Origin of the sequence: Streptomyces sp. NPDC048565, from assembly GCF_040650935.1 — a bacterium.
GTDB lineage: Bacteria > Actinomycetota > Actinomycetes > Streptomycetales > Streptomycetaceae > Streptomyces.
This window is the reverse complement of the sequence record NZ_JBEZIH010000016.1, coordinates 115,044-172,714: the sequence shown is the minus strand read 5'-3', so window position 1 is coordinate 172,714 and position 57,671 is coordinate 115,044. Positions and strand designations below refer to the sequence as shown.

The 57,671-nt window shown below is 70.2% G+C and carries 44 protein-coding genes (2 of these 44 cut by a window edge); 20 read left to right on the top strand and 24 right to left on the bottom strand.

Going from position 1 to position 57,671, the window contains the following annotated elements:
* Together AB0C75_RS20615 and AB0C75_RS20610 are read left to right on the top strand one after the other, a co-directional pair.
* A protein-coding gene (locus AB0C75_RS20615; RefSeq protein ID WP_362892792.1) for a cytochrome P450 crosses the window boundary here: on the top strand, nt 1-1,000 show its 3' portion. Its footprint begins 371 nt before the window's first position; 1,000 of the gene's 1,371 nt are visible here — the last part of the coding sequence; its start codon lies beyond the left edge, outside the window; it ends in the stop codon at nt 998-1,000.
* The gene (locus AB0C75_RS20610; RefSeq protein ID WP_362892791.1) at nt 997-2,679 is read left to right on the top strand and encodes an MFS transporter; all 1,683 of its coding nucleotides are present in this window, start codon (nt 997-999) and stop codon (nt 2,677-2,679) included. Before AB0C75_RS20615 ends, AB0C75_RS20610 begins: the two co-directional genes overlap by 4 nt.
* A gap of 7 nt (nt 2,680-2,686) precedes the next feature.
* Here the strand turns inward: AB0C75_RS20610 and AB0C75_RS20605 are convergent, their stop codons facing one another.
* The 4 genes from AB0C75_RS20605 to AB0C75_RS20590 form a co-directional block, all read right to left on the bottom strand.
* Nucleotides 2,687-4,141 carry a class I adenylate-forming enzyme family protein gene (locus AB0C75_RS20605; RefSeq protein WP_362892789.1) on the bottom strand — a complete coding sequence of 485 codons (1,455 nt, stop codon included), beginning with the start codon at nt 4,139-4,141 and terminating at the stop codon, nt 2,687-2,689.
* Nucleotides 4,134-5,678 carry an NAD(P)-binding domain-containing protein gene (locus tag AB0C75_RS20600; RefSeq protein WP_362892787.1) on the bottom strand — a complete coding sequence of 515 codons (1,545 nt, stop codon included), beginning with the start codon at nt 5,676-5,678 and terminating at the stop codon, nt 4,134-4,136. Before AB0C75_RS20600 ends, AB0C75_RS20605 begins: the two co-directional genes overlap by 8 nt.
* Before the next feature lie 67 nt (nt 5,679-5,745).
* The gene (locus AB0C75_RS20595) at nt 5,746-6,135 is read right to left on the bottom strand and encodes a VOC family protein (protein ID WP_362892785.1); all 390 of its coding nucleotides are present in this window, start codon (nt 6,133-6,135) and stop codon (nt 5,746-5,748) included.
* A 55-nt stretch (nt 6,136-6,190) separates the two neighbouring features.
* Entirely contained in the window at nt 6,191-7,315 is a 1,125-nt protein-coding gene (locus AB0C75_RS20590; RefSeq protein WP_362892783.1) for an NAD(P)/FAD-dependent oxidoreductase, read from the bottom strand.
* Nucleotides 7,316-7,501: 186 nt separating this feature from the next.
* Between AB0C75_RS20590 and AB0C75_RS20585 the strand changes: the two genes are divergently transcribed.
* Nucleotides 7,502-9,727, top strand: coding sequence for a serine/threonine-protein kinase (locus tag AB0C75_RS20585; RefSeq protein ID WP_362892781.1), 2,226 nt, complete (start codon nt 7,502-7,504; stop codon nt 9,725-9,727).
* A 45-nt stretch (nt 9,728-9,772) separates the two neighbouring features.
* On the opposite strand, the gene AB0C75_RS20580 is transcribed toward AB0C75_RS20585, so the two are convergent.
* From AB0C75_RS20580 to AB0C75_RS20560, 5 genes are read right to left on the bottom strand one after another with little or no spacing between them, the layout of a single operon-like run.
* Nucleotides 9,773-10,213: a hypothetical protein gene (locus AB0C75_RS20580; RefSeq protein ID WP_362892779.1), complete on the bottom strand. Its 441-nt coding sequence runs from the start codon at nt 10,211-10,213 to the stop codon at nt 9,773-9,775.
* A gap of 18 nt (nt 10,214-10,231) precedes the next feature.
* Nucleotides 10,232-11,308 carry a hypothetical protein gene (locus tag AB0C75_RS20575; RefSeq protein WP_362892777.1) on the bottom strand — a complete coding sequence of 359 codons (1,077 nt, stop codon included), beginning with the start codon at nt 11,306-11,308 and terminating at the stop codon, nt 10,232-10,234.
* Nucleotides 11,305-13,317 (bottom strand): hypothetical protein, encoded by a 2,013-nt coding sequence (locus tag AB0C75_RS20570; RefSeq protein ID WP_362892775.1) that lies wholly within the window; start codon nt 13,315-13,317, stop codon nt 11,305-11,307. The genes AB0C75_RS20575 and AB0C75_RS20570 overlap by 4 nt, the downstream gene beginning before the upstream one ends.
* Nucleotides 13,314-14,069 (bottom strand): toll/interleukin-1 receptor domain-containing protein, encoded by a 756-nt coding sequence (locus AB0C75_RS20565; RefSeq protein WP_362892773.1) that lies wholly within the window; start codon nt 14,067-14,069, stop codon nt 13,314-13,316. Before AB0C75_RS20565 ends, AB0C75_RS20570 begins: the two co-directional genes overlap by 4 nt.
* Nucleotides 14,070-14,098: 29 nt before the next feature.
* Nucleotides 14,099-15,391: a helix-turn-helix domain-containing protein gene (locus tag AB0C75_RS20560; RefSeq protein WP_362892771.1), complete on the bottom strand. Its 1,293-nt coding sequence runs from the start codon at nt 15,389-15,391 to the stop codon at nt 14,099-14,101.
* A gap of 321 nt (nt 15,392-15,712) precedes the next feature.
* Between AB0C75_RS20560 and AB0C75_RS20555 the strand changes: the two genes are divergently transcribed.
* Nucleotides 15,713-18,634 (top strand): phosphatase PAP2 family protein, encoded by a 2,922-nt coding sequence (locus AB0C75_RS20555; protein WP_362892769.1) that lies wholly within the window; start codon nt 15,713-15,715, stop codon nt 18,632-18,634.
* A 32-nt stretch (nt 18,635-18,666) separates the two neighbouring features.
* On the opposite strand, the gene AB0C75_RS20550 is transcribed toward AB0C75_RS20555, so the two are convergent.
* The gene (locus tag AB0C75_RS20550) at nt 18,667-18,933 is read right to left on the bottom strand and encodes a hypothetical protein (protein WP_362892767.1); all 267 of its coding nucleotides are present in this window, start codon (nt 18,931-18,933) and stop codon (nt 18,667-18,669) included.
* 215 nt (nt 18,934-19,148) lie between these two features.
* Here AB0C75_RS20550 and AB0C75_RS20545 point away from each other — a divergent pair, with 215 nt between their 5' ends.
* Complete coding sequence (locus AB0C75_RS20545) at nt 19,149-21,110, top strand: acyl-CoA dehydrogenase family protein (RefSeq protein ID WP_362892765.1); 1,962 nt, start codon at nt 19,149-19,151, stop codon at nt 21,108-21,110.
* On the opposite strand, the gene AB0C75_RS20540 is transcribed toward AB0C75_RS20545, so the two are convergent.
* A complete protein-coding gene (locus AB0C75_RS20540; protein WP_362892763.1) occupies nt 21,010-22,329 on the bottom strand; it encodes an MFS transporter in 1,320 nt (439 codons plus the stop codon). The two genes, AB0C75_RS20545 and AB0C75_RS20540, sit on opposite strands and share 101 nt — an antisense overlap.
* Nucleotides 22,330-22,488: 159 nt before the next feature.
* Here AB0C75_RS20540 and AB0C75_RS20535 point away from each other — a divergent pair, with 159 nt between their 5' ends.
* Nucleotides 22,489-22,992: a MarR family transcriptional regulator gene (locus tag AB0C75_RS20535; protein ID WP_362892761.1), complete on the top strand. Its 504-nt coding sequence runs from the start codon at nt 22,489-22,491 to the stop codon at nt 22,990-22,992.
* A gap of 4 nt (nt 22,993-22,996) precedes the next feature.
* On the opposite strand, the gene AB0C75_RS20530 is transcribed toward AB0C75_RS20535, so the two are convergent.
* Nucleotides 22,997-23,632 (bottom strand): ScbR family autoregulator-binding transcription factor, encoded by a 636-nt coding sequence (locus tag AB0C75_RS20530; RefSeq protein WP_362892759.1) that lies wholly within the window; start codon nt 23,630-23,632, stop codon nt 22,997-22,999.
* Between the two features lie 565 nt (nt 23,633-24,197).
* Between AB0C75_RS20530 and AB0C75_RS20525 the strand changes: the two genes are divergently transcribed.
* Nucleotides 24,198-24,878: an HAD family phosphatase gene (locus AB0C75_RS20525; protein ID WP_362892757.1), complete on the top strand. Its 681-nt coding sequence runs from the start codon at nt 24,198-24,200 to the stop codon at nt 24,876-24,878.
* 43 nt (nt 24,879-24,921) lie between these two features.
* Here the strand turns inward: AB0C75_RS20525 and dhaL are convergent, their stop codons facing one another.
* The gene (gene dhaL / locus AB0C75_RS20520) at nt 24,922-25,593 is read right to left on the bottom strand and encodes a dihydroxyacetone kinase subunit DhaL (RefSeq protein ID WP_362892755.1); all 672 of its coding nucleotides are present in this window, start codon (nt 25,591-25,593) and stop codon (nt 24,922-24,924) included.
* Nucleotides 25,594-25,651: 58 nt separating this feature from the next.
* Nucleotides 25,652-26,650 carry a dihydroxyacetone kinase subunit DhaK gene (locus tag AB0C75_RS20515; RefSeq protein WP_362892753.1) on the bottom strand — a complete coding sequence of 333 codons (999 nt, stop codon included), beginning with the start codon at nt 26,648-26,650 and terminating at the stop codon, nt 25,652-25,654.
* 303 nt (nt 26,651-26,953) lie between these two features.
* Here AB0C75_RS20515 and AB0C75_RS20510 point away from each other — a divergent pair, with 303 nt between their 5' ends.
* Nucleotides 26,954-28,927 (top strand): family 20 glycosylhydrolase, encoded by a 1,974-nt coding sequence (locus AB0C75_RS20510; RefSeq protein ID WP_362892751.1) that lies wholly within the window; start codon nt 26,954-26,956, stop codon nt 28,925-28,927.
* Between the two features lie 26 nt (nt 28,928-28,953).
* Here AB0C75_RS20510 and AB0C75_RS20505 read toward each other — a convergent pair whose 3' ends face one another.
* Nucleotides 28,954-29,322 carry a VOC family protein gene (locus tag AB0C75_RS20505; RefSeq protein ID WP_362892749.1) on the bottom strand — a complete coding sequence of 123 codons (369 nt, stop codon included), beginning with the start codon at nt 29,320-29,322 and terminating at the stop codon, nt 28,954-28,956.
* 51 nt (nt 29,323-29,373) lie between these two features.
* Nucleotides 29,374-30,150 (bottom strand): oxidoreductase, encoded by a 777-nt coding sequence (locus AB0C75_RS20500; RefSeq protein ID WP_362892747.1) that lies wholly within the window; start codon nt 30,148-30,150, stop codon nt 29,374-29,376.
* A gap of 81 nt (nt 30,151-30,231) precedes the next feature.
* On the opposite strand from AB0C75_RS20500, the gene AB0C75_RS20495 reads away from it, so the two are divergent.
* Nucleotides 30,232-30,825 carry a helix-turn-helix domain-containing protein gene (locus AB0C75_RS20495; protein ID WP_362892746.1) on the top strand — a complete coding sequence of 198 codons (594 nt, stop codon included), beginning with the start codon at nt 30,232-30,234 and terminating at the stop codon, nt 30,823-30,825.
* Nucleotides 30,826-30,960: 135 nt separating this feature from the next.
* Here AB0C75_RS20495 and AB0C75_RS20490 read toward each other — a convergent pair whose 3' ends face one another.
* Nucleotides 30,961-35,196 (bottom strand): bifunctional nitrate reductase/sulfite reductase flavoprotein subunit alpha, encoded by a 4,236-nt coding sequence (locus AB0C75_RS20490; protein WP_362892744.1) that lies wholly within the window; start codon nt 35,194-35,196, stop codon nt 30,961-30,963.
* Nucleotides 35,197-35,659: 463 nt separating this feature from the next.
* Between AB0C75_RS20490 and AB0C75_RS20485 the strand changes: the two genes are divergently transcribed.
* The 6 genes from AB0C75_RS20485 to AB0C75_RS20460 are packed head-to-tail and all read left to right on the top strand — an operon-like array spanning nt 35,660 to nt 41,337.
* Entirely contained in the window at nt 35,660-36,406 is a 747-nt protein-coding gene (locus tag AB0C75_RS20485; RefSeq protein ID WP_362892742.1) for a DUF1684 domain-containing protein, read from the top strand.
* A gap of 39 nt (nt 36,407-36,445) precedes the next feature.
* A complete protein-coding gene (locus AB0C75_RS20480; RefSeq protein ID WP_362892740.1) occupies nt 36,446-37,963 on the top strand; it encodes an ABC transporter substrate-binding protein in 1,518 nt (505 codons plus the stop codon).
* Entirely contained in the window at nt 37,963-38,928 is a 966-nt protein-coding gene (locus AB0C75_RS20475) for an ABC transporter permease (protein ID WP_362892738.1), read from the top strand. The genes AB0C75_RS20480 and AB0C75_RS20475 overlap by 1 nt, the downstream gene beginning before the upstream one ends.
* On the top strand, nt 38,925-39,779 hold the full coding sequence (locus tag AB0C75_RS20470) for an ABC transporter permease (RefSeq protein ID WP_362892736.1): 855 nt from the start codon (nt 38,925-38,927) through the stop codon (nt 39,777-39,779). The genes AB0C75_RS20475 and AB0C75_RS20470 overlap by 4 nt, the downstream gene beginning before the upstream one ends.
* On the top strand, nt 39,776-40,576 hold the full coding sequence (locus tag AB0C75_RS20465) for an ABC transporter ATP-binding protein (protein ID WP_362892734.1): 801 nt from the start codon (nt 39,776-39,778) through the stop codon (nt 40,574-40,576). Before AB0C75_RS20470 ends, AB0C75_RS20465 begins: the two co-directional genes overlap by 4 nt.
* Complete coding sequence (locus tag AB0C75_RS20460; RefSeq protein WP_362892732.1) at nt 40,573-41,337, top strand: ABC transporter ATP-binding protein; 765 nt, start codon at nt 40,573-40,575, stop codon at nt 41,335-41,337. The genes AB0C75_RS20465 and AB0C75_RS20460 overlap by 4 nt, the downstream gene beginning before the upstream one ends.
* A gap of 94 nt (nt 41,338-41,431) precedes the next feature.
* Here the strand turns inward: AB0C75_RS20460 and AB0C75_RS20455 are convergent, their stop codons facing one another.
* From AB0C75_RS20455 to AB0C75_RS20430, 6 genes are read right to left on the bottom strand one after another with little or no spacing between them, the layout of a single operon-like run.
* The gene (locus AB0C75_RS20455) at nt 41,432-43,162 is read right to left on the bottom strand and encodes a CocE/NonD family hydrolase (protein WP_362892730.1); all 1,731 of its coding nucleotides are present in this window, start codon (nt 43,160-43,162) and stop codon (nt 41,432-41,434) included.
* A gap of 18 nt (nt 43,163-43,180) precedes the next feature.
* Nucleotides 43,181-44,122: an MBL fold metallo-hydrolase gene (locus AB0C75_RS20450; protein WP_362892728.1), complete on the bottom strand. Its 942-nt coding sequence runs from the start codon at nt 44,120-44,122 to the stop codon at nt 43,181-43,183.
* Between the two features lie 55 nt (nt 44,123-44,177).
* Nucleotides 44,178-45,101: an alpha/beta hydrolase gene (locus AB0C75_RS20445; protein WP_362892726.1), complete on the bottom strand. Its 924-nt coding sequence runs from the start codon at nt 45,099-45,101 to the stop codon at nt 44,178-44,180.
* 4 nt (nt 45,102-45,105) lie between these two features.
* Nucleotides 45,106-46,221 (bottom strand): FAD-dependent monooxygenase, encoded by a 1,116-nt coding sequence (locus tag AB0C75_RS20440; RefSeq protein ID WP_362892724.1) that lies wholly within the window; start codon nt 46,219-46,221, stop codon nt 45,106-45,108.
* Between the two features lie 11 nt (nt 46,222-46,232).
* Nucleotides 46,233-47,186 (bottom strand): phosphotriesterase, encoded by a 954-nt coding sequence (locus AB0C75_RS20435; protein ID WP_362892722.1) that lies wholly within the window; start codon nt 47,184-47,186, stop codon nt 46,233-46,235.
* Nucleotides 47,187-47,235: 49 nt separating this feature from the next.
* On the bottom strand, nt 47,236-48,189 hold the full coding sequence (locus AB0C75_RS20430) for a phosphotriesterase (RefSeq protein WP_362892720.1): 954 nt from the start codon (nt 48,187-48,189) through the stop codon (nt 47,236-47,238).
* Nucleotides 48,190-48,745: 556 nt separating this feature from the next.
* On the opposite strand from AB0C75_RS20430, the gene AB0C75_RS20425 reads away from it, so the two are divergent.
* Nucleotides 48,746-49,120, top strand: coding sequence for a hypothetical protein (locus AB0C75_RS20425; protein WP_362892718.1), 375 nt, complete (start codon nt 48,746-48,748; stop codon nt 49,118-49,120).
* A gap of 4 nt (nt 49,121-49,124) precedes the next feature.
* Here the strand turns inward: AB0C75_RS20425 and AB0C75_RS20420 are convergent, their stop codons facing one another.
* Entirely contained in the window at nt 49,125-49,736 is a 612-nt protein-coding gene (locus tag AB0C75_RS20420) for a TetR/AcrR family transcriptional regulator (RefSeq protein WP_362892716.1), read from the bottom strand.
* 142 nt (nt 49,737-49,878) lie between these two features.
* On the opposite strand from AB0C75_RS20420, the gene AB0C75_RS20415 reads away from it, so the two are divergent.
* The 4 genes from AB0C75_RS20415 to AB0C75_RS20400 all read left to right on the top strand — a co-directional run.
* Nucleotides 49,879-50,304, top strand: coding sequence for a hypothetical protein (locus AB0C75_RS20415; protein WP_362892714.1), 426 nt, complete (start codon nt 49,879-49,881; stop codon nt 50,302-50,304).
* 336 nt (nt 50,305-50,640) lie between these two features.
* Entirely contained in the window at nt 50,641-51,777 is a 1,137-nt protein-coding gene (locus AB0C75_RS20410; RefSeq protein ID WP_362892712.1) for an SDR family oxidoreductase, read from the top strand.
* On the top strand, nt 51,755-53,338 hold the full coding sequence (locus AB0C75_RS20405; RefSeq protein ID WP_362892710.1) for a PfaD family polyunsaturated fatty acid/polyketide biosynthesis protein: 1,584 nt from the start codon (nt 51,755-51,757) through the stop codon (nt 53,336-53,338). The genes AB0C75_RS20410 and AB0C75_RS20405 overlap by 23 nt, the downstream gene beginning before the upstream one ends.
* Before the next feature lie 43 nt (nt 53,339-53,381).
* Nucleotides 53,382-57,671, top strand: partial view of an SDR family NAD(P)-dependent oxidoreductase gene (locus AB0C75_RS20400; RefSeq protein WP_362892708.1) — the 5' portion only. It continues 1,695 nt past the right edge of the window; the window shows 4,290 of its 5,985 coding nt (coding positions 1-4,290); its start codon is at nt 53,382-53,384; the stop codon falls past the right edge of the window.

Below are 57,671 nucleotides of genomic sequence, written 5' to 3'. Positions count from 1 at the left end.
CACCCGGGTGAGTCTCGTACGGCTGCGGGACCTGGTGATGCCCGCGTGGGCCGCGTTCACCTACGAACTGGTCTTCCAGGAGCCGTGTCCCCCGCACGCCCGCGACCTGATCACCGCGCACGCCGGTGATGTGATCACCGCTCTGAAGTGCACCGGCCTGCGCCATCCGCGGCGCAGGGCCCGGCTGACCACGTATCTGCGCGGCCGTGTCGCGGCCGGCGACGTGGCGCACCCGCTGCCCGCCTCGCTGTCGCTGCCGGAGCAGGTGCACTACCTGCAGGGGACCTTCTTCAACACGGCGGTCGTCCAGCTGTCCGAGGCGACCGCGCACGTCCTGCTCGCTCTCGCCCGCCACCCCGATGTGCAGCACCGCCTGGTGGCCGATCCGGAGGACGACAGGTATCTCACGCAGGTGCTCGACGAGACGATGCGGCTGTACCCGCTGTTCGGCATCGCCCACCGCATCACCACGGGCGAGATTCCGCTCGACGACGCGACCGTGCTGCCGACCGGCTCCGTGGTGTGCTTCAACTACCCCGACTACCACGCCACCGGATACGAACGGCCCCACGAGTTCGACCCGGACCGCTGGACGGACGTGGCCGCCAGGGACGTCCACCACATCCCGTACGGCGTGGCGGCGAACCGGCCCTGCCCGGCCTGGCGGCTGTCGCCGCTCGTGCTGCGCGCCGCGGTCCGTGAGGTGCTGAACCGGTACCGGCTGGACTCGACGGCCTCGCACACCCGCTCCATCCCGCACCGCGCGCCCTGCCTGCTGATTCCACGCGGCCTGTCTCCCCGGCCCCGTCGCCTCCATGCGCTGCGGACGTTCATCAGGCTGCGGGACGGGGTGGAGGACGTCACCCGGGGCGTACGCCAGTTGGTGCTCGGCACGGTCATGGTGCTGCACGCCCGGCAACAGCGCCCCGCAGAACGCTACTTCGAGGATGTCCGGGCCGGGAGCTGCCCCGTTCCTCACCCGGAAAGAGGGAACGGATGACACTCCCGGAGCCCGGCCACGGGCCCCTGCTGTCCGTGGTCGCACCGGGCCCGCCGGTCGAACCGTCGGCATCGCTGATACCCAGGCCCCTGATGTTCTGGACCGGTGTCGCCCTCAACTGCGCCGGCGTCGGCCAGCACGTGTGGATGTTCATCGATTCCGCGTCCATGGGATTCCACATGGCGATGATGGGGATGTCGTGGGTGATGTGGGGCGCCATGGCGGCCATCGTCGTGGGCGTGGTGCTCTCCGGTTTCGCGGTCATGCCGCGACCAGGAGCAGGTCCTGCGGCCGCGCCTCCCCCTGCCCCCGCCCCCGCTCCGGCCCCCGCCCCCGCTCCGGCCCCCGCCCCCGCTCCGGCGAGGTCGACCCCGGCGAGCCGCCACCGCCGCCGTCTCATCGCCGTCCTGAGCTTCGCGCTGCTGGTGGACCAGATGAAACCTGCCACTCTGGCGTTCATCCAGCCCGGCATGCGTGCCGAGTTCCACCTCAGCGCCTCCGAGGTCGCCTGGCTGCCCACGGTGGCGCTGAGCGGCACGGTACTGGGATCCCTCGCGTGGGGCCGCGCCGCGGACCGTATCGGGCGCAGGGCCACGATCCTCATCGCGTCCCTGCTCTTCCTCGGTACGACGGTGTGCGGAGCCATGCCGACCTTCGGCGGCATCCTGGTCATGTGCGCGCTGATGGGGATGGCGGCCGGGGGCATGCTGCCGGTCGTCTACGCCCTGATGACCGAGAGCCTGCCGCCCGGCCGGCGCGCGGCCATCATGGTGCTCCAGGCCGGACTCACCACCACCGGCGGCTACATGGCGGCCGCCGGACTGGCCGCCGTACTCATCCCGCTGACCGGGTGGCGCGTTCTGTGGTTCGCCCAACTGCCGCTGGTCCTGCTCCTGATCGCGCTGAACCGCTGGATTCCGGAGTCGGCCGCCTTCACCGCCCGGCAGTCGCAGCCCGGGCGCACCCCGGCGTCCACCCTGTTCAGGCGTCCACAGACGTCCAAGACGCTGGTCGTCAGCGGCTACGCACTCGCGTGGGGCCTCGTCTACTGGGGTTTCATCACCTTCCTGCCCGGTCAGCTGGAGTCCTCGGGCCGGCACGGCATGTCGGCGGCCACGCTGCTGTTCATCTCCTCGCTGCTGTCCATCCCCACCTGTGTGGTGGCCGCCTGGCTCTACATGCGCTGGTCGGCGCGGGGCACCATGGTCGTCTACGCGTCCCTCACCGTCGCGGCACTGCTCGTGCTCGCCGTCGTAGGGATGGACGGCAACAGGTCCGTCCTTCTCACGGCCGTGATGCTGCTGTTCGCCGGAACCGCCGGTGTCATCGCCCTCATCGGCCCCTACACGGCCGAGATCTACCCCATGGCCATACGGGGAACCGCAGGCGGCTGGGCCGCGGCCGTCGGAAAGTCCGGCGGAGCCTTCGGGCCACCCCTCATCGCGCAGGTCCTCTCCGCTCCGGGAGGCATGCGCACCGCCGCGGTGTTCGTCGCGCTCCCCATGGGCCTGGCCGGGATCGCCGTCGCCGTCCGCGGGAGCAGCCGGCCGGACGCCGCCCAGGACGAGGGCGACATCCGGCTGAACGCCGAACTCGACGATCTGGTGCGCGGCGAAGCCGTACCGGCAGAGAGCCCCACGACCGACGCGCCTACGGGGGAAGGGCGACAGATGAGCTGACGAGACGTCAGGTGCCGGCTGCGAGGCGCCGTTTGTCGGGCTTGCCGGCCGGGGTGAGCGGCACCTCTCCGATGAGGGTGAGGCGGTTCGGGGCGCACGCCTCACCCAGGTCCGCGGTCACCAGTGCGCGCAGCTCACCCAGGTCCGGGACGTGGCCTGCCGCAGGTACGACGAAGGCGTGGACGGCCTCACCCGTACGGTCGTCGGGGACGGCGACGACGTACGCCTCGGCCACCGCCGGGTGACGGGCGAGCAGCCGCTCGACAGGCCCGGCGTAGTGCACCTGGGCGTTGATGATGACCACATCGCGGACGCGCCCGGTGAGCCACAGCCGGCCCGAGGCATCGAGCCGGCCGAGGTCGCGGGTGCGTACCCAGCCGTCGGTGAACACCTCGGCGGTGAGGGCGGGTTCCTGCCAGTAGCCGGAACTCTGAGCCGGGGTGCGGACGAAGACCTCACCGTCGGCTCCGCGCGGGACAGGCTGTCCTGAGGTGTCCCGGATCTCCAGCTCGACGGGCGGCACCCCGAGGGAGCCGGGCGGCTCCTCCGGCACGGCCATGGAGATCATGCCGGTCTCCGTCTGCCCGTAGCCGTGGAAGACGACCGGGCCGAGCACCTCGGCCGCCTCGCGCAGCCGTCCCGGCTCCAGCGGTGACCCGGACACCATGAGCGCGCGCAGACAGCCGAGGTCCACGGGCGACTCGCGCTGGCTCGCCACGAGTTTCGTGAGCCGGGCCACCGTGATGACGCTCGCGGTCGCCCGGTGCCGTACGAGGGCATCGGGAAAGGCCGGCGGGTCGGCGGTGACGAGGGTGCCGCCGGAGGCGAGTGCCAGCAGCCCGTACTCCATCATCACCTGGCTGGCCAGGGTGCCGAACACCAGGAAGCGGTCCAGGCGCCGGGCGAGCTCACGGATGGCGGGCGGCCGGGCGTCCGGCCGGAGCGCCCAGCCCGCGGTCAGTGCCGCGTAGGTCTGGGCGCACGCCTTGGGGAGGCCGGTGCTGCCGCTGGTGTGCAGGAGCCGTGCGACGTCCCCGGGGCGTGCGGAGACCCGCGGCCGGATGCCGTCGTCCGCTGCTGCCAGCAGATCGTCGAGTGCCAGGACGAGCCGGGTGTCACGCGGCGGGCCCTCGGGACGCTCGGGCCCGTCGGTGACCAGGACGTCGATATCTCTCAGTACATGCGACTGCTGACGTGATGTCAGCCCAGGCGGTACGCCGACGACGCGGGCTCCGACGACATGGGCGGCGATGATCGCGGCAAACGCTTCGGGGCTGACCCCCAGCAGCAGGGCGAGGCCGTCGCCGGGACCGATGCCGTGCCGCCGCAGGCCGTTCGTGACGCACCGCACCATGCGAAGGAGTTCCGCACCCGACACCTCCCGGCCGCCGTGTTCGAAGACCGGGCGGTCGCCCGCCACGTCGAGGATGTCGAGTACGGCACCGGGGAACTGCTCAGTCAAGGCACTCCTTCACGAACGCGGTGAGCGGCTGCCGGTGGATCGCCGCGAGGTTCCACTCGTTCTCGAGGTTCTCCGCCAGATGATGGGTGCCGGCGAGAGCACCGTCCCGGTAGTGGCGGACCACGGGATGGAGATACGTGGAGTCCATGGCATGGTCGACGTCGTTCTCGAGGACGCGCGGGACATCGACGTCGAACGGATCGGTCGTGTCGTGATCGGGTCCGTACTCCAGGTCGACGACGAACCGGTGTGCGGCGCTCCCGAGGCCACCGTCGGCGATGTAGTCGAGCGGCACCTCCTCCCGGTACTGGGCACGGCCGCCCTCCACCGCGACCACGTCGCCGAGGAACCCGAACTGCTGCCAGAGGCCCGACGAGCGGTTGACGCGGGCGATGACGGCGTCGGCGATCGCCTCCGGCGACGCGGAGAGCGTCCGGGCGGGCCAGGGGGTGTCCAGATGGCGGGCGCCCAGGATGCGGTGCAGGGCGCGCGTCCCGTAGCGGAAACCATGGATGAAGCCGTTGGTGGACTTCTTGAAGTCCCGTTGCTGCGTCACGGTGCCGGCGAAGTAGAGGTCCGGTACGTTCACGGACTCGAAGGCGGAGGTCTGCTCGGGGAAGCGGTCGTTGATGGCGAGCGCGGGGCGGCAGGTCTCGTCGAAGACCGACGCGTCGAAGCGGAAGCCGGTGCACGCGATGATCCGGTCGTAGTGCAGTTCGCGGAGGGGTTCCGTGGTCCGGGTGTAGCGGAGCATCACCCGGAAGCCGCCGTCCGCGGATTTCTCGATGCTCTCCACGACGCCGTCGAGAACCGAGTTCTGCGACTTGAGCTGGTAGCTGTCCAGGAAGTTGTTGTTGACCGCGCGAAGATGCCCGACGTAGTGGGTCTTCCAGGCGAGTTTGACCGAGTGGGGGCCTGCGACATGGATCACCGCGGCCTTCTCGATGAGGGAGTCGGCGGTCTCGAACGCGGAGTTGCCCTTACCGATGATCAGCACCCGCTGGTTGGTGAAGGACATGGGATCGGGGTCGAAGGTGTCGTACCGTTCGGCGAGTTCGATGCCGGGGACGGGCGGCTCGTTGAACCGGGACACGCCGGTCGCCACGACGAGCCGCCGGGCCTGCCAGCTGCGTCCACCGCGGTCGAGGGCGGTGAAGACACCGTCCGCGCGGGAGATCCGGACGGCATCCGTGTCGTACTCGACGCGGATGCCGGTACGGGCCGCGAAGTCGGTCAGATAGCGCACCCAGTCGTCGGCGTGCGGGAAGTAGCGCTCGCTGTACCGGGTGAAGAGCAGATCCGGGTCGTCGCTGAGCAGCGAGTTCCAGTCCATGCGCAGGTTGAGCTCCGGGTCCGTGAAACCCGTGTTCACCTTGTTGTTCGAGATCATCTGCCGATGGCGGGGATACCGGGTGAAGAAGGTCCCGGGTCCGCTTCCCCGCTCCAGGACGACATAGTCGCACCCGTCGCGTTCCAGCAGAGAGGCAAGTTGAAGTCCGGCCGGTCCGGCCCCGATGATGAGGTAGTCGTGCACCATGGGCCGGGATGCTAATGACGCCAGATCAGAAGGCTCTGAGATTGGGCTGCTCGGGGATCCCTGGTCTCTACGGTGCCAGGGTCCGCAGGACGCAGAACTCGTTGCCCTCGGGGTCCGCCATGACCACCCAGTTCCGGCCGGAGCCCTGACCCACCTGCGCCGTGGTGGCGCCGAGGCCGAGCAGCCTGGTCACCTCGTCCTCGGTGCTGCCGTCGATCGGGCTGACGTCGAGGTGAAGCCGGTTCTTGGCGGTCCTGCCCTCGGGCACCTGGATGAACTGCACGGTGGGCGGCATCTGGCGGGCCCGAACGTCCTCGACGGTCGGCACCCAGGAGCCGATCTCGACCTTGCCCTCGCTCCGGTCGATCACCTCGAAGTCCAGAACCCCGCACCAGAAGGCCGCGAGCCGCTCCGGATCGTGGCAGTCAACGGTCAACTCGGTGAACCTGCTTGTCATGACTCTCCTTGGTAGTGCCGCCGGGGCTCAGGGTATGCCGCCCGCTTCTCGGCCGTCAGGAAGGCTGGACGTCGTCGAAGAGGGCGATGGCCTCGGAGGGATCCGGACCCACGAGGCGTTCCAGACCGGCGATCGTGATCTTCGCCCACTTACCGGCCCGCGCCCACATCTGTTCCTCGAAGGCGCGGACGGCCTTGTCCAGGTCTTCGGGGCCGGATGCGGCGGCGATGGACTCGGCGAGTTCGGCGCCGTCCAGCATCGCGATGTTCGCGCCCGCTCCCAGCGGGGGCATCAGATGGGCGGCGTCGCCCAGAAGCGTCACGCCGCGGACGTGGGGCCAGGTGTGGGAGGCGGGAAGGGTGTAGAGGGGGCGGTGGGCGAACGCCGTGCCGTGGCGGAGGAGGTCCAGGACGGGAGCGGCCCAGCCGTCGAACAGGGCCAGCAGGCTTGATCGCTCGGCCTCGGCATCTGCCCGGCCCGATTCCGGAAGCTGGTCCAGCGGTGCGCGGAAGCGGGCGTACACCTTGACGTGGCCGCCGCTGTTGCGCTGGGCGACGAGCGCGCGGTTCACCCCGTACACGGCCACGGAACCGTCGCCGACCAGCCGGGCGAGGTCGGGGTACCGGGTGTCGACGTCGTCCAGGGAGGTCTCGACCACGGTGACGCCGGTGTACAGCGGCGTCACCGACGAGACCGCCGGGCGGACCCGCGACCAGGCACCGTCCGCGCCGATCACGAGATCGAACGTCTCCTGTCGCCCGTCCGCGAAACGGACAAGCACCCCGTCGTGGCTCCCCGGCACCACCTCCGTCACGGCCCGCCCCCACCGGACGTCCAGCTGCTCGAGCAGCAGGTCACGGAGCTGACCGCGGTCGATCTCGGGATTGGCCGACTCACCTTCACGAGGCTGCCAGTCGCGCAGGACGGTCCCGTCCACGTCCAGGATGCGCATGGCCTGCCCCTCGGGACGGGACAGCGTGTGGAACTCCGCCAGCACCCCGGCCTTCTGCAGCGCCAGCTGGCCGAGCCCCTCGTGCAGGTCCAGCGTGCCGCCCGGGGGACGGGCGTCGCGGGCGGAATCGCGTTCGAGGACGGTGACGGGGTGGCCATGACGGTGCAGGACGCGGGCGAGGACAAGGCCGGCGGGGCCGCCGCCGATCACAGCGATACGGGGTCTCATGCCGCTACAACGTACGGACCCCACTCATAGGGTTCCCGTCTCGTCACCGAATCGGGACGACGCTGCGAGCCGACGGAATGGTCACCCGCCTTGTTCTGCCGGACCGTCCAGCGGCTAGTTTGGGTCCAGGACAGATGAACGGGGCCCGTGGGGGCACAGGTGCACAGGGGCAGGAGGTCGGGAAGAGTGTCGCTGCGCGGAGGTGATCCCGCCGAGATCGGCGGCTATCCGCTCGAGGCGCGGCTCGGTTCGGGCGGCATGGGCACGGTCTTTCTGGCCCGTACGAGTTCGGGGCGGCCGGTCGCGATCAAGCTGATCCACCAGCAGTTCGCGGGGGACGACGAGTTCCGCACCCGCTTCCGGCAGGAGGTGGCGGCCGCGAGGCGGGTGAGCGGCGCGTTCACCGCCGCCGTGGTCGACGCCGCTCCCGAGGCCGAGCAGCCCTGGATGGCGACGACCTATATCGAGGGGCACACGCTCGCCCAGCACATCGCCGCGAAGGGCCCTCTGGACGGTGCGGAGCTGAGGAGGCTCGCCATCGGGCTGGCCGAGGCGCTGCGCGACATCCACCGGGTGGATGTCGTCCACCGTGACCTGAAGCCGTCGAACGTCGTGCTCTCGCCCGAGGGCCCGCGCGTCATCGACTTCGGCATCTCGCGCGCGGCGGACCAGCAGACGCTGACGATGACAGGGCGTGTGATCGGTACGCCGCCCTTCATGTCGCCGGAGCAGTTGCAGGCACCGCGTGGTGTGGGGCCGCGGTCCGATGTCTTCTCGCTGGGGACGCTGCTGGTGTACTCCGCGACCGGCCACGGGCCCTTCGACGCGGACAGCCCCTACATGACCGCGTACCAGGTGGTGCACGAGGAGCCGTCCCTGGAGGCTGTGCCGGAGGCCCTGCGCGCGGTCGTCGAGTCCTGCCTGGACAAGGAGCCCGAGAAACGCCCCTCGGCGGACGAGCTCCTCGTGCTGCTGCGGGACCTGCCGGCCGACCTCGGCGGGACCGCGGCGGGGGCCGGCGGAGGCCGCACCCGCGACGTGAGCACCCAGAACCACCTCATGACCCCGGCCGCACCGTCCCCGGCCACCGCCTCCGCAGGTCCCGACGGCAGGAGCACGGACGACACCACCGTCGGACGCCGTCTGCGCCGCAGGTGGCGTCCCGTGCTCGCGGCGGCGGTCGCCGTGGCGGCGATCGGGGGCGGAGTGGCCATGGTGACGGCCGACGGCTTCGGGAGCGGCGGCGGGACCAAGAGCGTCGCGGTGCCGGTCGCCGCGCTTCCGGACGGCTTCGCCTCCTGGCACAAGGCCGTGCTGGGCGGGCGCAAGGACATTCCCGACGAGCTGCGGTGCGTCGCGCGCAGCGACGCGCTGTTCTGCGGCGGTGGCGGGGTCGTCGCGACCCGGATCAGGGTCTCCGACGGCTCGCGGGTGTGGACGGCGAACAGCCCGGGTGTCCCCGTCCAGGGCAAGCACCTGGTGGGCGCCACCGACGACACGGTGATCGGCTACCGCTTCGCCGCGGAGGACGCCCCGCAGGACCCTCACAGCGAGGTGGTGGCCGTCGACGCGGACAGCGGCCGGGAGCTGTGGTCCGTGCCGTCCGGATCCCAGTCGACGGCCGTCACGGGCCGGGCCCAGGACGCCCTGGTGGTCGGCTCCGACGTCGTGACGGTGGACGCCTCCAACTCCCGCTTCGAGGCACGGGACGCGCACAGCGGTGAGGTCGGCTGGACGACGTCGTTCCCCGCGGACGCGCAGTGCGCCCCCGTCCCGCTGGGCACGGAGCTCATGGCGATGTGCGCGTCGGACGCGGAGGTGGACGACCTGGAGGTGCGCCACCCCACTCTGCACACGGTCGACCGCGCCTCGGGGGCACTGGGCAGGCCCATCGCGGTCGACGGCCCCGCCGTTCCGACGGGCGTCGCCGAGGGCAGTCTCGTACTCCTCCAGGAGCACAAGGAGGGCACGGAGCTGACCGGCTACGACGGGGTGGCGCGGGTCGATCCCGCCTCGCGTAAGGTCACGTACTCCCGGCTGGCCAAGACATATGAGGGGACGCCCGGCATGGCGGACGGCACCCTCTACATGAGCGGGCAGACCGGCCTCATGACGGCGCTCGACCCCGCGACCGGCCGGAAGAAGTGGTCGCGGCAGACGAGCGTGGAGGGCGCGTCCGGACCGGTGGCGGGATCGGGCGCACTGTATTTCAGCTCGGCGACCGGCCGGGTGGTCGCACTGTCGCCGCGCGACGGCAAGACCCTGTGGACAACGGATCCGCAGGCCGATGGCCTGACGGGCGAGCGTGGCGCAAGCCCGCGCGTGGTCCTTGCGGGCAGTGCGGTGATCGTAGCCGCGGACAAGAACACGCTCTTCGCCTTCGACGCGCAGACCCCTCCCAGGTCCGACTGACCGGACGGACACCACACGACCGCGAACCCGGCAGGGCTGCCGGATTCAGCTCTGACCGGGAGCTGAGCGATCCTGGGGGTGGAGGACGAGTCCCGCGATCCGGCCTGACTGGATCACGGGTCCGTGTTGCACTCCGCCGCTGATGTTGTTGTGCACAGCGGAGGAGTCCGGAGCGGAGGAGTTCACGAGTTGCTCCAGGGAGGCCAGCAGCTCGCGCAGGTCGTCACTGGTCACGGACCCGGTTTGCAGAAGGTGGTGCAGGACGTGCCACTGTGCGGTGATTTCGGGGGCGGTTCGCGCGTCGGCGCGCTCTTCGGCCACGAGGAGCCTGGTGCGTGTGTCATCCAGGTCGGCGATCGCGGTGGGAGTGGTGCGGGAGAAGAACCTCCCGAGAAGATCACGCGCTTGCGTCCATGAGTCGGTGACCATGAGGGAGACGAGGGTGCTGGCTCCCGACGCGGCGAGAGCGGCGAGTTCGGCGTCCATGGCGTGCCTCTCTTAAGGTCAGGTCCTGGGAAGTGGGCCGGTCTCGCCGTCGGAGTGGCCCGGCGGAGCCGTGTGATCCGCTGTGTACGTGGCCTGCTGATCGAATCGGCGCAGTACCGCGTCGGCTGTTTCATGCTGTTCCTGTGTTCGGATGATCTCGGCCAGTTGTTTGGCGAGCATGCCCCGTCGGGGGTCTCCTTCGGGGAATCCCATGGCATTCAGGGCGTCGGTGATGTGGTCGGCGGCCGTCGGCAATTGTTCGTAGGGGACGTCATGGCGTTCCGGGGAATCGTCCTGTTCGCCGCGTGGCCGAGGAATGAGGTCGCGCAGTAGTTCGGGGACGTCCGTGTTGTTCGCCGCGGAGGCGAGCTGGGCGAGAAGACCGAGGTCGGCCACGGTTTTCTCCACGTGGTCGTCGTTCTTGGCGAGCCACCAGACCACGGCACTGCCGGTATCCCGGAGGACGTCTTCCCCCAGATATTCACGCCTGCTCTGCTCGTACTTCCGCTGGTGCTCCCAGACCGCCTTGTCTTTGCGTACACCGGCGAGTTTGTCCAGGCGCTCCTGATCGTTCGGGTGGAGGGTGAGTGACACGTTCTCGGCCATCGTGCGGAGGTGGCCTGTGCTGTCCGGGAGCATGCGGCTGAGTGCGCCGCTCAGTTCGTGCTGGACGAGTGAGGCGCGGCCGGGCTCCCGCTGTTCGGTGATGGCGCGGGCGCGTTCGAGGACGGCTTCGACGGCGAGGCCGGCCGGGTTGAGCACGGGGGCGTGGTCGGAGGTGTCGAGGGCGTGCCAGCGGACGGTTGCGGAGATCAGGAAGTCGTAGTCGGCCCAGCGGCTGGGCAGGGCCACATGTCTGACGTGTTGTTCCTGACGTTCGATGGGGGCTGCCGTGAGCTGTTCCTCGAAGATGACCGGAACTTGGTCGTGGCGCCGTGCGGCAGCCCTGAAGGCTGCGGCGGGAATGACGACAAGGAGTGCCGCGAGGGCCGGCCATGCCCAGACGGGCCACTGTTGCGCCAGCCCGAGGATGGTCAGCAGCAGCCCTGACAGAACGGTGAGGAAGAGGGTGGTCGTCTTGCATCCGGTCGTCACGGTTCGGTCCCCCTGGCTGGTTCTGCCTGTGGCAGTTCGGTGGGTGGGCCCAGGCCCTGGGCCGCGCTGATCTTCTGGAGAAGCCGGTCGGTGGTTGCTGTGGCGTGTGCGGGTCCGCCGGGAGCGGTGCGTTCGGCATCGCGTGCGCTCGCGTACAGGGCGGCGAAGGTGGCGCCTCGTCGGTGATCGCACCGGGCGGCCGCTGCCACGAGGAGATCGAGCAGGATGTCACCGTGGTCGCCTGTGACGGACGCCGTGTGCAGCCACCGTTCCACGTACGGTTGCCATGTCCCTTGCGGCAGTTGACTCAGCACCGCGGACCAGCAGGTCACCAAGGAGTCCTGGACGCCGGCTTCCTCCACCGGAGTGCGCGAGTTGGCATAAGGGAAAGTCAGCGGGTACGGGTCGCCGACGCGCAGGAAGATGTAGAGGTCCGCCGGTGTGCGTCCGGGGCGTGCGAGCCGGTCGATCAACCGTCGGCGCAACCGGTGGCTGGTCCCGATCAAGGTGCACAGTGCGTCGCGGGCGGGACTGCTTCCGGTCTCACGCCGCGCCAGGTGGTGCAGCCTGAGCATGGCCTGGTCGGGGTGGCTGACCGCGATGACGTCAGCGCAGACACGGATGAGGACCTGGGTGAACTCAGCCCCGGGCAGCTTCTTGGCACACCACTGGTAGATCCGTTCGCGAAAGCTCCTTCCGTGAACGGGATCGTCCAGTCCGCAGGTGAGTGCCTGGACGGCGGCTGCCTCCAGCCTGGCGCGGCCGGCAGACGTGGAGCCCCAGGTCTCGGCGAGCGATGCCAGCCCCGCCCCGTGGCCGGTCCGCAGATACTGGCCGGCCAACTGCGCCACCAGTGCGTCGCGGAGTTCCCTCGTGAGGTGGGGGTCATGGAGGTCGACGCTGCGCGCGGTCCAGCTGCCCAGATGCTTGCGCAGGTCGGGCAGGTGGTCCCAGATGTGGGCACGGACCGCGGCGTCGTAGTCGAGTTCGGTGAATCGCACATGCCCGTCGGGTCCGGTTCCGGCGGAGATCTCCGCCAGCCGCTCGGCGAGGTCCTTGTGCTGAAGGAGTGGAAGGTTGTCAGGCGGCGACCCGGTGGTACGCAGCAGGAGTTGCGTGGCGCGGTGGATGACGTCGGCGTGGGCTCCGTGCAGCATGGCGACCGTGATCAGGAGAGCCCGCTGGGGGCTCTCCCGTAACCGGGCGACGAGCGCGGCGACGTCCTTACGTCGATCTGCTTGCGCCTTCCGGGCCGTCGCACACCACTGAGCGAATCCGTCACCCGGCGGAGCGGCCTCCCGCGCTCGTCGTACGAGGTCGGCGAAGTCGGCGACCTCGCGCATTGTCCTTCCTTCGCGCAGGAAGTCCTCAACGGTGGGGTCGGATTGGACATGGTGGAGGTACTGCTGGTGCGGCACCCCGTGTACACGCAGGTGGCGCTGTAGCGCATTGCGTTCTTTCGGGCGTTCGATCTCGACCCTGTAGTGCTGAAGGCCGGAGTCGAGGACGCCGTCGTGCGCCATGATGACTACGAGGTGTGCGTGCCGGTCGTGCACGACTTTGCGGAGAGTGGGAATGTCGGCCTGCGCGGCGGCCCAGCGCACGCTGTCGGCCGCCGACAGGTCAAGCAGCAGCCGGTCGCCGGACCCGACCAGGTCCGGGTGTGTGAGAGGAAGTTCGCCTTCCTCGCCAGGTAGGAGTTCGTGGAAAACGCCCGCGTCATGGTGGTATTCGCGCAGGAGCACTCGGGCCGCTGAGGTCCGCCCGCTCCCAGGAGTGCCGTCCAGAATGACGGTGCCGGTATCGGCGAGTCTGGAGCGCGCGTTCCCCATACCGACCGGTGGGACCAGCACCTGTCTCAGCCAGGCGAGCTGGTCATCGGCCACGCGCCGGAACGACGGTCTGTCCGATTCCCGAGGATCGGGGCCGGCATTGATGTAGATGTCGCCGCTGCCGGTGTGCATGGGCCCCCGGGCGTTGTCGACCCGGGTGCCGCTGTGTTCACTCACCGGTTGTGATCCCCGCGCCGGTCCGGTTCCTCGAACCGGTGCTGGATATCGCCGTTGTGGTCGCCCTCGAAGTACGTCATTCCGTTGCCGGAGAAGTGTCGGCCGCCCGACACATGGGAGGAGTTCTGGTAGATGTCACCCTGGCCCGTGTGCACCGGGCCATTGGTGCCCTTGATGACGTTGCTCCCGACGTCGCCTGTGAAGTCACGGCTCTGGACGGCCGTCCCGTTGACTTCTCCGATCGAGTTGTTCACGGAGCCGGGAACGAGCCGCGAGTCGGCGTCCCGGTCCAGGTCACGCAAACCCGGGACCATGTCGGCGACCACATCGCCGAGGCGCTTCAGGCTCGTTTCGGTGTCGTGCGTCCCGAAGGGGATGGACTGTAGGTCGGCGAGCCGGGCCAGTTCCGTCGGGAGGTCGGCCTTGTTCAGCCGGTCGGTCTTCCGGCCGTCCAGCACGGGGACGATCGGGATCTCACATGCGATCGCCTCTACGATCTCCTTGCGCACCCAGTCCTCCGGATTGTGGAGCCGGGCCTGGAAATTGGTCCAGTCCGGCCCGATGACAGCCAGAAGCACAGTGCTGTCGCGCAGACCGGTCAGCAGGGCCTGAGGATATGCCTCACCGGGGAGGACCGATTTCGAGGCGCGGAAGATTCGATCGCGGCCGAAGCGACGTGAGAGCTCCTGGTCGATCAGCGCGGCGGTCTTCTCGCCGTCCCCGGTTCGGTAATTGATGAACACGTCCGCCATGGTGATGATGCCTCTCTCTTCAAGTCTCTTCAGGAAATGGGAAGGTGCGACAACGTGCCGAGCCGAGGCGCCAGTTGACGAACGGAAGGGTGATCCGGATAGCGGGCCAGGACGCGGGCGAGGCGTCGGAGGTCGATCACCACGGTCGCCGACCGCACCGCAGCCACCCCGTCGAGCAGCGGACCCGTCAACGCACAGGCCTGGTCGATCTGACCACTGGCCGCATACGCGAGTGCCCGGCGCACCCCGTACCGCACTCGCGTCCGCACCGCATCGTCGGACACCAGAGCAAGCTGCCGGTCGAGCTCTTCCGCTGCCTCTCGCGGTCGCCCGAGATCGACCAGACACCAGCCCGTGACCATGCCCACGGAATCCGGAACGTGCATACTGCCGATCACCAGCGTTCCAGGGCTGTCGTCCTGACGGGCAAAGAACCCACGCGCACGATTCAGTGCCCGCAGGCACGCATCGCGATCCCCTGCAAGTGCGTGACCCTGCGCTTCACGCTGCGCCGCCAGACCACGAATCCGCGGCGGCAGTGCCCCGTTCTGCGCTCTCCGTGCCAGGGCAACCGTCTGCTCGGCGTCGTCCTGGTACAGCGTGACCAAAGCCCTGCGGACGAACGCGTAGCCGCCCAGATCCCGGTCGCCGCTGGCTGCCGCAAGGTCCACAGCCCTCTGTGTCCACCACAGTGCTGCCTGGTCGTCACCCGACTCCTGCACCAGCCAGCCGACGTACTCGGCGTACCGGGAGCCGAGCGCCAGCAACTCCTGGCGGGTACCGCTGTCGGCATGCGTGGACAGTTCCCGCAGTGTGTGCGTCTGCGCAATCAGCACAGGCAGCAGGAACCCCGGCTCAACGCTCTGACCGAGCCGCCGGTAGTGCGTGAACAGAGCACTCGAAGCCTCCAGCATCCCGGCCCCCGCCGCAGGGCCGACCGGGCCCTGTCCGCCCATCTGTAACCTCAGTAACGAGGCCGCGCCGGCGCTCACGGCCTGCCGCCGCCCCACGGGCTGAAACCAACTCGGGCCGTCCGGTGACAGTTGCATCGTCCACCTCTCCTCATCGATTTCACCCGCCCCTGGCCCGACCGGTTCCGCGGTCATGCCGGCCGTGCCCTGAGCGATCAGTGCTCCATCAGCCCTGAGCGCGGCGTCACACAGCCGCATGAGGTCACGGCTCGGCGCCTTGAGACCTCGCTCGACCTTGCTCAGCTGTGCCTTGCTGTAGTGCACGGACATGGACAGTGCTGTGAGGCTGAGTCCCGCCTCCAGGCGACGCCGCCTCAGTTCCTCACCGAACGCGGTGGACAGAAGGGGCACGAGATCCTCCCTAACCGTCCATCCAGGCGAAGGCCCGCAAGAAAGACTGCTGCAGGGCCTGCCGGATGGACAAGGTGATCGAACTGTTTCCCGTTTCCTTCTCTTCAGCGGGGCTCGCTAGTCCATGGAGGAGTCACGAACGCTGCGCCGAGACGTCCAGGGCTGACAGGTTGAGGGATCAGCTAGTGGTCCCGATCCGGCCAACTGCCGTGGAGAAAAGCGGGGTGTGGGTTCTGGGCATTGACAGGGCGCCCCATGAGACCCAGGCTCGCCCATGCTGACAACGTTGTCCAGGACTTGGGGTGAGGCGTGCGCCTGCTGATGAGACGTGGGAGAGGCAGAGGGGCGGGGCTGGTCGTCGCCATGCTCCTGGCCGGTTCGATCGGGGCCGGCGCAGGGCCCGCATCGGCCGATACCGACGGGGCGGTGGCCGAGGCGCCGCGGAGCGGGGGGTACTGGGCGACGTCCTACGAGCCCGGTACGCCCAGGCCCGCCGGTTTTCCGGCCAAGGGGGCCGCCCGCAACACCCGGGGCGAGACCGCGCGGGTCACCACCACCGTGGACGAGGTGCGCTCCGGGCACCCGAACGACACGAGCGCGACCGAAGGCGTCGGGAGCCTCGCCGACCAGGACTCCGGGACCAAGTGGTACGCGCGGGACAGTGGCCGGCCCACCGAGGACGCGCCCGTCCACGTGATCTACAGCCTGCCCGACCCGGCGGCCGTCACCGGCTACTCGCTCACCTCCGCGAACGACGCCGCTCCCCGCGACCCCGCCACGTGGACCGTGCTCGGGAGTGACCGCAACGCGGCCGCCGAAGACGCCGACGACCCCTCGTGGAAGGTGCTGAACCAGCAGAAGGAGCAGCGCTTCGACGCCCGCGGGCAGAGCAATTTCTACGCGATCGGCACGGCGCGCCCCTATCGCCACTACCAACTCCGCATCACCGACAACTGCGCCGACCGCTGTGAGGGCCCGGCCGGTGATCACGAGAAGCTCCAGCTCGCGGACTGGACCCTGCGCAGCTCGGCCGGCTCGTCGGCCTCCGCGCTCGGGGTTTCCGTGGAGAACGCCGACTCCGCGGGCGCGGCGGACGGCTCGGCCGCGCTGCGCTACGCGGGCCGGGTCCTCGGCTCAGGCCCGGCCTCCTCGACGGTCGTTCTGCGCTCCGGACTCGATGTTCCGCTGGGGCGCACATCGAAGCTGAGCTACGCGCTCCGCCCGGAGAACGCCGCATCGGCCCATGTCTCGATCGAGGTCGTCCACAGCGACCCGGACGGCCGTCACCCCGCAACGTACGAGGTGGACAGCAGGACTACGCCCGTGCCGGGGGAGTGGGGCACCGTCGAGGCCGATCTCGGTACGCTCGCCGGCAGGCGCGTCAGCGAGATCCGGCTGCGGTACGAGGACGGCCACGCCGAGTCCGGCGCGGCGCTCACCGGCTGGATCGACGACCTCGCTCTGGGCAAGGCAGTCGTCGACGACTCGACGACCTGGAGCTACCTCGACACCCCGGACGTCGACCCGGCGCGCGGCGAGGGCGACCGCACGGCCTGGACCAGGACCGGCTTCGACGCGGGAGACGTTCCCTGGAAGCAGGCCACGGGGCCGTTCGGCGTGAAGAACGACGGTGTCGACCTCGGGTCCGGTTTCCCCGTCCACACCGAGCTGAACCTGCGCAAGGACTCGGGCGACGACATCGAGGCCTACTTCTTCCGGACCTCCTTCACGGTGGACCGCGCCCAACTCGCTTCGCTCACCGGCCTGGTCGGCACGGTCGTCTTCGACGACACCGTCACCGTCTATCTCAACGGCAGCCGCATCGCCGGCCACGCCGACGGGGAGATCGAGAAGAACCTCCAGTACCAGACCCCGGACGGCGTCACCGGAAGCGGTGATCCGGAGAAGGCCCGCTTCGTCGCGCCCGTCTCCGCGGTGCGCGAGGGCGTCAACACCCTCGCGGTCGAGGTGCACCAGAGCGACTCCGGCAGCTCGGACGCCTACTTCGGGCTCGGTTCGCTGGCGCAGGCCACCGACTCCCTGCCCTTCACCGACCAGCAGCTGAGCACCTCCTACGCCTCCGACGACCGGCCCACCGCACCGGACGGCGGGGACTACGTCACCTGGCTGCTCCGCTCGTTCGACACGGCGCGCGACACACCGTCCCTCATGGGGCCCAACGAGGAGCTGGAGGAGGGCACGACGTACGAGGATCTGACCGCGATCAACGACCGGACGGTCGTCGACATCAACAACGCCCCCTCCGGCCCCGGGGACAGCCGGGTGCACAAGGCACTGGTGGACGGCGCGAACAGCCCGTACGTGACCATGGCGGACGGGCTCGGGAGCGCGCTCGGACCGCTCTACAGCCAGGCCATGAAGAACGGCGAACTACCCAGGACCGAGGCACTGCTGTCCGCCCGGATCGAGAAGACTCCGGAGTCCTCCGCCGACTGGTACCAGCTCGCGAAGAACGCGTACAGCTACAAGCGGCCCTTCGTCCGTATGGGGTTCACCGGCGACCAGGGGCTCATCGAGCAGTGGGACAGCCCCGGTGGTTACGACGGTCTGGCGGGTGATGGTTCCTTCCCCAGCGGTCACACCAGCCACGGCTACGCCCAGGGCGTCACTCTCGCCACGCTGCTGCCCGAGCTGGCACCGCAGATCCTCGCCCGCGCCTCCGAGTACGGCGACAACCGGATCGTGCTGGCCTTCCACTATCCGACCGACATCATGGGCGGGCGTGTCGTCGGCGCCAAGACCGCCCAACTGCGCTGGTCCGATCCGGAGTTCCGGACACTCCTGGGGCAGGCCCGGGACGAGCTGGAGAGCGTCCTCACACAGAAGTGCCGTGAATCCGGAGCGGGTGGCACGCTGACGCGGTGTGCCGGCAGTGGGACGCCGTACCTTCCCACCGCCGAGGCGCTCAAGGTCTATCAGCAGCGGATGACCTACGGTTACCCGCACATCGGTGACGACAGCCTGCCGCCCGCCGTGCCGGACGGGGCCGAGGACCTGCTGCGCACGGCACACCCCAAGCTCACCGACTCCCAGCGGCGCACCGTCCTCGCCGCCACCCAGATCCCCTCCGGGTCCGCCCTGGACGAGCAGGGTGACGGGGGGAGCTGGCAGCGGATCGATCTGGCGGCAGCGATGGCCGCGAAGGTCGCCGTGCACCGCGACGGGACACTCACCGTCGGCGGAGTGAGGGTGAGCGCGGAGGGGGTCCCGATCGACGGGTGACCCCGCCACCTGCCCACCACCGGCCCCGGCGATCAGTGGTTCGAGCGGACAGTGCGCCCGCTCGAACCACTGCCGTCCGCCGTCCCGCACGGCGCCCCGTCCGCCAGGACGACGCAGGCGCTCAGATGCCAGGTCCGCTCCTCCTCCGAGGACAGTTCCAGGTCCACCTTCCGCCCGGAGAGCCCGTCGTCCAGCGGCACCCTGAGCCAGGTGAACTCCCGGCCGTCGAGCTGCTCGCCGGCCGCGCTTGCGAGAGCGGCCGCCGTGAGGACGCTGCGGCGGCGTATTCCCGAGCTCATGGGTCTCACGTCCGTCGGTGTGCCCGACGGTGGACGAACAGTGCATGTGCGGGGTGAGGCCGAGTGCCGTGGTAACGGTCACACGCGCTTCGGCGAGTGTCTACACAGGCAACCAGGAAAGACCATGCAGGCTTTGAGACGCGATCAAAAAGCAGCAGGATGCTGCCACCCGGTCGGCCGCTTTTGATCGTCCAGGGGCGGGGTAGCGGAGGGGCATGGCCACTGACGACACACCCACCGCTGCGAGCGGTTACACGCAGCCCGACATCGACGTCCGGGCGCTGACCGAGGTGCTCGACGGCGAGTACGCGGAGATCCGCGACCTCGTCCGGACGAACCTCGTGACGTATGCGTCCGTTCTCGATGAGGCCGAGGAGCTCGGCTTCGACGCGTTTCGCGAGCGGGTGCGTGAGCTCGTGGTCGAGATGGCCGCGACGGGCCAGACGGGCATGGGCTTCCCGAGCCGTTACGGCGGGGGCGGCGACATCGGAGCCTCCATCGCCGCGTTCGAGACGCTCGCCTTCGGTGACCTGTCCGTACTGGTGAAGGTCGGCGTGCAGTTCGGACTCTTCGGCGGTGCGATCCTGCATCTGGGCACCGAACGCCACCATGACGCCTATCTGCCCGACCTGATCACCGGGCAGCTCATGGGCTGCTTCGCGATGACCGAGACCGGGCACGGCTCCAACGTCCAGGCGCTCGGCACCCGCGCGGTGTACGACGTCGACCGCCAGGAGTTCGTCATCAGCACGGATGGCGACCAGGCCCGCAAGGACTACATCGGCAACGCCGCCCGCCACGCCGAGCTGGCCGTCGTCTTCGCCCAGCTGGAGGTGGGAGGGAAGTCCGAGGGGGTGCACGCCTTCGTCGTGCCGGTCAGGATCGGCGGCGAAGTGGCGCCCGGCGTGCGGATCGAGGACGACGGCCGCAAGATGGGCCTCAACGGCGTGGACAACGGCCGCATCCGGTTCGACGGCGTCCGGGTGCCACGCGAGGCACTGCTCAACCGGTTCGCCGACGTCACCGCCGAAGGCGTCTACGAGAGTCCGATCGAGAACCCCGACCGCCGCTTCTTCACCATGCTCGGCACACTGGTGCAGGGCCGGGTCAGCGTCGGCGGCGCCGGGGTCGGCGCAGCCAAGGTCGCCCTCGTGATCGCCACGAAGTACGCCGTACGACGTCGGCAGTTCGAAGCGGCCCCGGACGCGGGGGAGCAGTTGCTCCTCGACTACGGTCTGCACCAGCGCCGACTGCTGCCGCTCATCGCGCGTACGTACGCACTGCACTTCGCGCAGGACGTCGTGCGCACCCAGCTGCACGAGGTCTTCTCCGGCGCCGAGGACGACCCGCAGGGGCGGCGCCGGCTGGAGTCACGGGCCGCCGGCACCAAGGCGCTCGGCACCTGGCACGCCACCCGGGTCGTTCAGGAGTGCCGCGAGGCGTGCGGCGGCGCCGGGTATCTCTCCGTCAACCGGTTCGCCGCCCTCAAGGGCGACAGCGACATCTTCACCACCTTCGAGGGCGACAACCACGTCCTGCTGCAGCTCGTGGCCAAGGGCCTGCTCACCCACCACGCCAGCGAGTTCGAGGACCTGGACCAGCTCGGCATGGTCCGCTACGTCACCAACCTCGCCGTCGAGACGGTCATCGAGAAGACGTCGGCCCACAAGCTGCTGGAGCGGGTACGCGACCTGCTGCCCGGCGGTGACGCGTGGGACCAGGAAGCCGGTCTGCTCGACTCGGAGTACCAACTCGCCATGCTCCGCTACCGCGAGGAGCACATGCTCGCGGGCGTGGCCCGTCGGCTCAAGCGTGGGATCGACCAGAAGCGCGATCCCGGCGCCGTCTTCTCGCAGGTGCAGGACCACGTCATCGCGGTCGCCCACGCACACGTCGAGCGGCTGGTGCTGGAGGCGTTCGTCGACGCGGTGCGTGCGCTGCCGGAGAGCGGCAACAAGGTCGCGCTCGGCCTGCTGTGCGATCTGTTCGCACTGTCGACGATCGAGGCCGACCGTGCCTGGTTCATGGAGCACGGCCGGCTGACCGTCCAGCGTTCCAAGGCGATCAGCCGTGAGGTCAACGACCTCTGCCGCAAGGTGCGTCCACTCGCGGTCGATCTGGTCGACGCCTGGGGTGTCCCGCCCGAGATGCTGCGTGCACCGGATCTGCTGGGCTGACCCGTCCGTGCCGGACGGCCGCCCGACGCGCGAGCGCGAGCAGCCCGATGCAGGCCGTCAGCAGGCCGGCGAGCGTGAGCGCCACGCCGGCCACACTGCCGATCGCCAGGGGGAGTTGGGCGCCGGCGCCGGAGCCCAGGTTCAGCAGGAAGCCGTAGGCGGCGATCGCGGTGGTGCGGGCGGGTCCGGCGGTCGTGCTGATCGCCTGGACGACGGCAGGGCCCGCCGTCGAGACGGCCAGGACGAAGACGAACAGGGCGGCCCCGAGTGCCACGGTGCCGCCTCCGGCGAGCGCCGCGCCGACCAGCCCGGCCCCCGCGAGGCCGAGCGAGGCGGCGGCCCGCCGCAGCGCGGGGACGCGGCCGAGCACGGGCGCGGCGAGAACGGCAAGCACCATCGCGGGCAGCGCACTGGCCCGCAGCCCCAGCATCGCGCCGGGGTCGCCGACCAGATCGGCCGGTCCGTACAGTTGTACGACCGTGTAGATCGCGGTGATGCTGCCGAGCAGGGGCAGGGAGATGACGAGGAGCGGGAGCAGCCGCGCCGAGCGCAGGACGCGCACGCCACCGCCCGGGCCCGCGCCGCCCTGTCCGGGGATCTTCACCGTGCCGGGCAGCAGGACCCGCCGGATCGCCAGGGCCCCGAAGGCGAGCAGCGGCGCCGACAGGAGGAAGACCGCCCGCCAGCCGAGCGCGGAGCCCAGCACCTGGCCCTCGATCTGGCTGAGCACCGCACTGGCGCCACCGGCCGCGTTGACGGTGGTCAGTGCCAGCGGTAGTCGCCGCTCAGGCACCCGCTCCGAGAGATAGGCGTACGACATCGGCACGAACGACCCGGCCGTGACGCCCTGGAGAGCTCGTGCCGCCGATGCCCAGGTGAGGCCGGTGGCGAGCGGCACGAGCGCGGTCGCCACGGCCATGGCGGCGACGGTGCCGGCCAGGACGGTACGGCGGCAGTAGCGGTCGGAGAGCGGGCCGCCCGCAAGGGAGCCGCACGCGTAGGCGACGGCGAAGACCGTCGTCGCCCAGGACGCCGACGCCTGGGACACGCCCCAGGCGCTGCTGAGCTGCGGCATGAGCGGAATGGTGATGAACGCCTGACCGACGACGAGGACCGCGACGACGGACACCACGGCGACGGTGATTCCGAATCGGGCCTGTGTGGGTGGCGCCTCCTCGCCCGAAGGCCAAGGGCCGGCCACCTGGTTCTCCCGAGTCATGGTGCTTCACCTCTCGACATGCAACTGACCTGCGTCCGGGCGCATTTGACGGGAGCGGATGCGGCAGAGGCTGCCGCGCTAAGCTCCCTCCTCATACGAACACCACAGGTATCTGAGCGTCAAGTCTCTGACTGTTCAGATAATGACTGAGGAGAGACCATGTCCGACGCAGTGGACGCCATCCGTGACCTCTGGCGCGCCGAGCGCCCCGACCTCGACACCTGGCCGGCGGGCATCGTGGGCAGGGTGCAGCGGCTGAGCCGCACCCTGGAGCGGGAGTTGCGGCAGTTCGACACCCGACACGGCCTGGAGTCGGGCGAGTTCGACGTCCTGACCACACTGCGTAGGTCGGGCCCGCCCTACCGGATGACCGCCGGCGCCTTTCTGAAGGCCTCGATGATCACCTCGGGCGCGGTCACCCGGCGTATCGACCGCATGGAGGCCAGGGGACTTGTGGAGCGTGTGCGCCCGCAGGGCGGCGACCGGCGTTCGGTGCAGATCCAGCTCACGGAGAAGGGGAAGCGGGAGGCGGACGCGCTCTTCCCGCAGCATCTGGAGAACGAGATCCGGATGCTGTCGGCCCTCAGTCAGGAGGAGTCCGACGAGCTCGCCCGCCTGCTGCGCAAGCTCCTGGAGTCGCACGGTGACACGTCGCTGACGTGACCCGTCAGTGCCGCGCGGGGATCCGCGCCCGCGCGCGGGCGAGCAGGCCGGCCGGGTCCGGCTTCGCCTGCAGGGGCTTGAGGACCAGCAGCCACCACTGGTCGAGCTCCTCCCTCCAGTCCCGCCCGCCCGGCAGGTCGTCGGTGAGGGTGCAGAGCCCGAAGAACGCGCATACGAGCGTCACCGCCACGGCCGAAGGCTTCACGCCTGCCGCGAGTTCACCTCGCGTGCGTGCCTGGGCGAGGAGTCGGGTCACGGCCAGGTTCCAGGCGTCGAACGGAGTGGGCACGACCGCCTCGATGCCGCGGCGCTCCGCCCACAGCCGTGCGCCCGCGCGTGCCACGACGTCCTCGCTGAGGGAACGTGCGACACGGAAGCTCAGGGCCACCAGCTGCTCCAGCGGGGGGATTCCGGGCGCGGTGTAGGAGGTGGCGAGCTGCGGCCAGGTGGCGAACTGTTCCCGGGCCACGGCCAGTGCCAGCTTCTCCTTGCTCGAGTAATGGAAATAGATCGCCCCGCTGGTCTTTCCCGAGTGATCGCTTATGTCATTGACACTCGTTCCCGCATAACCTCGTTCGACAAATAGATGTGCTGCTGATTCCAGCAAAGCCTTGCGGGTTGCGCGGGCCCTGTCCTGCACTTCAGTTCCACCTTCGCTCAAACGTGCTATCGCCACGGCGTGGAGATCCGGTCCCTCCCTGCGGGAGGTGCGGTCGCATCGCGCGAAGATCCTATTATTCGTCAGCTGTGCATGTGTAGCGGATGTTTCACGCGATCTGTCGCCCGGCGGAGGGGAAACGTTTCCCCTGAGTCCGGTGGTTGCACCCCGGAGGCGTCCCTGTGAACCGGAAGTGCCGCCCTACCAGGTGTGTTGTCCGCGTGCCGGGCTTCTCGGCCTCTCTGGTCGTCCCGCGTGCCGGTTCCCGTTGTCCGTGGCCGGGGAATTCTCATGCACTCGAATTGGTGATTGCGGAAATCGGAGAGTCCGAAATAACGTAACCGCCACGATGTTTTCGGCGCATGCCGAAAATAACGATCTATGTCCGCCGCGACGTGCTGACGTGCTCAGCAACGTGCGCGCGGTCGCCGCAGCGGTGCGAAATCGTCCGATCCCTCACTGCTGCGCACCACGTCGCCTGCATCCCGGCATCCATCTGCACCTGTGCACCGAACCGGCCGGGGCAGCCTCCGAGAACGGCAGTTACATGACAGCTCGAAACATCCTGGAGTGGTCCCCATCAGCCATCGTCTTCGACTGCGACGGGACCTTGATGGACACGGAACGACACTGGCAGGAGGCCCGGAACGCTACCTTCCGGGTGTTCGGCCTCAAGCCGCCGGCCGGATTCGCCGACCGCGCCAAGGGCGTGCATTACACCGAGTGCGGCGCGCTCATGGCCGAGGAGACCGGGAAACCGGACCTCGTGGACGACCTGGCGGACACGCTCCTCACCACCTTCACCGCGTTGGTCGACGCGGACCCCGTCACCATGCCGGGCGCCGCCGCGCTGGTCCGGCTGGCCGCCCGCCATCTCCCTCTCGCGGTGGCGAGCAACTGCCCCCGTGAGATGGTCGAATCGTGCCTCGACCGGGCCGGCCTCCTGGGCTCCTTCGGCCATGTCGTGGTCGCGGGCGAGGACGTACGGCCCAAGCCGGAGCCCGATGTCTACAGCGTGGCCGCGCGGCTGTGCGGGGTGCCACCCGAGGAGGCTCTGGCCGTGGAGGACTCGCTCACGGGCATCGAGTCCGCCCGTCGGGCGGGCCTGCGCGCCCTCGGTGTCGGTCCCTGCCCGCCGGGTCCTGAGGCGGAGCGGGCCGACCTCTGGGTCGCGAGCCTCGCCGACCGTGAGCTGGTGGCGTGGGCCCGAAGCCGGATCGGCGCGTAGAGGGGGCCCCGCACGCGCCGAGGCCGGGGCCGGAGTCCCGCGGTCAGCCGGCGGCCGGTTCCAGATACGAGCCCAGGGCGTGCACGGTGCCGGCCGCCGAGGCGAAGAACAGGGCGATCCCCACCGCTCCGGGGTCGGGAATGCCCGTGGCCCGTTCACCCAGATAGCTCGCCCGGCCCATGCGCGCCGACAGGGACGCCGTGTCCCGCACACCCCGCCATGCGTCGTCCGCCGCGGTGGCCAGAGCGGTCGCGGGCGGCGCGCCCTCCGCCGCCCGCAGCGCGGCCGAGGCCGGAGTCAGGGCGTCGACCAGCGTCTTGTCCCCGGGTGACGCATCACCCACACGGCGGATGGCGGCCAGGCCCTGTGCGGTGCCGTCGGCCAGTGCGGCCGTCGTCAGCCCCGGCCCGGCGTCCGGTGCGGCCCTGCTCAACGCCTGGAACAGCAGACCGAACAGGGGGCCGCTGGTCCCACCGATCTCGTCGAGGAAGGCGGTGGCCATGGTGCCCAGGGTCTCCGCCGGCCCGGCGGCCTGGTCCGTGCGGTCGAGCAGCAGCCCGGCGGCCCGGACGCCGGCCGCGAGATTGGTCCCGAAGTCACCGTCCCCCGCGCGCTGGTCGAGCGCGGTCAGTTCCGCCTCGGTGGCGTACACCGACTCGGTGAACCGAAGTATCCAGCCACGGGTCTGCGTCCCGTCGAACGAGGCAGTCGTCATGGGCCCGTCCTCCTGCTCCTGTCGCGGGCCGCCGGGGCCCAGGCGGCCCGGCTGCCGCTCACCATCGCAACGCCGGGGTGCGGACCGGCGCATCGTAGAAGCGCAGGGTGTCGGGGTCGGTGACCATGAGGGTCAGGGAGAAGCCCCGCATGTCGAGGGCCGTGACGTAGTCACCGACCAGGTGCCGGACGAGCCGCACCCGGCGGGAGTCGAGGACCCGCGCCAGCTCACCGAAGATGCCGTACAGCTCGAGCGAGGTCACCGAGCCGAGACCGTTGACCAGGGCCACGACCGGGTCGTCGGGCCCTGGGCGAAGCGCGTCGAGCAGGGCGCCCGCCATGTCCTCCACCAGCGCGCCCGTGTGCTTCTGGCTCCTGGTGCGATCGGCACGCTCACCGTGGATCCCGACGCCGTACTCCAGCTCTCCTGACGGCAGCTCGAACGCCCGCTCGCCGGTGGCCGGTGCGTGATGCGCGGCGGAGGCGGCTGCGAGCGTCCGGCACCGGCCTGCCAGGGCGGTGCCGAGCTCCACCAGCGCGTCGAGTCCCATTCCCGTGTCCGCGGCGCCGCCCAGTACCTTCTCCACCAGCATCGTGGCACCCGTGCCACGGCGCCCGGAGGCGACCTCCGCGGAGTCGGAGGCCAGGTCGTCGTCGATGAGGACCCGCGCGCAGGTGATTCCCGCGTCGGCGAGCCGCTCGGCCGCGATCCCGAAATTGATCCGGTCGCCCGTGTAGTTCTTGACGATGTGCAGCACGCCCTGCGGTCCTGCCACCGCGCGGGACGCCCGGAAGATCTGCCGGTTGTGCGGGGAGGCGAACACCCTCCCGGGGCAGGCGGCGTCGAGCATGCCCGCGCCGACGTATCCGGCGTGCAGGGGCTCGTGCCCCGAGCCGCCGCCCGACAGCAGACCCACCCGGCGGGTCGGCGCGGCGTGTCTGGCGGTGAAGAACCCGTCGGCGGAGTCGTACGCCACGAGGTCCGCGTGTGCGCGGGCGAAGCCGGCCAGCGCGTCGGGGACGAGTTCACCGGTGCCGCTCTCGAAGTACCTGGCCATACGCCGAACCCCTTCCGTCCACGACCGCGGGACCGGACGAGTCGGCCTCCGGACGAGACTTCCATGGTGAGGGTGACCATGCGCGTTCGGCAACTCGCGGAGGGTGTCGACGGGTGGGGTGGTGGCCGCAGGCCCGGACGGGGGGGAGCCGGAGAGAGGAGGTAAGACGTATGGGGTCTAGACCTCTGTGGTGCTCGCCTCTACTCTGACGAACGCCGCCCGACCGGGCTTCTCGCGCCTTGGCATGTTCCTGCCCATGTGCTGCCCGGATGAGCGGAAACCGGCGTCGACGGAGAGGTGGCCATGGGAAACGGACGGCGGCGCGGGATCATCGGAGTGTTCTGTACGGCCGCGGCGGTCGCGGCGGCCCTGCTCCAGGCGCCCGCCGCGGGCGCACAGGAACAGCCGGGTGTGGCCACGAGCGAGGGGGCGGCCCCCAGGGTGCTGCCCGCCCTGCGGGAGTGGAAGGCGGAGCCCGGAGAGTTCCGGCTCGCAGCCGGTGCGCGGATCGTGCTCGATCACGCCGACGCCCGGACCACCGAGGACGCCCGCAGGTTCGCCGGTGAGCTGGAGGAGGTCACCGGGCGGAGCCCCGTGGTGGTGACGGCCCCGGACGGCAGGCCGGGGGACATCGTGCTGCGCCAGGACGCCGACGGTGACCAGGACCTGGGGAGCGAGGGTTACCGGCTGGAGTCAGGCGACCGGCTGACCGTCGTCGGTGCCACCTCCACGGGCGTCTACCACGGCACCCGCACCGTGCTGCAACTCCTGCGCGAGGACGGCGTCGCGCCCGCCGGCACGACCGTGGACGTACCCGAGTACCGGGAGCGCGGAGTCGGCGTCTGCGCCTGCTACATCCACATCTCGCTGGACTGGTTCGAGCGGCTGATGCGCGACATGGCCCACCAGAAGCTGAACCAGCTCTGGATCGAGGCGAAGGTGAAGAGCGACGTCGACCCGGAGTCGGCGTTCTGGGGGTACTACACCAAGGACGAGGTCCGCCGGCTGGTCGCGATGGCCGAGCGCTACCACATCGAGCTGATCCCGGAGATCAACTCACCGGGCCACATGGACACCTACCTGGAGAACCACCCCGAACTCCAGCTCAAGGACAAGGACGGCACGGCGTCCCCGCCCCGGCTCGACATCACCCGGCCCGAGGCGTTCACGTACTACACCTCACTCGTCGACGAGGCGCTCGACGCCTGGGGAACCCGGTCCTGGCACATGGGCGCCGACGAATACATGATCGGCTCCGCCTACCCCGACTTCCCGCAGCTCCAGGCGTACGCCACCGAGGAGTTCGGCCCCGACGCGACGCCGGACGACGTGTTCACCGACTTCGTGAACCGGGTGGGCGGCCACGTCCGCGAGAGCGGCCACACGCTGCGCGTCTGGAACGACGGGCTACTGGGACGCAACTCGGTCGTCCCGCTCGATGCCGACATCGCCGTCGAGCACTGGCTGGGCGGCGAGGACCCGCAGAAGCCGTCCTCGCTCCTCGCCGAGGGCCGCCCGGTGATGAACTCCGCCTACTCGCTGTATCTGGTACGCGGCGGATTCACCATGGATACACGGCAGTTGTACGAATCCGGCTGGACGCCGCTCCGCTTCGAGGGCGAGACGCTCACCTCGCGGCCCGCGAACCTCACCGGCGCGAAGATCAGCATGTGGCCCGACAGCGGAGCCGCGGAGACGGAGAACGAGGTCGAGGCCGAGGCGTTCATGCCCCTGCGGTTCATCGCGCAGGCCACCTGGGGCGGCCCGTCGCCGAGCGCCACGTACGACGGGTTCGAGGAACTGGCGCGGGGGATCGGGCACGCGCCGGGGTGGGCGGACAGCGGCCGTACGTCGTCCCTGCCCGACGGTACGTACGCACTGGTCGGCCCAGGCCGGGAGCGGCTCGGGCCGACGGCCGTCGGGGCGGGTGCGACGGTGGGCTTCGCGTCCGGCGGTACGGGGGCCTGGACGGTCACCGCCACCGCTGACGGCTATCGGACGCTGCGGTCGGCGGAGACGGGCCTGTGTCTGGACGTCGACCGGGGCAAGCGCTACCTGGGCGCGCCGTTGGAGCCCGGAGCGGAGCTCACCCAGGAGACGTGCGCGGCCGACAAGCGCACCCAGCGTTGGCAACTGGATGCGCCGGACGGTGAACTGACGCTCACGAACGCGATCTCCCAGCTCCATGTGACGGCGCGCCGGGCAGACGGAACGGCCGTCCAGACGGCGCCCGACGTCACCCCGCCCACCCGCGTACGGGCGCTCCCGCAGGGCTGAGCGGCCGGCGGCACGGCCGCCCGCGCTCAGGAGGAGCGAACGCAGAACGGATGCCCGGCAGGGCTGGCGTACACCCGGGAGCCCTGCCGGGCGGCGGAGTCGACGTCGTCCGTCGGCCGCAGCCGTCGGCCTCCGGCCGCGATCACCCGCGCGTCCGCGCTCGCCGCGTCGTCGGTGAAGAGGTCGAAGTGCATCTGCTGGGAAGGGCTGTCGGGCCACCGCGGCGGCTCGTGACCGGGGGAGTGCTGGACCACGATCACGGGCAGGCCGTGGGTCTGTACGAAGTGGTGCGTCGCCGTCTTCGTGATCGAGCCGCCGAGCAGCCCGTGCCAGAACATGCCCTCGCTCTCCAGGTCTGCGGCCTCCACGACCAGTGACGCCAGGCTGAAGTTCATGATGGTCTCCGTAAGTTGTAGGACGGCCGGCCCCGGAGGGCCGGGTGTGGCTCAGACCACGGGGATGATGCCGCCGTCGACCCGGAACTGGGCCCCGGTGAGCCATTTGGCGCGGCGGGAGGCGAGGAAGGTGATCATCTCCGCGACGTCCTCGGGTTCGCCGGGGCGCCCCATCGGCACGTCGAGGTGGTTCACGATCTGCTGTTCGACGGCGTCGATGCCCACGCCCTGGCTGTCGGCCATCTGCTGGAGATGGCCGGTCGCACCCTCGGTCATGACGAAGCCCGGCAGTACGCACACCACGCGTACGCCGCGCCCGCCCACCGCCGTCGCCAGTTCGCGGCTGTAGGCGTTGAGCGCCGCCTTCGAGGCGGCGTACGACGCCTCGGCGGGCTGGGGGAGACGGCTGGCGATGGAGGAGACGTGCACCACGACACCGGAGCCGCGTTCGGTCATCCCGGGAACCAGGGCCCGGTCGAGCCGGACCGCACTGAGCAGGTTCATCTCCAGATCCGCGAGCCAGGACGCGTCTGACCGCTCCAGGGTCGGCGTGGGTGAGGTCGCCGCTCCGGCGTTGTTGACCAGGACGTCGACGCCTCCGACGCTGTCCACCACGCGTCGTCCGAGCGCCGCCGCTTCCTCGTCGGACCGCAGGTCGGCGGGGATGAAGATCGCGGGCAGGTCCTCCGGGGGCGGGGTCCGCGAGGCGGTCAGCACGGTGGCGCCGGCCGCGGCGAAGCGGCGGGCCGTCGCCTGCCCCAGCCCTCGGCTGCCTCCGGTCACCAGTACGCGCAGGCCGCTGAGCCCGTCGTCCTCGTTCGTCGTCATGGTCGTACTCCTCGGTTAAAGTGAACCGGACTCCGGAAACTGTACAGGTAAGCGGAGTCCGATTCACCTTATGGAGGAACGTTGCCGTCATCACGTCCGCTGCGCGCCGACGCCCGCCGCAATCGCGAAGCGCTCCTGGCTGCGGCGCGGGAGGCCTTCCTCGCTGACGAGGACGCCCATGTGGAGGAGATCGCCCGTCGGGCCGGCGTGTCCGTCGGCACGCTGTACCGCCACTTCGAAACACGCGAGGCACTCATCGCGGAGGTGTACCGCCAGGAGGTCGCCGAGCTCTGCGCGGCACCCGCCGGGCTCTTGGCGAGGCATGCCCCGGACGATGCCCTGCGCGCCTTCCTGCTGCTGCTCGTTGAGCACGCGGCGGTGGGCAGGGGGATGGGCGAAGTGCTGGAGAGCATCATGGCGACCGATTCGCCGGTCTTCGACGACGCGCGGCACGAGATGGCCCGTGCCCTGGACGAGCTCCTCGCCGCGGGCGTCGCGGCCGGCCTCGTCCGCGAGGACGTCAGCGGGCGCGTGGTCCTGCGTGCCCTCGGCGGCATCTGCGGGTTGCGCGCCGAGGGCTGGAAGGACGACGCGATCCGTATCGCCACGATCCTCCACGACGGTTTGCGCCACGGCGCGGCGGGCGCCACGGGCCGGGGCGCGGTTCGCACGTAGCGAGGAGACGCGCCGGGTGGTCCACTGCTCCGTCGCTGTGCCGTCCAGGGCGGGACCCGCGCCGGAGGGGCCCGGGTCCGAGTCCCGCTGTGTGCCCGTCGCGGCCGCGTGGCGGTGCGGCGGAGGGCGGCGTCGTCAGTAGACGTCTCGGACGTAGCGCTTGTCCGCGGCCAGGCGCCTGACGAAGGCGGTGGCCTCGTCGCCGTCCATGCCGCCGTGGGCGACGGCGATGTCCCTCAGCGCCTGGTCCACGTCCTTGGCCATGCGTGCGGCGTCGCCGCAGACGTAGAAGTGGGCGCCGTCCTGGAGCCACTGCCACAGGCGGGGGCCGTGTTCCCGCATCCGGTCCTGGACGTAGACCTTGTTGCGCTGGTCGCGGGAGAAGGCGAGGTCGAGGCGGTCGAGGTGGCCGGACGCCTGGTGGGCCTCCAGCTCCTGGCGGTGGTAGAAGTCGGTGGCCCGGCGCTGTTCGCCGAAGAAGAGCCAGTTGGGGGCCGTGTGGCCGCGGGCCAGACGGTCCTCCAGGAAGCCGACGAAGGGGGCGACACCGGTTCCGGGACCGACCATGATCATGGGGGTGGCGGGGTCCGCGGGCGGCCGGAAGTGCGGTGAACGCTGGACGAAGACCTGGACCGGGCCGTCGTCGGCGCAGTCGGCGAGGTAGGTGGAACACACGCCCCCGCGCTCGCGCCCGAGGCCGTTGGTGTAGCGGACGACGGAGACCGTGAGGCGGACCTCCCCGGGGTGGGCGAGCGGGCTGGAGGAGATGGAGTACAGGCGCGGCTGGAGAAGCTTCAGGATCCCCGTCCACTCCGCAGCCGAAGCACGGACGGGGAATTCGGCGACGACGTCGGCGGCCTGCCGGCCCCAGCTCCACTTCGCCAGTGCGTCCTTGTTGTCCGGCCGCAGAAGGCGCTTCAGATCATGGCTCCCGGTGCGGTCCGCCGTGAACTTGAGCAGGTCGGTGGTGATGCGGGCGATGTCCAGGCGGGTGCGCAGGGCCTCTTCGAGGGAGAGCGGCGCGCCGTCGCCGAGGTCGACGGGCTCGTCGGGGCCGAGCCCGGTGAGGGCGAGCCACTCGGCGACGAGCGGCGCCCCGTTGGCCGGCCGTACGCCGAGGGCGTCCCCCGCTTCGTAGGCGAGTTCGCCGTCGCGTGTGTCGAAGGCGAACTGCCGAATCTCCTTCTGGGAGCTGGGCAGGCTCAGGAGCTTGTTGCCGACGAGCAGGGTGGCGAACGGCGATGCCTTCGTGTGGCCCACCTGCGCGGGCGCGGAGGGCGGCGCGGCGGCGGCCGGGGTGCTCGCGCCGGGCTCGGGGAGGGGCGTCCCGGCCGGGCCCGCCGGCACGGTCCGCCGCTCGTCGGCCGCCGTCAGCGCGGCGACGACCTGGCCGAGCCAGCGGTCGGCGGCCTCCTCGAAGTCCGGCTCGCAGTCCAGGCGGGGGACCAGCCTGGTGGCCCCGAGTGCGTCGAACCGCTCGTCCAGCCGGCGGCCGTGGCCGCAGAAGTCGTCGTAGCTGGAGTCGCCGAAGGCGAGGACCGCGTACCGGATTCCGTCCAGTCGCCCGGTGTCGGGGGCGGACAGCTCCTCCCAGAAGCCGGCGCCGTTGTCGGGGGCGTCACCGTCGCCGAAGGTGCTGGTCACCACGAGCACATCGGTGTCAGCGCCGAGTCGCGCCGGGGACGCCTCGGCCATCGGCAGCAGTTCGGGGGTACGGCCTGTCCCGGTGAGACGGTCGACCGTCCCGGTGGCGAACTCCTCCGCGTTGCCGGTCTGGGAGGCCCACAGGACGACCAGGCGGCGGGTCGGTACGGCGCTGTCGGTGCCCGGGGCGCCGGTCTGCGCGGGCGCGGCGGCTGGTGCCACGCCGCCGGGCGCGGCGGAGCGGGAGTACAGGCCGGCGAGTACGCCGTCGGCCCACAGGGCGTGCCCCGGACCGAGCGGAGCGCCCGGCGGCAGGACGGGCACACGTCCGTCGTCGGGTGGCGACAGGGCGAGGCCGGAGAGGTAGCCGGACAGATAGCGGCGCTCGTGCTCGGCCAGGGGCGCGGCGGCGAGGTCACCGATGCCGAACAGTGTGGCGAGCGCGTGGACGTCCACCGCCGCTGAGGCCGGGGCGGGCACGGGGTCGGGGGCCACGGGTGCGGTCTCCGGCCGGGTGTGCGGGTGCGCGGCCGGCACGGGGGCGGCTGTCCTGGAGACAGTGACGGCGCAGGCCTTGAACTCGGGCTGGAAGGAGAGCGGGTCGACGGCGTCGCTGGTGACGGCGTTGATGCTGAGGTATTCGCCGAACAGGTCGTTCCAGTGGAAGGGCGCGAAACAGGTGCCGGGAAGGATGCGGTCGGTGACCACGGCGGGCAGCACGGCGCGCCCTCGGCGCGAGGCGACTTCCAGATGGTCGCCCTCCACGACCCCGAGGGCGTCGGCGTCCTCGGGATGGACCTCCACGAACGGCCCGGCGTCCAGCTTGTTGAGCTTGGCGACCTTGCCCGTCCTGGTCATCGTGTGCCACTGGTGCTGAAGCCGTCCGGTGTTGAGGACGAACGGGTAGTCGTCGTCGGGGAGTTCCGCCGCGGGCAGGTGCGGACGGGCGAAGAACCGCGCACGTCCGCTCGCGGTCGGGAAGGCCAGCCGGGGGCGGGTGCCGTCCTCGCGCTCCAGGAGCTTCTGGCTCACCCCGTCGTTGAGGTAGCGGACAGGATTGCGGTCAGGGCCGTCGGCGGCCGGTGCCGGCCACTGGACCGGTGTGGTGCGCAGCCTCTCGTAGGTGACGCCGCGCAGATCCCAGCCCGTCGTGGGGTTCCAGGCCCGCTTGAGCTCCTCGAACACCTCCTCGGCGCAGCTGTAGGTGAACGCGTCGGCGAAGCCCATCGCGCAGGCGACCCGGGCGATCAGCTGCCAGTCGGGCAGCGCCTGCTCCGGAGGGTCGACGACGCCCTGTACGAGGGTGAGGTTCCGCTCGGAGTTGATCATGATGCCGTCGGACTCGGCCCAGAGCGTCGCGGGCAGGACGACATCGGCGTAGGCGTTGGTCTCGGTCTCGGCGAAAACGTCCTGCGTGACGACGAGTTCGGCGGCCTCGAGACCGGCGATGACGGTCCTGCGGTTGGCGACGGAGGCGACGGGATTGGTGCAGATGATCCAGCACGCCTTGATGTCACCGGCGGCCATCCGCTCGAACATCTCGACCGTGCCCCGCCCCACCTCGGTGCGCAGGCTGCCCTCGGGGATGTTCCACAGGTCCTCGACGAAGGTGCGCTCGGCGTCGACCAGGACCGAGCGCTGACCGGGCAGCCCGGGGCCCATGTATCCCATCTCCCGGCCGCCCATGGCGTTGGGCTGGCCGGTCAGGGAGAAGGGCCCGGAGCCGGGTCGGCAGAGGGCGCCGGTGGCGAGGTGCAGATTGACCAGGGCGTTGGTGTTCCAGGTGCCGTGGGTGGACTGGTTCAGGCCCATGGTCCAGCAGCTCATCCACTCACCGGCCTCACCGATCCACTGAGCGGCCCGGCGGATGTCGCTCTCGGGGATACCGGTGATCTCCGCGGTCCTCCCGGGCGGGTAGTCGGCGAGGAAGGCGGGCATCTCCCCCCAGCCCTCGGTGAATTCGGCGATGAACGCCTCGTCCGTGTGACCGTTGGCGACCAGCAGGTGCAGCAGGCCGTTGAGCAGGGCGAGGTCCGTGCCGGGTCTGATCTGGAGGAAGAGATCCGCCCTGTCGGCGGTGGCGTTGCGGCGTGGATCGACGACGATCAGTTTGGCCCCGGCCGATTTGATCCGGTCCATCATGCGCAGGAAGAGGATCGGGTGACAGTCGGCCATGTTGGCGCCGATCACGAGGAACGTGTCCGCGTGGTCGAAGTCCTGGTACGAGCCCGGCGGGCCGTCGGCGCCCAGCGACAGCTTGTATCCGGTTCCGGCGGAGGCCATGCACAGCCGGGAGTTCGACTCGATCTGGTTCGTCCGGACGAAGCCCTTGGCCAGCTTGTTCGCCAGATACTGCGCCTCCAGGGACATCTGCCCGGAGACGTAGAAGGACAGGGCGTCCGGCCCGTGCTCGTCCAGGATCGCCCGCAGCCTGCCGGCCACCGACGCGATCGCCTCGTCCACGTGCGTCTCGGCGGGCTGGACGCCCCGCTCGGTGCGCAGCAGCGCCCTGGCCGCGCGCCCGGGCGCCGCCATCATGTCCGCGCTCGTCGCGCCCTTGGTGCACAGACGGCCGGAGTTGGCGGGGTGGGCCTTGTCCCCGGACGCCTTCACCGCACGGCGCCGGCCGTCGCCGGGGTCCCGCGTGATGTCGAGAACGATCCCGCAGCCGACCCCGCAGTACGAACAGACCGTACGGACACTGTCCTTCTTCGAGCCAGTCGGCACCGAACCTCCACTTCCCGCCTCGCGTACCTTGTGAGCGGGCCCGTGCGGTCACCGCGGCCCGGGTCCCTCACCAGCACCGTAGAAAGATCGGGTTTCCGCCCCGTCACGCCGGGGGAGCGTCCGGGATTACACCTCACGCACACGCCAGGGCGTCCCGGTGTGAGATGCCCGGGCGCGCCGTACGAGCGGCACCCGCTGTGACCTCGGGGAACTGTGCGCAGGGGATCTCCTCGACCGACCACGAGCAGTTCGGTGTCCCCGCCTCCACCCTCCACCGGCCCGCAGCCACCAGGACGACGGCCGGCTCCAAGGGCTCTCCCGGCCGTGACGGGGGAGAGATCCGTCTCACAATATGGCGCGGAAGTTTGACATTAGATGAGCTTATGGTCAATAAAGGTGATGCTTTGGCCACTTATTCACGCCTTGTTGATCAAGGACTGTGAGGGGCTGCCCGCCTAGTCGAATGAGTACTGCCGTGTCCCACTCCGCCATCGTCGACCCTGTCGATCCCGTCGATCCCGCGGAGGAATGGGACGCCTGGCGTGCCGAGCGCCATCGCTCGCTCACGTCCCCGACCGGGAACCTCGCCCTGGTCGAGACCCGCTGGGCTCCGCCCGGCGAGATTCCGGACGCGGCGGACGCCCACGCGGACCTGCCGGACACCGTGACCGTCACGACTCTCCGGCGCACCGAGCGGGTCACCGGTGAGACCGAGTACGGCCTGCGCTTCTGGGACGCCGACGCACCCGCCATCCGTCACTTCGACCGGGTGGACGCCTTCCCCCACGACCCCGCCTGGGTCCTGGAAGCGACCTACACCCCCGTACCCGGCGCCCGGAGCATCGCCTTCGAGCACATCCGGGACAACGGCGGCAGCCGCGACCTGGTCGTCCCCGGCGACATCACACTCACCGTCGACGGCCGGGCCTACACGCTCAGCGCCTTCGACGACGACGGCACCCTGCTGCTCGTCTTCGGTGACCCGACCAACGGCGGGACCACCTACGGGGCCGGCCGCTTCCTCTTCGTGCGGCGCACGGACGACGAGAGCCGGGTCGTCCTCGACTTCAACCAGGCCTTCGTGCCGCCCTGCGGATTCTCCGATCAGTACAACTGTCCGATGCCGCCGCGACAGAACCGCTTCCACCTGCCCGTCGAGGCCGGCGAGAAGCTCCCCCTCTTCCGTGACGGCTTCGACGCCCAGCACTGATCACCCCCGCAGCTCCCCGCACCGAAAGAGCCCCCACCCATGAGCACCAAGAAGAAGATCTCGTACGGCATCGCCTCGGCCGCCGCTCTCGCCGTGACGCTCACCGCCTGCGGCGGATCGGGCGGGTCCAGCGCATCGGGCGGCACCTGGGACAAGAACGCGGTCGTCAACATCGGCTCGCTCTACGAGCCGCAGAACCTCGACAACACCGCGGGCGGCGGCCAGGGCGGCACCGAGGCGCTCAACGGCAACGCCTACGAGGGTCTGTTCAGACTCACCGACGACGGCAAGGTCGACAAGCTCCTCGCCCAGGACTACGAGACCAGCGCCGACGGGCTCACCTACACGTTCACCCTGCGCGACGGCGTGAAGTTCCACAGCGGCAAGGAACTCACCAGCCAGGACGTCAAGTACAGCCTGGAGAAGGTGCTCGCGGACGACTCCCAGTCCGCCCGCAAGAGCAACCTTGAGGTCGTCAAGGACATCGCGACCCCCGACAAGCGGACCGTGAAGATCACGCTGTCGAAGAAGTCGATCTCCTTCGTCTACAACCTCTCCTACGTCTGGATCATCAACTCCCAGGCGAAGAACCTGAAGACCACCGAGGACGGCACAGGTCCGTACACCCTCAACAAGTGGACCCGCGGTTCCGCGCTGAGCCTGAACCGCTTCGACGGCTACTGGGGCGACGCAGCTGCCAACAAGCAGGTCGTCTTCCACTACTACAAGGACGCCTCCGCGCTGAACAACGCGCTGCTGACCAACGCCGTCGACGTGGTCACCAGCGAGCAGTCGCCCGACTCCCTCGATCAGTTCAAGAGCACCGGCAACTACAAGGTGAACGACGGCGACTCCACCACCAAGCTGCTGCTGGCGTTCAACGACAAGGCCAAGCCCTTCACCGACGTCAAGGTGCGACAGGCGGTGTCCGCCGCCATCGACGACAAGAAGCTGCTCGAATCCGTCTGGGGCGGCTACGGCAAGGAGATCGGGTCGATGGTCCCGCCCACCGACCCCTGGTACGAGGACCTCACCGACGTCAACGCCCACGACGTGGCGAAGGCCAGGAAGCTGCTCGCCGAGGCCGGCTACGCCAAGGGCTTCAGCTTCACCCTCGACACCCCCAACTACGACCCGCACCCGACGGCCGCGACCTTCATCAAGTCCCAGCTCGCCAAGGTCGGCATCACCGTCAAGATCAACACGATCACCCCGGACGAGTGGTACACGAAGGTCTACAAGAACCACGACTTCACGGCCACGCTCCAGGAGCACGTCAACGACCGTGACCTCGTCTGGTACGGCAACCCCGACTTCTACTGGGGCTACGACGACCCGCAGGTCACCACGTGGGTGGAGCAGGCCGAAGAAGCGTCCAGCACCGCCGAGCAGACCGAGCTGCTGAAGAAGGTCAACCGGAAGACCGCCGAGGACGCCGCCAGTGACTGGCTGTACCTCTACCCGCAGATCGTCGTCGCGAGCAACAAGCTCTCCGGCTACCCGCTCAACGGCCTGAACTCGCAGTTCTTCGCCTACGACATCAAGAAGACGGGCTGATGGCGCGCTATCTGCTGCGCCGGCTCGCCTTCCTGGCCGTATCCCTGGTCCTGGCGAGCGTGGTGCTCTTCGTGCTGCTGCGCATGCTGCCGGGCGACCCGGCGAACGCGCTCACCGCGGTCGGCGCCGGGCCCGAGCAGATAGCGGCGGCCCGCCACAGCATCGGCTCCGACCGCCCGCTGCCCGAACAGTTCACCCACTGGATCGGGCAGCTGGCGAGCGGTGACCTCGGAACCTCGTTCGTCAGCTCGCTGCCGGTGGGACCCGAGGTCGGCGCCCGGCTGAACGTCACCGTGCCGCTCACGCTGGCCGCGTTCGTCCTCGCCGTCCTGGTCGCCGTGCCCGCCGGGTTCGTCGCCGCGTACAAGCGGCACACCTGGTACGGCGCGCTGCTCAGCGGGGTGTCCCAGCTGGGCATCGCGATCCCCGTGTTCTGGCTCGGCATGATCCTCATCGCGGTGTTCGCACTGAACGCCGGCTGGCTGCCGTCGGGCGGCTTCCCGCAGGACGGCTGGGACGACCCGGCGGAGGCGGTCCGTGCCCTCGTCCTGCCGGTCGTGACCATCGCCCTGGTGATGAGCGCGTCCCTGATCCGCTACGTACGCTCCGCCACCCTCGACGTCCTCGGCAGCGACTACCTGCGCACCGCCCGCGCCCTGGGCTCGTCCTTCGGGCTCGCCATGTGGCGGCACGGGCTGCGCAACGCCGCCGTACCGGTGATCTCCGTCCTCGGTATCGAGCTCGCCTCGACCCTGCTCGGCGCCGTGGTCGTCGAGTCGGTGTACGCACTGCCCGGCCTCGGTTCGATGCTCGCCACCGGCATCGCCCAGCACGACTACCCGGTCATCCAGGGCGTGCTGTTCGTATCGACCCTCGCGGTGCTGGTGATCGGCTTCGTGGCCGACCTGGTCCAGCGGACCGTCGACCCGCGGCTGCGCGGCCGGCTCTCGGGAGGTGCCCGATGACCGGGACGGACCTGCTCGCCCCCACGAAGCGGCGCACACGGCGCTCCGCCACCCTCGTCGTCGGCTGCGTACTCGCCGGTCTGATCGCCCTGTCGGCCGTGGTGTCGTTCTTCTGGCTGCCCTACGACGCCGACGACACCTCCGGCGGACGGCTCGCAGGACCCGGCGGCTCCCACCTGCTCGGCACCGACAAGCTCGGGCGCGACCTGTTCACCCAGGTGATGACCGGTTCACGCATCGCTGTCGAGGCGGGCCTCGGGTCGGTGCTCGTCGCGGCCGCCATCGGGGTCACCCTCGGCGTGCTCGCGGCATACGCACAGGGCTGGCTCGACGACACACTCTCGGCGTTCCTCGACATCCTCATCGCCTTCCCGACGCTCCTGCTGGCGATGCTCGTCGTCGCCGCGCGCTCGGCGACGCTCGGCTCTGCGGTCCTGGCGATCGGCCTGGCACAGAGCGCGGTCGTGGCACGGCTCGTGCGCATCCTGGTCAAGCGGGTCCTGGCCCAGGACTACATCACCGCGGCGCGCACCTCGGGCACCTCCTGGCCGCGTACCGTCCTCTCGCACGTCCTGCCCAACATCTGGCCGACGCTGGCGGTCAACCTCGCCCTGCAGTTCGGGCTCGCCGTGCTCGCCGAGGCGGGGCTGTCCTACCTGGGCCTCGGAGCGCCACCGCCCAACGCCTCCTGGGGCCGCATGCTCCAGGAGGCCCAGGCCACCTTCACCACGGCGCCGGCCGGCGCGCTCGCGCCCGGCATCCTGCTCGTCCTGCTCGTCATCGGCGTGAACCTCATCGCCGACGGCCTGCGTGACACCCTCGATCCGGCCACCCGGCGGAGGCGCACATGACTCTCCTCGACGTCAGCGGACTGACGGTCCGCGCCCCCGACGGACGGACCCTGGTCGACGACCTGTCCTTCACCGTCGCCGGCGGAGAACGACTGGGCCTCATCGGCGAATCGGGTTCGGGCAAGTCACTGACGACGCTCGCGGTGCTCGGGCTGCTGCCCGACGGCATGACCTGTGCAGGCAGCGTCGAACTGGCCGGGACACAGATGATGGGCGCCCCCGAGAGGCGGCTCACCGCCGTCCGCGGGCGGGACGCGGCCGTCGTCTTCCAGGAGCCCCTGACCGCCCTTGACCCACTGATGCGGCTCGGCCGCCAGATCGCCGAACCGCTCGCCCGCCGCACCGGCCTCAAGGGCAAGCGGCTGCGCGAGGCCGTCCACGAGGCCATCGAACAGGTACGGCTGTCCGACCCCGCCCGTATCTCCCGCGCCTTCCCGCACGAGATCTCCGGCGGACAGCGTCAGCGCGTCGCCCTGGCCATGGCACTGGCCTGCGAGCCCAGGCTGCTCATCGCCGACGAGCCCACCACAGCCCTGGACGTGTCCGTACAGGCCGAGATGCTGGAGCTCATCGACGGCCTGGTCCAGGAGAGGGAGATGGCTGTCCTGTTCGTCAGTCACGACCTCGCGGTCGTGGCCGGGGTCACCGACCGGGTGCTGGTCATGAAGGACGGCCGGGCCGTCGAGCAGGGCGCGGTCCTCGACGTCGTACGCGCGCCGCACGAGGAGTACACCAGGGCCCTGGTCGCAAGTGCCCGGAAGCTGGAATCCGCCCTGGACCTGAGGAGCCCGCGATGACACCCGTGCTGGAGCTGAAGGACGCCGCGGTCCGCTACCGCAGGACCGCGGCGGATGTGGTGCGGGACGTGTCACTCGCCGTCGAGCCGGGCGAGAGCCTCGCGCTGGTCGGCGAGTCCGGTGCGGGCAAGACGACACTGCTGCGCCTGCTGCTCGGCCTGGCCCGCCCCACCGCCGGCACCGTCCGCTTCGACGGAGCCGACCTGAACACCCGCGACCGTGAGCAGATGCGCCGCTTCCGCAGCAGCGTCCAGTGTGTCTTCCAGGACCCCTACTCCTCGCTCGACCCCAGCCGTCGGGTCGGTGCGATCGTCGCGGAACCGCTGCGCTCCCTCGGCCTCGACACCCGCTCCACGGCGGGACCCAAGGTCACCGCGGCGCTGGAGCGCGTGGGGCTGCGGGCGGACGCCGTCGACCGCTATCCGCACGAGTTCTCCGGCGGCCAGCGCCAGCGCATCGCCATCGCCCGCGCCACGGTCTGCGACCCGCGTGTCCTGCTGGCCGACGAGCCGGTCAGCGCGCTGGACGTCACCACCCGGGTGAAGGTCGTCGATCTGCTGGCCGAGCTGAAGGAGGAGCGGGGACTGACTCTCGTGATGGTCTCCCACGACCTGTCGGTCGTGGCCTCCCTGTGCGAGCGCACCGCCGTCCTGGAGCGCGGTCAGGTCGTCGAGCAGGGAGCGACGTCCCAGGTGCTCGGTGCACCCGCGCACTCCTACACCCGCCGGCTGATCAAGAGCGTGCCCCGACTGCCCGTCTGATCCTCGACAGGGCTGCGCCAGCCCGGACGCACGACGCCGCCGGGAGACCTTCGTGTCCCCCGGCGGCGCCGTGACCGTCTGTCAGTACGGTGTGTCAGGACGGCTTCGCGGCCGTCGTGAACGGCAGCACCAGCCGGGAGGGATGGTCGGCGTCACGGTAGATCTTGTGCGTGACGGGGCGTCCCACCGGCAGGTGGAAGGCGTCCGGCGGCAGCAGCGCGTTGTGCTCGTCCGCCAGCGGCTCGTCGTTGGAGAGCTCCACGACCAGTTTGTGCCCCGGCAGGAACGTCGCACCGAACGGGTAGACGCGCAGCACGTACTCCTCGATCTTCCCCGGCTCGACCGGCACCGCGCGCGTGTGCGGGTGGTGGGGGTCGCCCTCGGTGGTGCGCTCCTCGTCGAGCTCGCGGTGCGACGCCTTGAGGTAGGCGGTCGTGATGAGCTGACGTTTGCCACCCGGGGCCTCGTCCCACATGCGCAGGATGAAGTTCGTGTCGCTCTGGTCGATCTCCGCGAAGAGGTGCGCCGCACCCTGCCCGATCATCTCGGTGGGCTCGGTGAACGGGGCGGTGCTCCAGCTGAGGATCTCCACCTTGTCGGTCACCGTCAGCGGTGCCTGGTAGAAGCCGTCGGGGGCCGCGTGCTCGGCTCCCATCAGCTCGGGCTCGAAGGAGAGCACACGACGCGGGCGCAGATAGAGCGGCCTGTGCTCCAGGTCCTTCGGCGGCCACTGCGCGCCGGTGACGGTCTCGCGCGAGCCCTCGACATGGACGGAGACGGCCGGCTCGTCCATGACCCCGTTGTCGATGCCCTTGAGCCAGTACTCGTACCAGCGGAACATCTTGTCGTGCTCCTCGACGAAGGGGCGCGACTGCATCGGGGGGTACGGCCCGATGTCGAGCTTCTTCGGGCCGTTCAGCGCGTTGTAGAGCTCGATGGTCCCGTCCATCGTCCAGCCGCGGCCCTGGTCGATCTGGAGCCACACGGGGATGTCGATGGCGGGTGCGAGCGTGACGGGGTTGCGCTCCTCGTACCACTCGCCGTCGACCTCGTTCATCACGATGTCGAACCAGGCCTCGTGGTTCTTGGGGTAGTTCAGGACATGGAACAGGTTGGGCCAGGCGGCGACGTCCGGGTCCCGCAGGCGCTCGGCGACACGCTTCTTGATCTCCTCGGGGGAGTAGGTCTCCAGCATGCGGGACTTGACGCCGTCGGTGAAGGCCCAGCCGGAGTCACCACCGCGGCCCTCGCGGGCGGCGCGCGGCATGAACCACATGACGCCGCCGTGGTAGGTGGTCTCGTAGAAGTCGAAGTGACCCCCGCTCACGAAGATCGCCTTGAGGCTCGGCGGCCGCTCGGCGGCGGCCAGCACCTGCATCGAGCCGAAGTAGGAGATGCCGATCATGCCGACGTTGCCGTCGCACCACGGCTGAGCCGCGACCCACTCGATGAAGTCGTAGGCGTCCTGGCCGAGGGAGACTCCACCGGCGTTGTAGTTGCCGATGTGCTCGCCCTCGGAGGCGCCGGAGCCGCGCAGGTCGCCGATGACGTGGACGTAGTCCTCCGCGACGACACGCGCGATGTCACCGGCCTCGATGCAGCCGTCCCACATCGGGCTGGGGCGCCGCTGCGGCGGCGTGGTGAGCGCGAGGGCCTGGAGCTCCTTGCCGTACGGGCTGAGCGCCACGAGCGCGGGACGCGGCTTGTCGTCGACGCCGCTGTAGGTGTCGGTCGCCAGCACGACACCGTCGCGCATCGGCACCCGTAGATCCTTACGGACGGCGATCTTCCGCCCGCCCGCCTGGATCGTCTGGAAGTCAGTCATGAGTGCGGAGCTCCTGTATCACGAGGTCTGGTTGTGCTGCGTGCGGTAGCCGTGCATCGAGGTGAAGAACGGCGACGGCTCGAGCGTGGGGTCGCCGGTGTAGCCGAGCTCATCGGCCGCGGGGGCGAACGGGGAGTACGGCGAATCCGACTCCCGCAGGCCGGCTTCGAGGCAGCCGCAGGCGGCCGCGCCGACACGGCTCTCGGCTTCGAGGCTCTGCGAGAGGGCCTCCTGCGCCTGCGCGGCGTCCAGCTCGACGCCGTACGGTGTTCCGTCGGCGCGGCGGTACGGGTGACCGAGGTACAGGTGCTGCGGACGGACCTCGTCGCGCAGGTACTCGAGACCGGTGCGGTAGGCGGCCGGGTCCGTGTAGCCGGGAAAGCCGTTGGCGGCCCCGTGGACCTGTACGGCGTCGCCGACGAACACCGAGCGCTGGCCGTCGATGGCGTAGGCGACAGAGCCCGGGGTGTGGCCGGGGACCGAGTGCACCGAGACGGTGACGTCCCCGCCGAGGGAGAGGGTCTCACCGCCCCTGACGAGTACTGAGGGCTCCATCTCACCGGAGATGACGGCCTGCGTGGCCGCCGTCACCTTGGCCTCGCCCTCAGGATCACCCACATACCGGCCGCGTCCCGCGAGGTACTCCTCGACGTGGGCCCGCCGTGAGCGGAGCATCGGTGCGTCCGCCTCGTGGATCACCACCTTTGCCCGCCGCCCGGTGAGCTCCCACAGGGCGTGCGCCCCGCCGATGTGGTCGATGTGACCGTGGGTCAGCAGGATCCACCGGACGTCCTCGATACGGCGCCCGATCGCCTCCAGCGCGGGAGCCATCCCCTCGGCGGGCGAGGAGGCGATCCCCGTGTCGACGACGGCCGGTTCGGGCGCGTCGATGTAGAAGCTGTAGAGGCCGAACCGGCCCCACGGTGAGACCAGGGGATGGACGTCGACTGCTTGCGTCATGGCTCTCTTTCCGAACTCGTGCGTGGGGCCGGACTCGTGCGTGGGGCCGGCCGGTTCAGCGGCGGCCGAGGAAGTCGCGGGTCTCGGCGAAGACCTGGTGGTACTCCGGGATCCACGAGAAGTGCTGGACGAATCCGTGGCCCGCGCCCTCGTAGCGGCTCACCGTCGCGTCCACGCCGGCCTCCCGCAGCCGTCGGCCGTAGAGCTCACCCTCGTCCCGCAGCGGGTCGTGCTCCGCGGTGACGACGAGGGCGGGCGGCAGCCCGGTGAGGTCAGCACGCTTGACCGGTGAGACGAGCGGGTCCGCGGGATCGGCGCCGCTGTCGAGGTAGAAGGCGTTGAAGGGCTTCAGGCCCGCCGTCTCCATGCCGTAGCCCACGGCGTTCTCGCGCAGCGACGCATAGCGGTCGACGTCGAAGTCCAGGTCGAGCGAGGGGTAGTAGAGGACCTGGTGCGTGATCCGGTCGAAGCCCTCGTCGTGAGCCCTGGCCGTGACCGCCGCGACGAAGGTGCCGCCCGAGCTGTCGCCCGCGACGGCGAGGGTAGTGCCGTCCCACGCCAGGGTCCTGCCTTCGTCGGCGACCCACCGTACGACCGCGTAGCAGTCGTCGAGACCGGCCGGGAACGCCGCCTCGGGCGCCAGCCGGTAGCTGACGGAGACGACCTTGAGCCCGGTCTCCTTCGCCAGCGAGCGAGCGACGTGGTCGTGGGTCTCCAGGCTGCCGAGGAAGAAGGCGCCGCCGTGGAAGTAGACCAGTACGCCGTGGCTGCCGGCCTCGGTCGGCGTGTAGATCCGCACGGGGACCTCGCCCGACGCCGTACGCGCGGTCAGGTCCTCGACCGCGTGGAGCGGCAGACGCTCGGCCAGGGGCGGCACATGTGCCTCGTCCCCGGCGCGCATGGCGACCGGGTCGAGCGGGCCCCCGGACGGGGCCGGCAGTCCGGCGACGAACTCGGCGATCTCGGGATGCAGTGTCATGGCGTCACTTCTCCGACGCGAGAGCCGCGGGCTTCTGCCCGGGGAAGACATCGTCGATCTCGCCCTCGTTCCACGCCTGGCGCGAGATGCGCTGCAGCTCGTCGGTCACGGGCTTGCGGGTGGCCTGGAACAGGGCGAGGGCCTCCTGTACGGAGTCGGCCTCCCGCAGGGCGTCGGCGAGCGCTCCGGCGTCCTCGACCGCCGAGTTCGCGCCCTGGCCCTGGTGGTGCAGCATCGAGTGCGCCGCGTCGCCCATGAGGACGACGGAGCCGGAGTGCCAGGTGTCGATCGGGTCGATGTCGTAGACGGCGCGGATGTTCACGGCGTCCATGTCGAGGTCGCGCGTGATGTTCACCAGGCGCTCGTCGAATCCCCGCACCGTCGCCAGGAGCTGATCCTTGGTGACCCGCGGTACCCAGGTTCCGTCCGGGCACAGGGCGGTGATGTCGAACGACACCTGGTTGCGGTGGCGCAGCGGCAGCAGATAGATTTTCGTGCCCCTGCCGATGTACATCCGGAGGTTGTCGTCGACGATCATCCCGTAGGCGTCGTCGGCGGAGATGACCACGCGGTAGGCGTGCTCACCGGAGAACACCGGGTCCTTGTCACTGAACAGCTGCTTACGGACCACCGACTTGATGCCGTCGGCCCCGATGACCAGGTCGGCCTCGGCGCTACGGCCGTTGGCGAAGGTGAGGACGGCGCTGTCACCCTTGTCCTGGACGGACTCCAGCTTGTGACCGAGGTGCACCATGCCCTCGGGGAGCACGCCGAGAAGGGCGTCGATGAAGTCCCCGCGGTGGATCAGGTGGGTGTGGATCTGCTCGCCCGCGGCAGGCCAGGCCTCCTGCATGATCCGCTCACAGGCGGGCGTGAGGATCTCGAAGGCCTCGCTGGGCGAGCTCACTCGCGCGATCGCGTCGAAGATTCCCCACTCACGGAACCGTTGCATGGTGGAGGGACGCAGACCGATGCCCGCGCCGGCCTCCCTGATCTGGTTCGCCTGCTCGTAGACGTTCACGTCCGCACCGAGCAGGCTCAAAGCCTTGGCCGCCGACGCGCCGCCGTATCCCGCTCCGACGATCGCGATCTTCAGGTTCTTCAGGTCCGAGAGTTGCATGGTGGTTCTCTCTACTTCTGGATGGTGAGGAAGTCGGCAGGGTTGTCGACGAAGATCGTCTTGATCGCGGCCTCGTCGAGGCCGGCGTCGCGGAGGTCCGGGATGAGGTCCTCGAAGATGTAGTTGACGCTGTGGCCCTTCACCCCCGGCCAGCCAAGCGGGCTGCAGTTGGCGTCGGCGGAGGCGAGGACCTGCTTCAGCCGGCCGTCGCCGATGAAGCGGAGGAAGTGGTTCAGGCGCTCCTGGCGCGGGCGGGCCCAGAACGGCGGGTCCGGCAGCTCGGTCTCGTAGCCGAAGGTGTCGAAGCCGATGCGTCCGCCCTGCTCGGCGATCCATACGTCGCGCGTCTTGTCGGCGTTCACACCGTCGTCGACGTGCCCGAACAGGACCCGGTCCAGAGGGAGTCCCTCCTCGGCGAAGATCGCGATCGCGTTCTCCGCGTCGATCGCGAGGTGCGTCAGGATCGGCACGCCCGTGGTGAGCGAGGCACGGGCAGCGGCACGGTAGATGCGCTTGTCCAGGTCCGTCATACGGCCGCCGCGGCTCACCCCGACCTTGATGACACCGGCGAGACCACCGGTGTTGCCGATGCCGACGGTGATCTCGTGGACGAACTGCCGGGTGAGGTAGTCCACATCGGCCCGCGCGAAGTGCGGCAGGGCGGTGTCGCCGCCGACGAAGCCGGTGCAGGCGACGATGTGGACGCCCGTCTTCGCGGACAGCGACTTGTAGTGGTCGACGTCGCGGCCGTTGCAGATCCCGGTCGCGTCCACGAAGGTGCCGCCGCCGTACTCGTGGAACGCCCGCAGCTTCGGGGCGGTCTCCGCGTACCGTTGCTCGGGGGTCTTCCACCACTGCGTGTCCAGCTCGGAGCCGGGCATTCCGTAGCCGATGTGCTCATGGATGGCCACGAGACCCAGCTCCTCGGCCGGTACCGGCCCAAGGACGGTATTCACTCTCGACACAACACTCACCTTTGAGTAAGAGACTTGATGGTCGTTCGCGTCGGCGCGCTCAGCGCACCGACAGCAGCTCGCGCGGGTTGTCCACGAGAATCCGTCGCACGTCCTCGTCGCCGAGGCCCTGCTCCGTCAGGAGCGGGACGAAGGAGGTCAGGACGTAGCTGTACGACAGCCCGTTGCCGGTGTGGCCCTTCGCCACCCCGGTCGCGTTGCTGGACAGCAGCACCCGGTTGCCGAAGCCGTCCCGCACGAGGCCGGCGACCAGGGCCGCGCGCTCGGTATCCGTGATGTGGTCCTCGTCCCGCACACCGACGTGGTCGAGCGCGACATAGGCGCCACGGCGGGCGATCTCGAAGGGCGCGCCCGCGGCGACGGCGTCCTTGCGGTCGAGTCCGCCGACGACGACGCGATCGGCCGGTACCTTCTCGTCGAGGACGACACCGAGGTCGTGGGCGGCGTCGCTCCCGTAGCGGATGGAGACCGCGACTCCGGTGCTCAGAGCGGTCCTGGCCGCACCGCGCAGAAGGCTCTCGTCGGTCGCGGTCATGCCCTCGCGGGTCGCGACGGTGGCGACGAGGCCCGCGGCGCCGCGCCGCTCCACGCGGGGGACCACCATGCCCTCGGTGACCTCTTCGGTGAAGAGGCCGGCGAACTTCTCGGCCGGCCACGGCGTCGGCGGGTTGGTCTGCGGCGTGAGGAAGTAGCCGCCGAGCAGCTCCTCGGGGCCCTGGCCGGTCGAGGCGACGATGTGCACGCCGGTCGCGCGGGAGAGGGACTCGTACAGCGGGACGTCCCGGCCGTGGAACATGCCGGTGCTGTCGACGATCGTGCCACCGCCGTGGGCGCGGAAGTCCTTCAGCTTCGCCGCGAGGGTCTCGAAGATCTCCGCGCGGTCGATGGTGATGTCGAAGGCGTGCTCCGCGCCCGGGACCACCGACAGCAGCGCCTCATGGACCGAGACGATGCCGAGCTCCTCGGCCGGTACAGAACCGAGAACGGTGTTCACGGTTCCCGGGGTTGTGCTCTTGACGCTCATGCCTGCCCTCACATGTCCGAGTGGGGGTGCGCCGCACCCTTGTGGCTCCAGTCACCGTAGCCATTCGGTTTACATGGCGTCAATGAAACGAACACCAAGAAAAAATATTGCACGGGGCGTGGGGCGATGTATCCGGAAACCCTGCGGGCGGCCCGGATGAGTCACGCCCTCACGCGGATGCGACGTCTGCTCGGTGACGATCTCGTCGTCCGGCAGGGGACAGGTGTCACGCTGACCCCGCGTGCGATGGAGCTGATCGCGCCGCTGCGCGGCGCTCCGCAGCAGACGGCACACATCGTGAACTTCCCCGGCTTCACCCCGGCCACGGACCGGCGCGTCATCACCATCGCCATGACGAACAGCACGGCGTTCGTGGTCGGCCCCCGGCTGACCCGGCTCGTCGCCGAGCGCGCCCCTCACGCCAGGCTGCGTCTGCGTACGTTCACGGTGCCGACCGAGTCCACCTTCACCGATGACGGCGTCGACGTCGTACTGATCTCCGAGGGGCACTTCTCGCCCTACCCGCGTGAACGGCTGTACAACGACCGCTGTGTGGTGGTGGCTCGACCTCCTGACCACACAGCCGCACATCGTCGTCGACACCGACCGGCGCGTCTTTCCCTACTCGCTGCTCGAGGACAAGGGAATCGAGTATCGCGTCGGCGTGATGATCTCCGACTTCCTGCTGGTGCCCTTCCTGGTCGCACGGGCGGGCGGTATCGCCCTCCTCCGCCACCAGGTGGCCGCCACCATGCGGACGCTCGCCGACCTTCGGATCGACGAGTTCCCGTTCCCTCTGCCCGGGCTCGGGACCGACATGGTCTGGAACCCCCGGCTCGGTGACCAGGACTTCACCGAGTGGCTGCGGGCGCTGCTGTTCGACGTGGCGGGCGATCTCTGACGCCTCAGGCTGTCAGGAGCCCCACCCAGCTGGCAGCGAGCTCTTCGAGCATCTGGTCACGCGTGAGCTTCCAGTCGGCGCCTTCCCAGTTCTGCGCGACGAAGTCGAGCTGTGCCATCGCGAGAACGCCCCGGAAGTAGCGTTGGTGGGGCTGGAAGCGCCCGGCCGTCTCCAGCCCGTCCTCGATGTCGCTGATGGCCTCCGCCATCCACTGCTCGACCAGGTCGGTGAGTTCGGGTTCGATCACCGCGGCATCGCGGCCCAGGCGGATGATCGGCCGGATCGCCGGCCAGCTGTCCGCGGTCCGCCGCAGCCATGCCGTGATCGCCTCCGGCGTCCCGTCGACGACGGTGGCCACGAGGTCCTGCGCCGTGGAGCCGTGCTCGGGGGAACCGATGCGCTGCAGCACGTCGTTCAGCTGCTCGTCGATGAGCGCCTTCATCAGCTCGCTGCGGGAGGAGAAGTACGCGTAGAAAGTCACCCGTGTGGTGCCCGCCGCGGTCGCGATGTCGTCGACCGTGGTCGCGGCGTATCCCTTCGCCTTGAAGAGCTCAAGACCTGCCTCCAGCAGCAGTCGCCGGGTCATCCGCTTCTGCGCCTCACGAAGGTTCGCCATGGCCGCATCCTAGCGCGCCGCTGCAAGCCGAGCGTACACGCCGACTTTACGTTTATCGCAATATGTAGATATTTAACAAGCTGTAAGGCGAATGGCTTTATTGTGAAGATGCTCACACAGCGTGCCCCCGAACCTGGCGGGCATGGCCAGTGCCACCACCAACATGCTCCGTGACCTCGGATTCGCCCTCGGACCCGTCATCGTCGGCGCGGTCGCCCTCAGCAACGCGGGGTCGTCGTTCGCCGCGAACCTGTCCGTAGCTGACCTGCCGGCCGCCCAGGTGGCAGCCGCGAGCGAGGTCGCGGCCGCCGGAGGACCCATCGCGGTCAACAGTCTCCCGGCAGGTGCGCCCGGGTCCGCGACGCACGGTCTGGCCCTGGACGCCATGGGCAGCGGCTTCACCACGGCCTTCCCGGTCTGCGGTGTGGCGGCGGCGGACGCCGCGGTGCTGACCGCCTTCGGCATGATCGGGGTCAGCGGCCACAGGTCCGCCAAGGACGGGGGATTCGCGCCGGAGTCTCCCGCAGGTGACGGCGGCCGGGCGGAACCCGCCCCCACCACCGTGTAGCCGGCACGGGCCGGGCCCCGTCACCGCCCGGACCTTCGCGGCCGCAGCAACCGACAGGGTCCGCGCCGTCCGGCGCGGACCCTGTCCGGCGTTCGTCTGAACAGGCCCGGGGGAGCGGGCCCTTGACCGGGCCCCTGACCACTCGCTGCCGGAACGCGGGGCCAATCGGGTGAAGTTGGGCGAACCCGGCAGTCATGTGCCGTTTCCCGGAACGGCGAACGGCGGTTGTCCATGACGGGAGACCGATCGGTGTGACGCACGGCTGTTCAGCCGACTCCACGGTTCCTGGGCGAGCCAACCGGATCCCCGTTCCCTGGACCCTTGGAGTTACACACAGTGCGAGTCGCTCTCACCGGGGCCACCGGCTTCCTAGGACTGCGTCTGGTCCGTGAGCTGCTGGAGCGCCACGACTCGTTGACGGTCCTCGCGCACGCCGGGTCGGACCCCGCGCTCGGGCGGATCACCCGCTTCCTGGAGCTGACCGACGCCCCGGACGCGCTGATCGCGGACCTTCCCCGCAGGCTCCGTGTCGTGGAGGTCGACCTGGGCCGGCCGGGCCTCGGGCTGCACGACGAGGCGTTCCGGCGGCTCGCGGACGAGCTGGACGTGATCTGGCACAGCGCGGGCAACATCAACCTGGACGACGACATCGGGAACCTCCGCCGCGTCAACGTCGAAGGCACCCGGCGCGTGCTGGAGCTGGCCGCTGCGGGCAGCCGTAAGCCGCTGCTCCACCACGTCGGCACCGCCTTCGTGGGCGGGGCACGGCGCGAAGGTGTCGTCTACGAGGACGAGTTGGACAGCCGGTACGGCTTCGAGAACAACTACGAGCGGTCCAAGTACGAGGCCGAGGTCCTCGTCCACGACTGGGCGCGCGCCCAGGGGCGCCCCGTCGTGGTCATGCGGCCGAGCATCCTGGTCACCGATCTGCCCCCGTACCCTGAACTGCCCCAGCACCCCCTGCAGTTCCTCTCCCGGATCGTACGGGCGTCACTGCGGAGCGCCGGCCCCGGCCCGGCCGGCGTACCCGAGGAGCGCAGGCCGGTGGTGCGGCTGGCCGGTCACCCGGAAGGGCATCTGAACCTGATGCCGGTGGAGCACGCGGCGGCCGTCATGGTGCGGCTGGCGAGCCGGCCGCCTTCGGGGCGGACCGACGTCTACCACGTCGTCCACGACCACGATGTGGCGGCCACGGTCCTCACCGACCTGATGGAGCGGATCGCACCGGTGAAGGTGCGGCTCGTCGAGAACAGGCCGGACGACCCGGAACCGCTGGAGGCGGCCGCGGACCTGTACCCCGGATTCACGCCGTACCTCAGCCACCGCCGCCGGTTCGACGACACGCGTGTACGCACCCTGCTGGGCCCGTACACGTCCGGGATCCGCGTCGATCTCGACTATCTGACCACCGGCACGACGCTCACCCCTCCTCCTGACGGGAATCCGACCCTTGTTCCTGCCGGCACCTCCTGACGAGGCCGTCACCGCCTCACCGGTCTTCACCCCGGAACAGATCGCGGCCCGCGTCGGGCGGTTCCGGGACCCCGCCCATATCGTCGCCGATCCCACCGGTCGCGCACTGGGCCTGGTGACCGGGCCCAGGCCCCCGGGCGACATCGTCGGCACCCTGCCGCCGCTGTACCCGGAGTGGCTGGGAGGGCGGACCTTCTGCGAGGCCCACGGTGTCCGCTTCCCCTACGTGGCCGGGGAGATGGCGAACGGCATCGCGACGACACGCATGGTGGCGGCGATGGCCAGGGCCGAGATGCTCGGGTTCTTCGGCGCCGGCGGCCTGGCCCTTCCCGAGGTGGAGCGGGCGGTGCGGGCGCTGGCCGCGGAGCTGGCCGGCCTGCCCAACTGGGGGGTGAACCTGATCCATTCACCGAACGAACCCGATCTGGAGTACCAGGCCGCCAAGCTGCTCCTGCGCCACGCCGTCCCCTGCGTCTCGGCGTCGGCGTACATGGAACTCACCCCGGCCGTGGTCCTGTGCTCGGCCGCGGGGCTCCGCCGGGGCCCGGACGGACGGATCGTGCGGCGTACCCGGGTCTTCGCCAAGGTGTCACGACCCGAGGTCGCGACCCGCTTCCTCTCGCCCGCGCCGCCCGAACTGCTGCGCCGCCTGGTCGAGAGCGGGGAGCTCGGTGCGGAGGAAGCCGCGCTGGCCGCGCTGGTGCCCGTGGCCGAGGACCTCACGGTGGAGTCCGACAGCGGAGGTCACACCGACAACAGGCCTCTCGGTGCCCTGTTGCCGCGGATCCTGCTCCTCCGGGACGAACTCGCCCGGCGCTTCGGATACACGCGGGAAGTCAGGGTCGGCGCCGCAGGCGGTCTCGGCACCCCGGTAGGGGTCGCCGCCGCGTTCGCGCTCGGCGCCGCCTACGTCCTGACCGGGTCGGTGAACCAGGTCGCCGTCGAGGCGGGAATCTCGGACGACGCGAAGGCGATGCTGGCCGACGCCGACATCGCCGACGTGATCATGGCACCGGCGGCCGACATGTTCGAGGCGGGCGTCAAGCTCCAGGTCCTGCGCCGGGGAAGCCTGTTCGCCCAGCGGGCCTGTCATCTCCACGAGGCGTACCAGGCGTACCCCTCTCTGGACGATCTGCCGCCGCAACTGCGTGCCAAGCTCGAACGGGATGTGTTCAGGGCCCCGCTCGACGAGGTGTGGGAGCGGACCCGGCACTTCTGGCAGCAGCGCGACCCCGCCCAGGTGGACCGCGCGGCGAAGGACCCCAAACACCGTATGGCGCTGGTCTTCCGCTGGTACCTGGGGAGTTCGAGCCACTGGGCGATCACCGGGGACGCCTCCCGGCGCAGCGACTACCAGATCTGGTGCGGCCCGGCGATGGGGGCGTTCAACCGGTGGACCGCCGGCAGCTTCCTGGCGGACCGGGCCAACCGTTCCGTCGTACAGATCGCGCTCAACCTGCTCGAAGGGGCCGCCGTCGCGACCCGCGCGCACCAGCTCCGCACGTACGGCGTGCCCGTGCCGCCCTCCGCGTTCGCCTACACCCCGCGCCGCCTCGCCTGACCGTCCCTCGCGCCCGCCACCGATCAGCAAGGAAGTGGAGAGCATGCCCGCCTCTCGTCCCCGACAGGTCCCGATCGCCGTGGTCGGCATCGGCGCCCTCATGCCCGGCGACCAGGGTGCCGACGGGTTCTGGCGTACGGTCCTGTCCGGTCGTGACCTGATCACCGACGTCCCGGCCGACCGCTGGCTCGTCGAGGACTACTACGACCCCGACCCCACCGTGCCGGACAAGACCTATGCCCGTCGGGGAGCCTTCCTGTCCGATGTCGCGTTCGACCCGTTGGCGTTCGGGATCCCGCCGAACAGCCTGAGCGCCACGGACACCGTGCAGTTGCTCGCCCTCACCGTCGCCGAGCAGGTCATCGCCGACGCGGGAGGCCTCGCCGGAGCGGACCGTGACCGCGTCTCCGTGATCCTCGGAGCGGGCGCCACGGAACTGCTGACGCACATGGCAGCGCGGATACAGCGCCCTGTCTGGCTCAAGGCACTGCGGGAGAACGGGATTCCCGAGGGGGAGGCGCAGGCCGTCTGCGACAGCATCACCGGCCACTACACCCCGTGGCAGGAGTCGACCTTCCCCGGACTGCTCGGCAACGTCATCGCGGGCCGGATCGCGAACAGGTTCGATCTGCACGGCACCAACCACGTCACGGACGCGGCGTGCGCGAGCTCCTTCGCCGCCCTCTCGACGGCGGTCGGTGAACTCTCCCTCGGCCGGGCCGACCTGGTGATCAGCGGAGGCGTCGACGCCTCCAACGACGCGAGCACGTTCATGTGCTTCTCCAAGACGCCCGCACTCTCCCCCAGCGGAGACTGCCGGCCGTTCTCGGACGCGGCCGACGGCACGATGCTCGGCGAGGGCATCGCCATGTACGCCCTGAAGCGACTGGCCGACGCCGAGCGCGCGGGCGACCGTATCCATGCCGTCATCCGGGGGATCGGTACCTCGTCGGACGGCAGGAGCGGCGCGATCTACGCTCCGATGCCCGAGGGACAGGCCCGAGCCCTGCGACGTACCTACGAGGAGGCGGGCTACGGCCCCGAGACCGTGGAACTGGTCGAGGCACACGGCACAGGCACGCGTGCGGGGGACGCCGCGGAGTTCGCGGCACTGCGCCAGGTCTACGAGGAGTCGGACCGCGAGGACCGGCGGTGGTGCGCCATCGGCTCGGTCAAGTCGCAGGTCGGCCACACCAAGTGTGCCGCCGGTGCCGTGGGCCTGCTCAAGAGCGTCCTCGCACTGAGCCACCAGGTGATCCCGCCGATGATCAAGGTGGACCGGCCCGACCCCGCGATGAACATCGACGACAGCCCGTTCTATCTGAACACCCGCACGCGCCCGTGGGTACGCTCCACGGACCGGCCGCGCCGGGCTGCCGTGTCCAGCTTCGGCTTCGGCGGGAGCAACTTCCATGTGACTCTCGAGGAGTACACGCCCTCCGCCCGTTCCGGAGCTCGTACCGCCTGGCGTACCCGGACCGTTCCCACCGAGTTGGTGCTCCTGAGCGCCCCTTCGGCGGCCGCTCTCCTGGAACGCGGGACCGACAGCGACCGACCGTTGTCCGAGGTCGCACGGGCGAGCCAGCGGGACTTCCGCGCGGATGATGCCGTACGCCTCGCGATCGTCGCGGCGGACAGCGACGACCTGTCGGACAAGCTCGACCAGGCCTTCGCGCTGATCGGCCGGCAGCCGGGCACGGGCTTCTCCACACCGACGGGTGTCCACTACGCCACAGGCGAGGCCTCCGTCGGCCGGATCGGATTCCTCTTCCCCGGACAGGGCGCGCAGTACGTCGGCATGGGCGGGGACGTGGCCATGCTGTCCCCTGCCGCCCAGGCCGTATGGGACCGACTGGGAACCACGGCCCCCGCCGACGGCGGACACCGCGAGCTGCACCGTGTGGTGTTCCCGCCGCCCGCTTTCAGCGACGGGGAACGGGCCGGGCAGCAGGCGCTGCTGACCGCGACCGAATGGGTGCAGCCCGCCCTCGCGGTGCACAGCCTCGCCCTGATCGAGGTGCTGCGCGGTCTCGGCGTACGGCCGGACTGCGTGGCGGGCCACAGCTTCGGCGAACTGGTGGCGCTGCACGCGGCGGGCGCCCTGGACGCCGAGGCCCTGGTGAGCCTCGCCCGTAGGCGCGGCGAGTTGATGCGCGAGGCGTCCGCTCTGCCGGGCGCCATGGTCGCCGCGGCGGCCGGGCGCGAGCGTGTCGAGGACGTCATCGCCGGGTGCGGCGCCTCGGACGTCTGGGTGGCCAACCACAACGCTCCCGCCCAGACGGTGATCTCGGGCGCCGCCGAAGCAATCGGCGTCGTCGAGCAGAAGCTCGCCGCCGAGGGCATCACCACGCGACGGCTGGAAGCCGCGACGGCCTTCCACAGCCCGGTCGTCGCCGGGGCGAGCCGACCGCTCCTCGCCCACCTGGCCGGGGTCGCCGTCAGCGAGCCCCGGCTCGAGGTCTACGGGAACGCCGATGCCTCGGTGTACCCGTCGGCCCCCGAGGAGATCCGGCAGAGGATCGCCGGCCATCTCGCCTCACCCGTGCTGTTCAGCGACGAGATCGAGGCGATGTACGCCGCAGGGGTGCGGACGTTCGTCGAGGTCGGCGCCGGTGACACGCTCACAGGCCTCGTCACACAGATCCTCGGCGACCGTACGCACCTCGCGGTCGGCCTGGACCGTAAAGGACGCAACGGCGTCACCTCCCTGCAGGACGCACTCGGCCGGCTCGCCGTGTGGGGCGTCCCGCTCGACCACGACGACCTGTGGGCGCACTACGCGCCGCCCGCAGCAGCAGCCGAGGAGCAGAAGCCCGGAATGACCGTGCAGATCAACGGCAGGAACCAGGGGCGTGTCTACCCGCCCGCCGGAGGCGCCGCATCACTGCCCGCGCCGAATCCGCCTCGCACGCCCGAGGCACCCCCGGCCGCCGTGAAGGTCCCGGCCCCGACAGCCGCCGTACCCGCGCCCGCCGCACCTGTTCCGGCCGCCGCGGGCATGGATACGGACGCAGGCGGCCTGCTCGCCGTGATCGACAACGTGCAGCGCTACACGGCGCAGGCCCACGAGGCCTGTCAGCGCATGCTGATCGACAGTCACCTGGCGTTCCTGCAGATGACGGAGACGACCTTCAGCGCGATGCTCGGGGCGCAGGGGGCTGGCGGGGGTACTGCGGCGGTGCTCACACCTCCGGGCATGCCCGTCGTGACTCCGACGGTTCGGCCCGCTGTCCCCGAGGGCGTCACGCTGCCGGAGGCCGCCGCCACGGTTCCTCCGGCGGCCGTGGTTTCTGCTGCCCTTGTCGCCCCTGCTGCCCCTGTCGCCCCTGTCGTCTCAGTCGCTCCGGCGGTCCCTGTCGTCCCGGTCACGTCTGTGGCGTCCGTCGTACTCCCGGACGTCTCCGTCGACGGCTTCGAGGAGTTGCTGCTGTCCGTGGTCGCGGAACGGACGGGGTATCCGGTCACGATGCTGAACGCGGACATGGAGCTCGAATCCGATCTGGGGGTGGACTCGATCAAGCGGGTGGAGATCCTGTCCGCCGTGCGGGAGCGGGTCGGTGACCATGCGAGCGGCGACGTGGGAGAGCTCCTGAAGCTCCGTACGCTGCGGCAGATCGTCGAGGCGTTCACCGTCGCCACCACCGACACCGTCGCCACCACCGACATCGTCGCCGCCGCGGGCCCCGTCGCCACCACCGGCCCCGCGGCCGCCGCTCCTCCGGCCGTCGTCGTAGCAGCGCAGGAGGTCCCCGCACCCCGGCGCGAGCCGGCCGGGGCATCCTCACTCAGCAGGCTCGCCGTGCGTGCGGTGGACACCCCCGCGCCCGGACTGACCCTGGCCGGGCTCGGGGACGAGTCGATCGCCGTGACCGACGACGGACTCGGCGTCGCTGAGATGGTGGCGGCCAAGCTGAGCGACCACGGGCTGCGCGCCACCGTCGTGTCCAGCGTGTCCCCGGACGCACGGGCGGTCGTGCACCTCGGGGGCCTCGCCCCGGCGGACTCACCCGAGGCCGCACTGGAGTTGCAACGGGACGCCTTCGAGGCGGCGAGGTCACTCGCGCCGCACTTCACCACCCGTGGCGGGGTGTTCGTAGCCGTACAGGACACGGGAGGCGATTTCGGGCTCCGAGGCAGTCAGCCCGAGCGTGCCTGGCTCGGAGGCATCGCCGCGCTGGCCAGGACCGCCGCCAAGGAGTGGCCCACGGCCGTGGTCAAGGCGATCGACTGCGAGCGCGGAGGGCGCGATGCGGAGGCCGTCGCCGAAGCGGTCGTACGGGAACTGCTCGACGGCGGACCGGCGACGGAGACCGGCCTGCGCGCCGACGGCACC

Bases quoted from the DNA above. Each gene is read 5' to 3' on its own strand.
- AB0C75_RS20600 (WP_362892787.1), bottom strand. From the start codon at position 5,678: ATGGTGCACGACTACCTCATCATCGGGGCCGGACCGGCCGGACTTCAA.
- AB0C75_RS20445 (WP_362892726.1), bottom strand. From the start codon at position 45,101: ATGACACTGCATCCCGAGATCGCCGAGTTCGTCGCCGGACTGCCGGCC.
- AB0C75_RS20580 (WP_362892779.1), bottom strand. From the start codon at position 10,213: ATGGACGCCGAACTCGCCGCTCTCGCCGCGTCGGGAGCCAGCACCCTC.
- AB0C75_RS20510 (WP_362892751.1), top strand. From the start codon at position 26,954: ATGGGAAACGGACGGCGGCGCGGGATCATCGGAGTGTTCTGTACGGCC.
- AB0C75_RS20455 (WP_362892730.1), bottom strand. From the start codon at position 43,162: ATGACTGACTTCCAGACGATCCAGGCGGGCGGGCGGAAGATCGCCGTC.
- AB0C75_RS20535 (WP_362892761.1), top strand. From the start codon at position 22,489: ATGTCCGACGCAGTGGACGCCATCCGTGACCTCTGGCGCGCCGAGCGC.
- AB0C75_RS20485 (WP_362892742.1), top strand. From the start codon at position 35,660: ATGAGTACTGCCGTGTCCCACTCCGCCATCGTCGACCCTGTCGATCCC.
- dhaL (WP_362892755.1), bottom strand. From the start codon at position 25,593: ATGACGACTGCCTCGTTCGACGGGACGCAGACCCGTGGCTGGATACTT.
- AB0C75_RS20540 (WP_362892763.1), bottom strand. From the start codon at position 22,329: ATGACTCGGGAGAACCAGGTGGCCGGCCCTTGGCCTTCGGGCGAGGAG.
- AB0C75_RS20565 (WP_362892773.1), bottom strand. From the start codon at position 14,069: ATGGCGGACGTGTTCATCAATTACCGAACCGGGGACGGCGAGAAGACC.
- AB0C75_RS20475 (WP_362892738.1), top strand. From the start codon at position 37,963: ATGGCGCGCTATCTGCTGCGCCGGCTCGCCTTCCTGGCCGTATCCCTG.
- AB0C75_RS20505 (WP_362892749.1), bottom strand. From the start codon at position 29,322: ATGAACTTCAGCCTGGCGTCACTGGTCGTGGAGGCCGCAGACCTGGAG.
- AB0C75_RS20480 (WP_362892740.1), top strand. From the start codon at position 36,446: ATGAGCACCAAGAAGAAGATCTCGTACGGCATCGCCTCGGCCGCCGCT.
- AB0C75_RS20460 (WP_362892732.1), top strand. From the start codon at position 40,573: ATGACACCCGTGCTGGAGCTGAAGGACGCCGCGGTCCGCTACCGCAGG.
- AB0C75_RS20550 (WP_362892767.1), bottom strand. From the start codon at position 18,933: ATGAGCTCGGGAATACGCCGCCGCAGCGTCCTCACGGCGGCCGCTCTC.
- AB0C75_RS20465 (WP_362892734.1), top strand. From the start codon at position 39,776: ATGACTCTCCTCGACGTCAGCGGACTGACGGTCCGCGCCCCCGACGGA.
- AB0C75_RS20515 (WP_362892753.1), bottom strand. From the start codon at position 26,650: ATGGCCAGGTACTTCGAGAGCGGCACCGGTGAACTCGTCCCCGACGCG.
- AB0C75_RS20595 (WP_362892785.1), bottom strand. From the start codon at position 6,135: ATGACAAGCAGGTTCACCGAGTTGACCGTTGACTGCCACGATCCGGAG.
- AB0C75_RS20415 (WP_362892714.1), top strand. From the start codon at position 49,879: ATGGCCAGTGCCACCACCAACATGCTCCGTGACCTCGGATTCGCCCTC.
- AB0C75_RS20590 (WP_362892783.1), bottom strand. From the start codon at position 7,315: ATGAGACCCCGTATCGCTGTGATCGGCGGCGGCCCCGCCGGCCTTGTC.
- AB0C75_RS20525 (WP_362892757.1), top strand. From the start codon at position 24,198: ATGACAGCTCGAAACATCCTGGAGTGGTCCCCATCAGCCATCGTCTTC.
- AB0C75_RS20500 (WP_362892747.1), bottom strand. From the start codon at position 30,150: ATGACGACGAACGAGGACGACGGGCTCAGCGGCCTGCGCGTACTGGTG.
- AB0C75_RS20450 (WP_362892728.1), bottom strand. From the start codon at position 44,122: ATGACGCAAGCAGTCGACGTCCATCCCCTGGTCTCACCGTGGGGCCGG.
- AB0C75_RS20610 (WP_362892791.1), top strand. From the start codon at position 997: ATGACACTCCCGGAGCCCGGCCACGGGCCCCTGCTGTCCGTGGTCGCA.
- AB0C75_RS20420 (WP_362892716.1), bottom strand. From the start codon at position 49,736: ATGGCGAACCTTCGTGAGGCGCAGAAGCGGATGACCCGGCGACTGCTG.
- AB0C75_RS20440 (WP_362892724.1), bottom strand. From the start codon at position 46,221: ATGCAACTCTCGGACCTGAAGAACCTGAAGATCGCGATCGTCGGAGCG.
- AB0C75_RS20470 (WP_362892736.1), top strand. From the start codon at position 38,925: ATGACCGGGACGGACCTGCTCGCCCCCACGAAGCGGCGCACACGGCGC.
- AB0C75_RS20545 (WP_362892765.1), top strand. From the start codon at position 19,149: ATGGCCACTGACGACACACCCACCGCTGCGAGCGGTTACACGCAGCCC.
- AB0C75_RS20555 (WP_362892769.1), top strand. From the start codon at position 15,713: ATGAGACGTGGGAGAGGCAGAGGGGCGGGGCTGGTCGTCGCCATGCTC.